58 protein-coding genes, 2 tRNA genes and 1 pseudogene (1 of these 61 running past the window's edge) are annotated in these 56656 nt (G+C 54.3%); 22 read left to right on the forward strand and 39 right to left on the reverse strand.

The genetic code is table 11. The features are described from left to right. The first annotated feature begins 7 nt into the window (after positions 1–7). The 4 genes from FH039_RS04275 (at position 8) to FH039_RS04290 (ending at position 4950) form a co-directional block, all read left to right on the forward strand. Positions 8–1282 (forward strand): TIGR04013 family B12-binding domain/radical SAM domain-containing protein, encoded by a 1275-nt coding sequence (locus FH039_RS04275; RefSeq protein WP_139680329.1) that lies wholly within the window; start codon positions 8–10, stop codon positions 1280–1282. Between the two features lie 79 nt (positions 1283–1361). Then, on the forward strand, positions 1362–1763 hold the full coding sequence (locus FH039_RS04280; RefSeq protein WP_139680330.1) for a toprim domain-containing protein: 402 nt from the start codon (positions 1362–1364) through the stop codon (positions 1761–1763). Then, a complete protein-coding gene (gene dnaG, locus FH039_RS04285) occupies positions 1760–3151 on the forward strand; it encodes a DNA primase DnaG (protein ID WP_139680331.1) in 1392 nt (463 codons plus the stop codon). Before FH039_RS04280 ends, dnaG begins: the two co-directional genes overlap by 4 nt. Before the next feature lie 77 nt (positions 3152–3228). Continuing rightward, positions 3229–4950, forward strand: coding sequence for a glutamate--tRNA ligase (locus FH039_RS04290; protein ID WP_139681637.1), 1722 nt, complete (start codon positions 3229–3231; stop codon positions 4948–4950). 51 nt (positions 4951–5001) lie between these two features. Here the strand turns inward: FH039_RS04290 and FH039_RS04295 are convergent, their stop codons facing one another. The 3 genes from FH039_RS04295 to FH039_RS04305 form a co-directional block, all read right to left on the reverse strand. Continuing rightward, positions 5002–6294 carry a sodium-dependent transporter gene (locus FH039_RS04295; protein ID WP_139680332.1) on the reverse strand — a complete coding sequence of 431 codons (1293 nt, stop codon included), beginning with the start codon at positions 6292–6294 and terminating at the stop codon, positions 5002–5004. A gap of 139 nt (positions 6295–6433) precedes the next feature. Continuing rightward, positions 6434–8935, reverse strand: a complete 2502-nt coding sequence (malP, locus tag FH039_RS04300; protein WP_139680333.1) for a maltodextrin phosphorylase — start codon at positions 8933–8935, stop codon at positions 6434–6436. A 112-nt stretch (positions 8936–9047) separates the two neighbouring features. Then, positions 9048–10925: a phosphoenolpyruvate carboxykinase (GTP) gene (locus FH039_RS04305; RefSeq protein ID WP_139680334.1), complete on the reverse strand. Its 1878-nt coding sequence runs from the start codon at positions 10923–10925 to the stop codon at positions 9048–9050. A gap of 225 nt (positions 10926–11150) precedes the next feature. Here FH039_RS04305 and FH039_RS04310 point away from each other — a divergent pair, with 225 nt between their 5' ends. The 3 genes from FH039_RS04310 to tmk all read left to right on the forward strand — a co-directional run bounded on the left by FH039_RS04310 (position 11151) and on the right by tmk (position 13679). Next, positions 11151–12236: a sugar phosphate nucleotidyltransferase gene (locus FH039_RS04310; RefSeq protein WP_139681638.1), complete on the forward strand. Its 1086-nt coding sequence runs from the start codon at positions 11151–11153 to the stop codon at positions 12234–12236. Positions 12237–12246: 10 nt separating this feature from the next. Beyond that, positions 12247–12954: a phosphohexomutase domain-containing protein gene (locus tag FH039_RS04315; protein WP_139681639.1), complete on the forward strand. Its 708-nt coding sequence runs from the start codon at positions 12247–12249 to the stop codon at positions 12952–12954. A gap of 107 nt (positions 12955–13061) precedes the next feature. Next, entirely contained in the window at positions 13062–13679 is a 618-nt protein-coding gene (gene tmk / locus FH039_RS04320; RefSeq protein ID WP_058939878.1) for a dTMP kinase, read from the forward strand. Between the two features lie 161 nt (positions 13680–13840). Here the strand turns inward: tmk and FH039_RS04325 are convergent, their stop codons facing one another. The 4 genes from FH039_RS04325 to FH039_RS04340 all read right to left on the reverse strand — a co-directional run bounded on the left by FH039_RS04325 (position 13841) and on the right by FH039_RS04340 (position 18133). Further along, positions 13841–14581 (reverse strand): DUF2334 domain-containing protein, encoded by a 741-nt coding sequence (locus FH039_RS04325; protein ID WP_139680335.1) that lies wholly within the window; start codon positions 14579–14581, stop codon positions 13841–13843. A 38-nt stretch (positions 14582–14619) separates the two neighbouring features. After that, on the reverse strand, positions 14620–15486 hold the full coding sequence (locus FH039_RS04330; RefSeq protein ID WP_206206165.1) for an alpha/beta hydrolase: 867 nt from the start codon (positions 15484–15486) through the stop codon (positions 14620–14622). Further along, entirely contained in the window at positions 15483–16736 is a 1254-nt protein-coding gene (locus FH039_RS04335; RefSeq protein ID WP_139680336.1) for an MFS transporter, read from the reverse strand. Before FH039_RS04335 ends, FH039_RS04330 begins: the two co-directional genes overlap by 4 nt. A 74-nt stretch (positions 16737–16810) precedes the next feature. Continuing rightward, positions 16811–18133 (reverse strand): SLC45 family MFS transporter, encoded by a 1323-nt coding sequence (locus FH039_RS04340; RefSeq protein ID WP_139680337.1) that lies wholly within the window; start codon positions 18131–18133, stop codon positions 16811–16813. A gap of 106 nt (positions 18134–18239) precedes the next feature. On the opposite strand from FH039_RS04340, the gene FH039_RS04345 reads away from it, so the two are divergent. The 6 genes and pseudogenes from FH039_RS04345 to FH039_RS04370 all read left to right on the forward strand — a co-directional run bounded on the left by FH039_RS04345 (position 18240) and on the right by FH039_RS04370 (position 24531). Next, complete coding sequence (locus FH039_RS04345) at positions 18240–18941, forward strand: glycerophosphodiester phosphodiesterase family protein (protein ID WP_139680338.1); 702 nt, start codon at positions 18240–18242, stop codon at positions 18939–18941. A gap of 25 nt (positions 18942–18966) precedes the next feature. Beyond that, a complete protein-coding gene (locus tag FH039_RS04350) occupies positions 18967–19710 on the forward strand; it encodes a glycerophosphodiester phosphodiesterase family protein (RefSeq protein ID WP_139680339.1) in 744 nt (247 codons plus the stop codon). 54 nt (positions 19711–19764) lie between these two features. Further along, positions 19765–21244, forward strand: a pseudogene (gene glpK / locus FH039_RS04355) (glycerol kinase GlpK). Positions 21245–21440: 196 nt separating this feature from the next. Then, the gene (locus FH039_RS04360; RefSeq protein ID WP_139680340.1) at positions 21441–22928 is read left to right on the forward strand and encodes an NAD(P)/FAD-dependent oxidoreductase; all 1488 of its coding nucleotides are present in this window, start codon (positions 21441–21443) and stop codon (positions 22926–22928) included. Further along, entirely contained in the window at positions 22928–24184 is a 1257-nt protein-coding gene (locus tag FH039_RS04365; protein WP_139680341.1) for an NAD(P)/FAD-dependent oxidoreductase, read from the forward strand. The genes FH039_RS04360 and FH039_RS04365 overlap by 1 nt, the downstream gene beginning before the upstream one ends. Next, the gene (locus FH039_RS04370) at positions 24181–24531 is read left to right on the forward strand and encodes a DUF1667 domain-containing protein (protein ID WP_139680342.1); all 351 of its coding nucleotides are present in this window, start codon (positions 24181–24183) and stop codon (positions 24529–24531) included. The genes FH039_RS04365 and FH039_RS04370 overlap by 4 nt, the downstream gene beginning before the upstream one ends. Before the next feature lie 12 nt (positions 24532–24543). Here the strand turns inward: FH039_RS04370 and FH039_RS04375 are convergent, their stop codons facing one another. From FH039_RS04375 to FH039_RS04390, 4 genes are read right to left on the reverse strand one after another with little or no spacing between them, the layout of a single operon-like run. Beyond that, positions 24544–25191 carry a hypothetical protein gene (locus tag FH039_RS04375; protein ID WP_139680343.1) on the reverse strand — a complete coding sequence of 216 codons (648 nt, stop codon included), beginning with the start codon at positions 25189–25191 and terminating at the stop codon, positions 24544–24546. 54 nt (positions 25192–25245) lie between these two features. Next, positions 25246–25449, reverse strand: a complete 204-nt coding sequence (locus FH039_RS04380) for a hypothetical protein (RefSeq protein ID WP_139680344.1) — start codon at positions 25447–25449, stop codon at positions 25246–25248. Continuing rightward, positions 25446–26153: a PrsW family intramembrane metalloprotease gene (locus FH039_RS04385; protein ID WP_139680345.1), complete on the reverse strand. Its 708-nt coding sequence runs from the start codon at positions 26151–26153 to the stop codon at positions 25446–25448. Before FH039_RS04385 ends, FH039_RS04380 begins: the two co-directional genes overlap by 4 nt. A 44-nt stretch (positions 26154–26197) precedes the next feature. Continuing rightward, entirely contained in the window at positions 26198–26965 is a 768-nt protein-coding gene (locus FH039_RS04390) for a hypothetical protein (protein WP_139680346.1), read from the reverse strand. A 160-nt stretch (positions 26966–27125) separates the two neighbouring features. Between FH039_RS04390 and FH039_RS04395 the strand changes: the two genes are divergently transcribed. Continuing rightward, complete coding sequence (locus FH039_RS04395) at positions 27126–27404, forward strand: hypothetical protein (RefSeq protein WP_139680347.1); 279 nt, start codon at positions 27126–27128, stop codon at positions 27402–27404. On the opposite strand, the gene FH039_RS04400 is transcribed toward FH039_RS04395, so the two are convergent. From FH039_RS04400 to FH039_RS04415, 4 genes are all read right to left on the reverse strand, one after another. After that, a complete protein-coding gene (locus FH039_RS04400) occupies positions 27391–27969 on the reverse strand; it encodes a hypothetical protein (RefSeq protein ID WP_139680348.1) in 579 nt (192 codons plus the stop codon). The genes FH039_RS04395 and FH039_RS04400 overlap by 14 nt on opposite strands. Positions 27970–28014: 45 nt before the next feature. Beyond that, positions 28015–28686 (reverse strand): HAD family hydrolase, encoded by a 672-nt coding sequence (locus tag FH039_RS04405; protein WP_139680349.1) that lies wholly within the window; start codon positions 28684–28686, stop codon positions 28015–28017. Positions 28687–29393: 707 nt separating this feature from the next. Continuing rightward, positions 29394–29471 (reverse strand) — tRNA-Val (locus FH039_RS04410). Between the two features lie 11 nt (positions 29472–29482). Then, a tRNA-Ala gene (locus tag FH039_RS04415) sits at positions 29483–29560 on the reverse strand. 123 nt (positions 29561–29683) lie between these two features. On the opposite strand from FH039_RS04415, the gene FH039_RS04420 reads away from it, so the two are divergent. Then, positions 29684–30835, forward strand: coding sequence for a M20 metallopeptidase family protein (locus FH039_RS04420; protein WP_139681641.1), 1152 nt, complete (start codon positions 29684–29686; stop codon positions 30833–30835). Here the strand turns inward: FH039_RS04420 and FH039_RS04425 are convergent. From FH039_RS04425 to hxlAB, 24 genes are all read right to left on the reverse strand, one after another. After that, positions 30828–31661: a GNAT family N-acetyltransferase gene (locus FH039_RS04425; RefSeq protein WP_139680350.1), complete on the reverse strand. Its 834-nt coding sequence runs from the start codon at positions 31659–31661 to the stop codon at positions 30828–30830. The two genes, FH039_RS04420 and FH039_RS04425, sit on opposite strands and share 8 nt — an antisense overlap. Beyond that, on the reverse strand, positions 31636–32373 hold the full coding sequence (locus FH039_RS04430; protein ID WP_139680351.1) for a phosphoglycolate phosphatase: 738 nt from the start codon (positions 32371–32373) through the stop codon (positions 31636–31638). Before FH039_RS04430 ends, FH039_RS04425 begins: the two co-directional genes overlap by 26 nt. 50 nt (positions 32374–32423) lie before the next feature. Then, a complete protein-coding gene (truD, locus tag FH039_RS04435; RefSeq protein ID WP_139681642.1) occupies positions 32424–33674 on the reverse strand; it encodes a tRNA pseudouridine(13) synthase TruD in 1251 nt (416 codons plus the stop codon). A gap of 1 nt (position 33675) precedes the next feature. Further along, positions 33676–34191 carry a hypothetical protein gene (locus FH039_RS04440; RefSeq protein WP_139680352.1) on the reverse strand — a complete coding sequence of 172 codons (516 nt, stop codon included), beginning with the start codon at positions 34189–34191 and terminating at the stop codon, positions 33676–33678. 5 nt (positions 34192–34196) lie between these two features. Then, the gene (locus tag FH039_RS04445; protein WP_139680353.1) at positions 34197–35555 is read right to left on the reverse strand and encodes an AAA family ATPase; all 1359 of its coding nucleotides are present in this window, start codon (positions 35553–35555) and stop codon (positions 34197–34199) included. Positions 35556–35602: 47 nt separating this feature from the next. Continuing rightward, positions 35603–35959: a peptidyl-tRNA hydrolase Pth2 gene (pth2, locus tag FH039_RS04450; protein WP_058939228.1), complete on the reverse strand. Its 357-nt coding sequence runs from the start codon at positions 35957–35959 to the stop codon at positions 35603–35605. 63 nt (positions 35960–36022) lie between these two features. Further along, positions 36023–38065, reverse strand: coding sequence for a COG1361 family protein (locus FH039_RS04455; protein WP_139680354.1), 2043 nt, complete (start codon positions 38063–38065; stop codon positions 36023–36025). 55 nt (positions 38066–38120) lie between these two features. Then, complete coding sequence (gene aspS / locus FH039_RS04460) at positions 38121–39437, reverse strand: aspartate--tRNA(Asn) ligase (protein ID WP_139681643.1); 1317 nt, start codon at positions 39435–39437, stop codon at positions 38121–38123. A 99-nt stretch (positions 39438–39536) separates the two neighbouring features. Beyond that, complete coding sequence (locus FH039_RS04465) at positions 39537–40790, reverse strand: hypothetical protein (protein ID WP_139680355.1); 1254 nt, start codon at positions 40788–40790, stop codon at positions 39537–39539. After that, on the reverse strand, positions 40783–41421 hold the full coding sequence (locus FH039_RS04470; protein ID WP_139680356.1) for a hypothetical protein: 639 nt from the start codon (positions 41419–41421) through the stop codon (positions 40783–40785). Before FH039_RS04470 ends, FH039_RS04465 begins: the two co-directional genes overlap by 8 nt. Before the next feature lie 35 nt (positions 41422–41456). Beyond that, positions 41457–42077 carry a hypothetical protein gene (locus FH039_RS04475; protein WP_139680357.1) on the reverse strand — a complete coding sequence of 207 codons (621 nt, stop codon included), beginning with the start codon at positions 42075–42077 and terminating at the stop codon, positions 41457–41459. Between the two features lie 3 nt (positions 42078–42080). After that, positions 42081–42434: a hypothetical protein gene (locus tag FH039_RS04480; RefSeq protein WP_139680358.1), complete on the reverse strand. Its 354-nt coding sequence runs from the start codon at positions 42432–42434 to the stop codon at positions 42081–42083. 22 nt (positions 42435–42456) lie between these two features. Further along, entirely contained in the window at positions 42457–42954 is a 498-nt protein-coding gene (locus FH039_RS04485; RefSeq protein ID WP_240703278.1) for a hypothetical protein, read from the reverse strand. 103 nt (positions 42955–43057) lie between these two features. Then, positions 43058–43453: a hypothetical protein gene (locus FH039_RS04490; RefSeq protein WP_240703279.1), complete on the reverse strand. Its 396-nt coding sequence runs from the start codon at positions 43451–43453 to the stop codon at positions 43058–43060. Between the two features lie 94 nt (positions 43454–43547). Beyond that, positions 43548–44177 (reverse strand): hypothetical protein, encoded by a 630-nt coding sequence (locus FH039_RS04495; RefSeq protein ID WP_139680359.1) that lies wholly within the window; start codon positions 44175–44177, stop codon positions 43548–43550. Continuing rightward, positions 44146–44850: a hypothetical protein gene (locus FH039_RS04500; RefSeq protein WP_139680360.1), complete on the reverse strand. Its 705-nt coding sequence runs from the start codon at positions 44848–44850 to the stop codon at positions 44146–44148. The genes FH039_RS04495 and FH039_RS04500 overlap by 32 nt, the downstream gene beginning before the upstream one ends. A 10-nt stretch (positions 44851–44860) precedes the next feature. Beyond that, positions 44861–46204 (reverse strand): hypothetical protein, encoded by a 1344-nt coding sequence (locus FH039_RS12340; protein ID WP_240703280.1) that lies wholly within the window; start codon positions 46202–46204, stop codon positions 44861–44863. 370 nt (positions 46205–46574) lie between these two features. Next, positions 46575–47087: a KH domain-containing protein gene (locus FH039_RS04515; RefSeq protein WP_139680362.1), complete on the reverse strand. Its 513-nt coding sequence runs from the start codon at positions 47085–47087 to the stop codon at positions 46575–46577. A gap of 100 nt (positions 47088–47187) precedes the next feature. Beyond that, positions 47188–47808, reverse strand: a complete 621-nt coding sequence (locus FH039_RS04520; RefSeq protein WP_139680363.1) for an HD domain-containing protein — start codon at positions 47806–47808, stop codon at positions 47188–47190. A gap of 4 nt (positions 47809–47812) precedes the next feature. Next, a complete protein-coding gene (locus FH039_RS04525) occupies positions 47813–48622 on the reverse strand; it encodes a DUF4392 domain-containing protein (RefSeq protein WP_139680364.1) in 810 nt (269 codons plus the stop codon). Between the two features lie 3 nt (positions 48623–48625). Beyond that, complete coding sequence (locus FH039_RS04530) at positions 48626–48805, reverse strand: hypothetical protein (RefSeq protein WP_139680365.1); 180 nt, start codon at positions 48803–48805, stop codon at positions 48626–48628. Then, positions 48802–49446, reverse strand: coding sequence for a TIGR02253 family HAD-type hydrolase (locus tag FH039_RS04535; RefSeq protein ID WP_139680366.1), 645 nt, complete (start codon positions 49444–49446; stop codon positions 48802–48804). Before FH039_RS04535 ends, FH039_RS04530 begins: the two co-directional genes overlap by 4 nt. A gap of 8 nt (positions 49447–49454) precedes the next feature. Further along, entirely contained in the window at positions 49455–50210 is a 756-nt protein-coding gene (locus tag FH039_RS04540; RefSeq protein ID WP_139680367.1) for a hypothetical protein, read from the reverse strand. A 51-nt stretch (positions 50211–50261) separates the two neighbouring features. Next, entirely contained in the window at positions 50262–51482 is a 1221-nt protein-coding gene (gene hxlAB / locus FH039_RS04545) for a bifunctional 3-hexulose-6-phosphate synthase/6-phospho-3-hexuloisomerase (RefSeq protein WP_139680368.1), read from the reverse strand. A 139-nt stretch (positions 51483–51621) separates the two neighbouring features. Between hxlAB and FH039_RS04550 the strand changes: the two genes are divergently transcribed. The 7 genes from FH039_RS04550 to FH039_RS04580 form a co-directional block, all read left to right on the forward strand. Further along, positions 51622–52347 carry an arginase family protein gene (locus FH039_RS04550; RefSeq protein ID WP_139680369.1) on the forward strand — a complete coding sequence of 242 codons (726 nt, stop codon included), beginning with the start codon at positions 51622–51624 and terminating at the stop codon, positions 52345–52347. Between the two features lie 4 nt (positions 52348–52351). Continuing rightward, complete coding sequence (locus tag FH039_RS04555; protein ID WP_139680370.1) at positions 52352–52681, forward strand: Sjogren's syndrome/scleroderma autoantigen 1 family protein; 330 nt, start codon at positions 52352–52354, stop codon at positions 52679–52681. Further along, positions 52678–52890: a helix-turn-helix domain-containing protein gene (locus FH039_RS04560; protein WP_139680371.1), complete on the forward strand. Its 213-nt coding sequence runs from the start codon at positions 52678–52680 to the stop codon at positions 52888–52890. The genes FH039_RS04555 and FH039_RS04560 overlap by 4 nt, the downstream gene beginning before the upstream one ends. A gap of 141 nt (positions 52891–53031) precedes the next feature. Next, a complete protein-coding gene (locus FH039_RS04565; protein ID WP_240703281.1) occupies positions 53032–54027 on the forward strand; it encodes a DUF4855 domain-containing protein in 996 nt (331 codons plus the stop codon). A gap of 151 nt (positions 54028–54178) precedes the next feature. After that, positions 54179–54988, forward strand: coding sequence for a hypothetical protein (locus FH039_RS04570; protein ID WP_206206166.1), 810 nt, complete (start codon positions 54179–54181; stop codon positions 54986–54988). 152 nt (positions 54989–55140) lie between these two features. Beyond that, a complete protein-coding gene (locus tag FH039_RS04575) occupies positions 55141–56124 on the forward strand; it encodes a DUF4855 domain-containing protein (RefSeq protein ID WP_139680373.1) in 984 nt (327 codons plus the stop codon). After that, positions 56109–56656 carry the 5' portion of a hypothetical protein gene (locus tag FH039_RS04580; protein ID WP_139680374.1) on the forward strand. The gene runs 412 nt beyond the window's last position, so 548 of the gene's 960 nt are visible here — the first part of the coding sequence; the start codon lies at positions 56109–56111; the stop codon falls past the right edge of the window. The genes FH039_RS04575 and FH039_RS04580 overlap by 16 nt, the downstream gene beginning before the upstream one ends.

Consider the following 56656-nt stretch of genomic DNA (forward strand, 5'->3'; position numbering starts at 1 on the left):
TTCAAACATGCCAGAGATAGCGGTAAGAATGACAAAGCGCAATCACAACGCATTCGTCCACCTCCTCGGAGCCTTGGAGAGCCAGGGGTTTGACCTCGGGGAGCTCCTGATAACCAAGGATTTCCAAGAGATACTCAATGCCAGGCCAAAGGTGGTCCTGTATTCATTCTTCACCGAGGAAATCTGGGGAGGACTCCCGAGAGAAGTCCGACTTTTGAAGGAACGTGGAACGCTTCTCGTTGCTGGCGGCTACCACGCGATAGCCATGCCGAAGCACACCCTGAGCCAGCTCGGTTTTGACATCGCGGTTATAGGCGAAGGGGAGGAGGTTCTCCACCGGCTCCTCACCGTGCTGAAAAAGAGCAGGTACCGGATCACAAAGGAGCTCCTTAATATCAGGGGGCTGGCGTTCTACCTCAACGGCGAGTTCGTTTTCACGGGCTTTGCGAAGGTTGAGGACTTCTGGCGCTTCCCGCCGTATCCCGAGAGCGTTCGCTTGATATCCCCCATCGAGATAACGAGGGGCTGCCCCTTCGGCTGCTACTACTGCCAGACGCCGTACATCAAGGGGCTTCGGATGAGGCACAGACCGATAGACCAGATAGTAAAGTACTCCCGCAGGATGAGGGACATGCGCTACATAACGCCAAACGCCTTCGCCTACGGCTCACCGGGGGCAATACTGAAGCTCAACAAGCTTGAGGCCCTTCTCAAAGCTTTGCAGCCTCTCCGGAAAGAGGGTAGGAGACTCTACTACGGAACATTTCCAAGCGAGGTTCGCCCGGAGTTCGTCATCCCGGAGACGCTGGAGCTCCTCATCGACTACGCCGACAACAGGAGGCTGGCGATAGGTGCCCAGAGCGGTGACGATGCCATGCTCAGGGCCATGCACAGGATTCACAGGGTCGAGCACGTCCAGCGGGCGGTGGAATACATGCTTGAGTACGGCTTTGAACCGGTCGTTGACTTCATCGTGGGGCTGCCGAACGAGAGCGAGGAGAGCCAGCGCAAGAGCATCGAGCTGATGAAGTGGATTATGAGTAAAGGCGGAAAGGTCAGGGCCCACTACTTCATGCCGCTTCCCGGAACGCCCTGGGCGAAATGTAAGCCCTCTCCGCTGAGCGAGGAGATGAAGAAGTTCCTCGGCAGGATGGCCGCGAAGGGCAAGATAGAGGGCTCGTGGGGCAACCAGATTGAACTGTCGAGGAAGCTTCAGAGGCTCTTGGAAGAGTTCTACGAGGAGCCCATGAGTCACACGGTGCCCGTCAGGAACGTCTGCTGATTACTATGGACATAAACGTGTCAAAGAGCCACCCAATAAGCTTATAACCCCATTCTTTCGTTATCCAACCGACGGCGAAATGTACGCCGAAAACTATAAAAGATTCCTGGAGCTTATAGACAAACTGCGAGAGTTTGAGGGTGCCCTCATAGTGGAGGGCATGCGAGACGAGGTGGCTCTGAGGAATCTGGGGGTCAGGGCGGAGATAATAAGGCTCTCCCGCCTGCCTTTAACGGAAGTTGCGCTCATCGCCTCATCGTATGAAGAGGTCATGATACTCACCGACTTCGACAGGAAGGGCGAAGAACTCGCAAGGAAGCTCCTCCGTTACCTGGAGGGCTATCCCTGCAGGGTCGATGCAGAGACGCGCAGGGAGCTCAGAAGAATCGCAAAGAAGGACATTAAAGGTATCGAGGATCTCTACGGCCTTTACCTCAAGGTCGTCTCCGTTTCTGACCCCCTGGCGGAGGGGATTCGATGAAGAGGAAGAAGACAGTGCTTCACCACATTTTGGCTGAAAAGCAGAAGTTTGAAAAACGGAAAGAGGGTGATGGTATGTCAGCCAAGGACGAATTCGGAACGACCAAGTATGTAATATACGCGGAGTTTGAAGCAAGCGGAATTGTTGAAAGGCCGGACGTTGTTGGTGCTATTTTTGGACAGACTGAGGGTCTTCTCGGTGACGATCTTGATCTCAGGGAGCTTCAGAAGACCGGAAGGATTGGAAGGATAAGGGTTGAAGTTCACACCAAGGCCGGAAAAACCTACGGGACGATAACCGTCCCTTCAAGCCTCGACAGGGTTGAGACCGCGATTCTGGCGGCCGCCCTCGAGACCATCGACCGCGTTGGCCCGGCGGAGGCCAACATAAAGGTCCTCCGCATCGAGGACGTTCGTGCCACCAAGAGGAAGTATATCATAGAGAGGGCCAAGGAGATACTCGAGGGGCTCATGGAACAGGAGATTCCGGAGACCCAGGAGCTGACCGAGGAGGTCAAGAAGGCCGTCCGCGCCAAGGAGCTCATCGAGTATGGCCCAGAGAAGCTCCCGGCTGGACCGCACGTTCCGTTCTCTGACTCAATTATCGTCGTCGAAGGAAGGGCCGACGTCCTCAACCTGCTCAAGCACGGCATAAAGAACGCCATAGCAGTGGAGGGCACCTCCGTTCCGGAGACGATAATCAAGCTCAGCAAGGAGAGAATTGTAACCGCCTTCACAGACGGCGACCGCGGCGGCGAGCTTATCCTCAAGGAGCTCCTCCAGGTTGCCGATGTGGACTACGTCGCCCGCGCGCCGGAGGGCAAGGAAGTTGAAGAGCTCACCAAGAAGGAGATAGTCAAGTCCCTCAGGAGCAAGGTCCCGGCGGAGCAGGTCATAACGGAGATATTCTACAAGGGCAGGAACTTCTACGACGTCATCAAGGAAAAGGAGAAGGCAAAGGCCAGGGAAGAGAGAAAAGAGGAGCGGAAACCCGTTGCCCACGCCCCCAGCCAGGTGCAGAGGAAGCCGGAAAAGCCCGAGAGGCCCGAGCCCAAGAGGGAGGAGAGGATAATAAAACCCATCCAGCAGCCGAAGCCAAGCGAGCTCGATGAGTTCGGCGAGTTCATAGAGAAGGTCAAGGCCTCCAAGGAGTCGATGGCGCTCCTCCTCGACAAGGACAAAAACATCCTCGCGGAGATACCCGTCAGGGAGATGACCGGGCGGCTCAAGGAGCGCAAGGACGTCTACGCGGTGGTCTTCAACGGTGTCATCACCCAGAGGCTCATCGACACGGTGAGCGAGAGCGGCGTCAAGTACCTCGTCGGCGCGAGGAAGTACAACGTCGTCAGGCGCCCGATAAACCTCAAGATAGTCACCTTCGCGGAGTGAGCTCCGCACCCCTTTTCTCCCAATTTCTGAGGACTAACTTTATAACTGCTCCCTCCCTTCTCCCACCGGTGAGGAGAATGAACGTGGAGGAGCTCATACTGAAGTACGCGCTCATCAACGCTTACACCCACAAGGGAAAGGCGAACGTTAAGGCGGTTATAGGAAAGGTTCTCGGCGAGAACCCCGAGCTGAGACCGAAGGCCAAGGAAGTGATTCCCCTGGTAAATGAAATCGTGGAAAAGGTCAACGGCATGGGCATCGAGGAGCAGGGGGCCAAGCTCAGGGAGATTTATCCCGAGTTCTTTGAGGCAAAGAAGGAGAAGAAGGAAGAGAAGAAAGGCCTCCCGCCCCTGCCGAAGGCCGAGAAGGGGAAGGTAGTTACGCGCTTCGCCCCCAACCCGGACGGCGCGTTCCACCTCGGAAACGCGAGGGCCGCTATCTTGAGCCACGAGTACGCGAGGCTCTACGGCGGCAGGTTCATACTCCGCTTCGACGACACCGACCCGAAGGTCAAGAGGCCCGAGCCCAAGTTCTACGAGTGGATCAGGGAGGACCTCGAGTGGCTTGGCTTCAAGGTCGATGAAGTCCACATTGCCAGCGACAGGCTGGAGATATACTACAGGTACGCGGAGGAGCTCATAAAGGGCGGAAAGGCCTACGTCTGCACCTGCCCGCCGGAGAAGTTCCGCGAGCTTCGCGACAAGGGCATCGCCTGCCCGCACAGAGAGGAGCCGCCGGAGGTTCAGCTCGAGCGCTGGAGGAAGATGCTGAACGGCGAGTATAAGGAAGGCGAAGCCGTCGTCAGGATAAAGACCGACCTCAAGCACCCCAACCCCGCCGTCCGCGACTGGCCGGCTCTAAGGATAATCGATGATGCCGACCACCCGCGCGTCGGCGACAGGTACCGCGTCTGGCCGCTCTACAACTTCGCCTCCGCGATAGACGACCACGAGCTCGGCGTCACCCACATCTTCCGCGGACAGGAGCACGCGGAGAACGAGACGAGGCAGAGGTACCTCTACGACTACTTCGGCTGGGAATACCCGCAGACGGTTCACCACGGAAGGCTCAGCATCGAGGGGGTCATCCTCAGCAAGTCCAAAACCAGGAAAGGAATAGAGGAGGGCAAGTACCTCGGCTGGGACGACCCGAGGCTCGGCACCATAAGGGCCCTCAGGAGGCGCGGCATAAGGCCGGAAGCTATTAGAGAACTCATCATTGAAGTTGGTTTGAAGAGAAGCGACACCACCGTCAGCTGGGACAACCTCGCGGCGATAAACAGGAGGATAATCGAGCCGATAGCAAACCGCTACTTCTTCGTCGCTGACCCGATTCCGATGTGGATAGAGGGCTATGACGAGGAATTCATTGCCGAGATTCCGCTCCACCCGGACCACCCGGAGCGCGGTGTCAGGAGGCTTAAGTTCGTGCCAGGGAAGCCGGTATACGTCTCAAAGGACGACATGAATCTGTTCAAGCCGGGCAACTTCGTCCGCCTGAAGGACCTCTTCAACGTCGAAATCCTTGAGGTGAGCGAGGAGGGCATTAAAGCCAGGTTCCATAGTGTTGAGTACGAGATAGCGAGGGAGAACCGCTGGAGGATGGTGCACTGGGTCACAGAGGGGAAGCCCTGCGAGGTCCTTGTCCCCGCGGGGGACGAACTTGTTGTGAGGAAGGGCCTCCTGGAGAGCGATGCCGAGCTGAAGGTAGACGATGTCGTCCAGTTCGAACGCTTCGGATTTGTCAGAATAGATGAGGTAACACCCGAGAAGGTCGTGGCGATATTCGCCCACAGGTAACGCGCTGCCACCTTTTCTTATCCATTTTCGGAGAGAAAATAAAAAGAGACATCATGCGGCCGTTTTCTGGGCGACCAGCCTGTCTCCAAAGAGTCCGAAGAGCAGCAGGATGGCCGCCAGGACACCCGAGACTACGTAGAGCCCGCCGGCTCTGAACACTCCTAAGAAGGCGTAGAGACCCCCAACCACGAACACGAGAGCGCCCACTGCAACCACAGCCATTGCCGGCATTGAGAGCCTCCTTTCGGACGAAACCACCGGGTAGAGCTCGTATATCGCAGTAAAGAACGTGGCAACGACAACCGCCTTGAGGATCATATCGGCTATCGAGGGTGGGGAGTCAAAGATGCCTATCAGGAGGGAGACCCCTATGAGGTAAGTCGCGGCCCTGTTTCTTCCGATGCCCATCATCGACTCGATGATCTGAAGGCCAACCTCCGCGGTTGGGAGCAGGCTGGTCACACCGGCGAAGAACGCTGAGAGACCGATAAGCGCCAGCAGTGTCGGGTAGTCCGCAAGTATCGTGGAGAGGTCTCCCATCATCTGGATGGCGCCCTCTTCGCCGCCGTAAACGTACTGGAGGAGCCTGTCCGGGGTGGTCGGGGCGATGGCGTAAACCACGGTTACCGTGGAGAGAACGCCTATGAGGAGCTGGATGAATATACCCGTTCCAATGATGACCTTGGCGTTAAAGCGCTCGTTTATGAAGCTGCCGAGCATGAGGTAGAAGGCCATTCCCAGGCCGACACCGTAGATGGCCCTTTCGGCGGCAGCCTTTATCATGGCCAGGCTTATTCCGTGCTTTGCGACCATCATATGCTTGGCCATTCCCAGGAACGCGGCGTTCTCCGGTATCTGGGTCTTGAAGGCAACGGCGGTCACGGCCACCGCGACGACGAAGATTATCGAACCAAGGGCCATGATGGTGAACGTCTTCTCCTTGGCCCTTGTGAGTATCAGGAAGATTATGGCGAACATCAGTATCTTTGCTATCAGCCTTGCAACGGTTTCCGTGCCGAGAACAGGCGAGAGCACCGTCAGCATTGTATTGGCCGTGTAGTAGGAGAGAAACATCGCAACGACGGCGAATATGGACAGAATCATCGCCGGCCGCCTGGATACCTTGTTGTAAAGCTCAACGAAGTAGTAGCCGGACTTCATGACCGTCTCTGCCTCGAGTATTGCCACGTACGTCAGCACAGCCAGGAAGACAACGTACACGGCCATTCCGGTAATGCCGTACTGGAGCCAGAACTGGGGGAACAGACCTATGCTGCCGATTCCAGTGGCGAATCCCGCAACCAGGAACGTAAGGTACAGGGTCCACTTCTTCACCTCATCCATTGATTTCACCCCCATGGGTTGTTCGGCTTTTACAATGAACGCTTCCGGTTAAAAATATGTCCCCTCACTAAGAAAGTCCAAAAGTTCAACTTGTATTCTAAGGCACAGTACCGCGCAGAGATGAAACAAAAAGGAAAGTTCAGGAGTCGAGGTTCTTCCACTTCACCAGACCGAGGAGGAACCTATGGGGCAGCTTCTCGTGGTGCGGATAAACGCGGAGTGCGTAGTGCCAGCAGGGGTCGCCCAGATGCCTGAGGGCGTTGCCCTCATAGGTGTAGAGCCACCTGCCGCCTTCGAGCTTCCTCGGATGCCTGAGCTCTATTATGTGGGCCCTCTCGACGTTGTAACCCTCCGCCCTGACACCATAGTAGAGCTCCACGCGGACGTCTTCCGGCTTCAATCCGTCGAGGACGACCTCCACCTCCAGACGGGTCCCGTTTTCGTGAATCCTGGGCTCGCCGAGCCTCACCTCTCCCCATGAAGCGGTGACGCGGTCCTTCCACGCGGCAATGTCCCTGGCACCGCGGTATCCATCGCGGGTGAGCCAGATGTGGTTGCTCATGGCCTTGGAGTAAAACCTGTCCATGTACTCCTTGACCATGCGGTGGGTGCTGAAGCGCGGGGCGATGCTCTTGATGCTCTCCTTCATCATGTAAATCCAGCGCCCGCGGTTTTCGTAGTACGTCGGGATTATCTCCCTCTCCAGGAGCTCGTAGAGGGCCTGGGCGTCCTTGGGGTCGTCGGCCTCAGTTTCAGGCTCCGTGCTCTCCTCTCCGATCACCCAGCCGTTCTTTCCGTTGTAACCCTCGACCCACCAGCCATCGTAGATGCTCGCGTTGAGGACGCCGTTAAGGCCGGCCTTCATGCCGCTCGTTCCGCTCGCCTCCATCGGCCTGCGCGGGTTGTTGAGCCAGACGTCGACGCCAGCGACCATGAGCCTGGCGCTGCCCATATCGTAGTTCTCCATCACGAATATCTTGCCCCGGAACTCGGGCATCTGGCTGACTTCGTAAACGCGCTTGAGAAACTCCTTTCCGGCCTCGTCACGCGGGTGAGCTTTACCGCCGAAGACTAGGTATACAGGCCGCTGGGGGTCGTTCAGGAGCTTCCTGAGCCGCTCCAGGTCGGTGAAGAGGAGCGTGGCACGCTTGTAGGTTGCAAAGCGCCTGGCGAAGCCAATTATGAGAGCGTTCTCGTCGATGTTCGGGAGGGGGTCGTCAGTACCGAGGCGCCCGTTCCTCTGCATGACCTTCCTCCTCAGAAGGGCAAGGAACTGTCTCTTGGCTTCGAGGTGCGCCTCCCAGAGCTCCTCGTCGGGAATCATCTCAACGGCGTACCAGATGCCCTCGAGGTTCGTGTGCTCGCGCCAGACCTTGCCTATATACCTGTCGAAGAGCTTCCTCATCTCGTTGTGAACCCACGTCATGGTGTGGATTCCGTTCGTTATGCCCTCGATGGGTATCTCGTCTATCGGGACGTCCGGCCAGAGGTCCTTCCACATGCGCTTGCTGACCTCCGCGTGGAGCTGGCTCACGCCGTTGACGTAGCTCGACGTTCTTATCGCGAGCAGGGTCATGTTCAGCTGGTCGCCCTCCCTGCCGAGCTCCAGCAGTTCTTCCCTGCCCTCAAGGAACTTTGCAAGCCTCTTCCTGACTTCCTCTATCGGGAACCTGTCGTGGCCGGCCGGCACCGGGGTGTGTGTGGTGAAAACCGTCGTGCCCCTAACTATGCTGAGCGCCTCGGTGAAGGTGAGGCCCTCCCCCATGTACCAGGCCATCCTCTGGAGGTTCGCGAAGGCCGGGTGTCCCTCGTTGAGGTGAACCACACCGGGCTCTATTCCCAGGGCTTTAAGCAGCCTCATCCCACCGATTCCAAGGAGTATCTCCTGCTTTATGCGCTTGTCCATCTCCGCGTTGTAGAGATAGTCGCATATCTTTCTGTTGTCTTCGCTGTTCTCGGGCACGTCCGTGTCAAGTAGGTATATCCTGACCCTGCCGACGCTCACCTCAAAGGCCCTGGCGTAGACGATGCCATCCCCAATCGGAACCTCCACTAGCAGGGGCTTTCCGTCCTTGCCGAGAACCGGGGTAATCGGCATCTCTTCCGGCCGGTACTCCGGGAATATCTCCCTCTGCCTTCCGTCCTCCCCTATTTCCTGCCTGAAGTAGCCGTGCTTGTATAGGAGGCCGACCGCTATGAACGGAAGCCCGAGGTCGCTCGCGGTCTTCACGTGGTCTCCGGCGAGGATTCCCAGGCCACCGGAGTAAATCGGCAGGCTCCTGCTTATTCCGTACTCCATGCAGAGGTATACTATCGGTTTGTCCCACTTGGGATAGTTGGTCGAGAACCAGGTGCTCTCGGGATTCATATAAGCCTCGAACTGGTCCATCACCAGCTCGTAGAGGTTCATGAAATCATCGTCGCGGAGGAGCTCTTTGAAGCGCTCTTCAGGTGTGTCCAGCAGGAGCTTAACGGGGTTCTTGTGCTCGCGCCAGAGTTCCGGGTCTATGCGCTCCCAGAGCTTGGTGGCGCGCCTGTTCCAGCTCCACCAGTAGTTGTAGGCCAGGTCGGCCAGACCCTTGAGCGGATGGGGAAGCTTTTCCCTGATTGTATCACACGTGCACGTATCGAGCTCTGCCATGGCAACCACCTATATATCATCCTGGGTGATACTTAGTCGTCGATGTCCTTAAAAAGCCTTGCCGCTCGACGTTTGACGAAGCCCTCAAAATGGAGAAAATAGGGAGAAAAGCTCACTCCCCCTCAAGGGCAAAGGGACTGATGTAGTCCCCGTACCTTTCCCTGGCCTCCAGAAGCCTCTTCCTTTCCTCCTCGAGAACCTGGAAGAGCTCCTCCGGGACTTCCCCAACCTTCTCGCGGTAGATTTTTTCTATGCGCTCTATCTTGGCGAGCAGTTCCGGAACACGGATGGTGAACTGTTTCTCGTAGGCCTCCCTGGTGTACTCCTTGTCCAGGACCTCCTTGAAGAGCCTCTTTAAGTCCTCGTACTTCGGTATGTAGCCTATGGGGGTCTCTATCGCCCCGACGTCCCCGTGAACCCTCAGCTCCATCCACTTGAGCCAGACGCCCTTGTCGAGCTTGTGGTTGAGCCAGTTCCCGTTTTCATCGCGGAGGAAGTAGTTCACGGCGAATATCTTCGGGGCCTTACTCAGTTTTTCTCCGAACTCCAGGTAGTTCCTGATGTAGTCGCCGAGAGGGACGCTCATGAAGTCGAGTATGGCCATCGGGTTGAAGGCCCTCACTCCCTCCTTGCCGAGCGTTGCCGCGGTGGTCTCGCTCTCAAGCGAAGCCCCCATCGTTATCACTCCGTGCTCCCAGCTGAAGGCCTCCCTGACCGGCGGCCAGGTGTCCTTGTCGCGGCCGCCGAATATCATTCCACCGACCTCAACGCCGCACGGGTTCTCAAGGGCTTCCAGGTCAACGTTCGGGAAGTGCTCAAGGCTGACCGTGAAGCGCGCGTTCTTGTGGCTCGGTGGTATCTCGTTTCCTTCCGCGTCCTTCTTTCCGCGCCACCACTTTCCGCTGTGGTTCTCACCTTCGTCGGGAATCTCTATGCCCATCTCGTTCCAGTAGGGCTTGCCGTCCTTGACGAGCACGTTGGAGAAGATTATCTCGACCGGTGAATGCAGTATCTCCCAGATTATAGGGTCGTCCTCGGGATTGACGCCCTGGATGATGCCGAAGACACCCTTCTCAACGTTGGCCCCCCTGGCGACGCCGTTGACGGGTACTATAAAGCTGAGGTCATCCCCCACGATGTTCTCCCAGCTTATCATGGCGGTGGATGTCTTTCCGCACATGCTCGGGTAGGCGCCGGTGAAGTAGGTCTTCCTTCCGTTCGGGCCGTTTACCCTCATCAGGAACATGTGCTCGCTGAGCCAGCCCTCCCTGACCGCGCGCTGGATGGTGAGCCTGAAGGCAAGCTTCTTAAGGCCGATGGTGTTTCCTCCGTACTGGGTGTTGACTGAATAAACGGTCTCGTCGAGAAGATCGATGTAAATCCTCCTCTCCCCGAGGTTCTTGCTCGTCTTTCTCTCGTCGAGCTCGCCGGCCGAGTGGACGAACTTGAAGAACTTCGCCCCCATCCCAAGGCGCCTGAACTCCTCGTAGCCCTTCCTGTAGAGGATGAACTCCGAGTGGGCGACGTAGGCTGAATCGGTGAGCTGAACGGCAGGGATCGTGAAGACCGAGTTCCTGGGCCCGAGGGCAAAGAAGCAGACGAAGAGCTCCTTGCCCCTCATAACTCCCTTCATGAGTTCGCGTATCTCCTTCAAACCCTCGTCCCTGTCCTTGGTGTTGAGGAATGGAATCTCCTTGCCACCGGGGACGAGCAGCTTCGTGTTGGCCTTGTCGCGGGCCTGGTCGTAGTAATTATCGTAGTGAACCGTGTGGTTTGGAGTCTCGAGCATCTTTTCCTCGCCGTAGTAGAGGGCCTTCCATTTGACGTAGGCCTCGTCCTCGGGGCTGTCCGTGCAGACGAAGACCTTATCAGGTTCGAGCCACTCAATCCACTCCGCCAAAAACTCGTGGAGTTCCGGGTTGTTCAGGGCCTTGATTTTCTCAAACTGCTCTCCATCGAGGAGCTTTTCAAGCTTCTCAAGGGCGTTCATAATATCGCCTCCGTTGGGAGTTGGATTCAGGCTTAAAAATTCTTCGTCGTTATGACGGGCACATGGGGCAATTCCCGGGCGTGTTTTGGTTATTATCCAGAAAAGGGAGGACAGCTTGTCACAACGACAGGTACCCGATGCCCATATTTATCGACCGGTGTTCATCTCACTGCATCGGGCGCAAAGTATATTAACTCGCGGTGATATAGACTATCGGTGCTTGTAATGAAAGCCGTGATTCTGGCCGGTGGCAGGGGCACGAGGTTGCTTCCACTAACGGTGTACCGGCCAAAGCCGATGATCCCGTTCTTCAACCGGCCGCTTATGGAGTACGCCGTTCAAAACCTGGTGAAGGCTGGCGTGGATGAGATATACGTCCTGGTCGGGTACCTCAAAGAGCGCATAATTGACTACTTCGGGGACGGAAGCAGTTGGGGCGTCAGGATGCGGTATTCCAACGGCGACAACATCAAGCTTGGAACAGCAGGAGCCACTAAGAAGGTGGTAAAGAACATGGACGAAACGTTTTTCGTCGTCTCCAGCGACGTGCTGACGAACCTTGACCTGAAGGCGCTCTACGAATACCACCGCAGGAAAAAGGCCCTCGCCACTATCGCCCTGTCAAGGGTCGAGGATCCCACCCAGTACGGCATAGCGGTGATCAACGACGATGGCAGGATACTTCGCTTCAAGGAGAAGCCTAAGCCGGAAGAAGCGTTCAGCAACCTCGTCAACGCCGGCATCTACGTCTTCGAGCCGGAAGCCTTTGATCTCGTCCCCAAGGGCAAGAACTTCGATTTTTCCAGGGACCTATTTCCCCGGATGCTGGAGAACGATCTCGCCCTGTACGGTTTCCCGTTCAATGAATACTGGAACGACGTGGGCAGACCCTCCAGCTACCTTCAGGCAACGGAAGACGTCTTCCATGGGCGGCTCCTGCTGCCCGGGCTGCGGACGGAGGGCCTCAAGGGGAACCTCGAATACGGCGGGGCACTCGTCACGGGAAGGCGGTGCGTGCTGAGGCGGCCCGGGATAAGGGGGTTCGCGGTGCTTGGAGACGACGTTGAAATTGGCAGAAACGTTAAAATAGAGCGTTCGGTGATATTTTCAGGTGCCGTCATAGAGGATGGTGCCGAGATTCGGGAGGCCATAATAGGCGAAAACGTCCGCATTGGGAAGGGCGTTGTGATACAGCCCGGAAGCGTAATCGGCGACAACACGCTCATCGAAGACTTCAGCAAGATCGGCTCCAACGTCAAGATCTGGGTGGAGTCCCGGATTGGAAAGGAGAGTATAATACTGCCCGATTGAGGTGATGAAAGTGGAGGTGTACTATTCCCCCAGGTTCAACCCTGAGGAGCTCGCCCTTCTCGGAAGGGCAATAGGAACGATATCCCACGGCACGATAATAGTCGGAAGGGACGGAAGGGCCATCTCAAGGTACGGGAAGCGCGCCATGGTGGTCGGAATCGTCAGCACCGGCTCAACCATCATGGACGTCAGACTCATTCCCCTCATAGCCCTCAAGGACTTCGCCATGAGGAAGGGCCTGCCCCTGGCCTACGTGTACTACTACGGCGGCGTCCGCGTTTACGTCAGCGGCATCGATGGCGACGAGATAGGGGCCATACTGGAGAGCAGGAGCTTCATAGAGGCCCATCCCAACGACATCGGGGCGACGGTCTATTATCCCAACGCCCTCGACGACTTCCTCCACGAGGTCTTCAAGCACTACAACTTCCACATCGAGGGAAAGGCCCTCGTCGATGCCATGAACACCCCCGCGGTGCTCTTCTTCCCGCGCATGAGCGACCACTTCGGCTTCGAGATTGAGCTGATCAACGATATGATGACCAGCTATCTTCCCCCGAAGCCCAAGGAGGTCTTCCTCCACAAGCTCGGGAAGGGTGACTACGACTTCGGACTGCGCTTCAGGCCCGAGGGGGTTGTCGAGTTCTACAGGGACGGGGAGGAGCTGGAGTTCGGCAGCATATGGAAGCTGCTCGACCACATGAAAAAGAACCTTTGAATTTTTTGGCCCTTTTTAAACCCTTTTCAAAAATTTTCACGGAAAAGCGTTAAAAAGGCCCGCGCCGTTATAATTCTCCGTCCATTTTGGGGGTGACCTCTGTGGGAATGTTCATTGTTATCGAAGGCATCGATGGTGCGGGAAAATCAACTCAGACAAAACTTCTGGCGGAGTGGTTTGAGGAGAAGGGCCACGAGGTCGTTCTCACAAAGGAGCCGACCGACACTGCTTTCGGGAAGCTCATCAGGAAGCTCGTGCTCACCGGCGGAAAGGAGGGCATCATAGACGGGGCGAGGATAAGCCACGAAGCGGAAGCGCTCCTGTTTGCCGCCGACAGGGCAGAGCACGTCAGCAAGCTGATAAAACCCTCAATAGAGGCGGGTAAAATCGTCATATCCGACCGCTACTTCTACTCGTCCCTCGCGTACCAGTGGGCGAGAGGGCTCGACCTTGAGTGGCTCATTGACCTCAACAGATTCGCCGTGAGGCCCGACCTCGTGATACTCCTCGATCTGCCCGTTAAGGAGAGCATGAAGCGCATAAACGGGCGGAGCATAAAGACAGAGTTTGACAAGATAGTCGAGCTCCAGAAGAAGGTGCGCGAGAACTACCTCAAGCTTGCCGAGCGCTTCCCCGAGATAAGGATAGTCAACGCCCTGGCGAGCGTTGAGGACATCCACAACGACATAGTCGCGCTCGTGGAGCACGAGCTCTTCAAGAAGTGATGGGGTCTGCCAGTGCCAGTCTCATCATTCGGTAGCGAATCAGACCGGTAAACGCTCTTCATCCCCCTTCCCTTCTCGGCGGTTGCTTTTTAAAAGGTTCCCCCAAAATTCTCCCGGCCGATGACGAGCGTTAGCCACGCTGAGCGGTGAGGAGAAGAGGGTTAGCCGAGGCCGTTTAAGGGATTCCGTTTTTCACAGGTCTTCAGAAAACCCAGGAACTCCCTGAGGAACTCCATCCCTGCATCGTTGTTCACCGCCTTGGGGTGGAGGGACAGGAGGAAAGTTCCCCCGGTGTGGGCGTACGAGGCCCTGGCGCTCGCCAGCTGGTAGTCAAGGAAGGGGCTGGGAAGATACCACGTGTACTCCCGGTTGTATACGGGTTCGACGGTTCCGTTGGGGAAGTACACGAAATCCTCCCCGATGACTGTTATGTTGCGGGACAGGAGAACCGCCAGTGCATCCTCCGAGAGGGAGTAGCGCGGGGCTATGAAGTATTCCGGCGTGACGTTGAGGCAGGAGAGGACCCTAAGGCCGAGTTCAAGCTTTTTTTCCGCCGTGCTCGCGTTGCAGTCAAACTCGTCCCCGGTGTGGGCGTACCCGTGAAGCTCCACGTGGTATCCCTCTGCCTTCAGCCTCCCAAGGAAAGCCACGAAAGCGGGGTAATCCTCAAGCGGCATTCCCCCGCCGTGGTTCGGAATCACGAAGAGGTAAGTCGCGTTCTGGAGGGAGTAGGTGTCTATAAGGGCGGTTATCTCCCTCAGCTGCTCGAAGTATCCCGGGCTGACGTCGTGTATGAGAATGGCAAAGTCCTCGAACCTGGGGATGTAGGCGGGCGCGGATATGGATGATGACGCCGCGAAGACGAGGACGATGATGACCATAACCGAGATTTCCGCTTTCATGCTCCCACGGGAAAAAATAGAAACCCGGGGCTAAAAGCCTAACCCATGACATTTCTCAGAAATCTCCCAACCCGGGCTTTCCATTCCTCGGGATGGAACTTGAGCGTCCTCACGTGGGGGGCGTCGGTAACCCAGAGCTCAACGCCATCGTTCACGGCCCTGTTCCTCTCGTAGAACTCCCTGATTTCCTCAACCGTGACCAGGGGGTCTTTTTCACCGGCTATTAGGAGGAGCGGCTTTCTGATATCATCGGCGTACTCTATGGGGTGAACCTCCTTCCCACCGCTGAAGAGCTTCGTGAAGGGCTTGACGAAGATGTGCAGCCATTCGGGCAGTTTGGCAAAATATTTCAGCCCCCTCGCGCCTGTCTTATCGAGGTCCATCGGCGGTGAATCGGCGACGCCGCAGCAGACCTCCGGAATCTCAGCGAGCGAGCGTATGGTCAGCATGGCACCCATCGAGAAGCCTATCAATCCAATTCTATTGCTACCCTCAGGGTGATTCTCCCTCAGCCATCTCACGGCGGCCCTCACGTCGGCGATCTCCCTATCGCCGACCGTCGTGTACTTTCCTTCGCTCTTTCCATGGGCTCTGAAGTCAAAGGCGAGGACGTTGTAGCCCTCCCTGAGAAGGAACTCGATCGTGGGCTTTATGTAGAGGTCGTTCCACCTGCTCGCCGTGTAGCCGTGTAGCGGAACGACAGTTTTGTCGCTCCCGTTCGGAATCCACCAGCCGCTCAGCTTGATCCCGTCCTCCGTTTCGATGGTGACATCCTCGTAGTCGTAGCCGAGATCCCTGGGCGTCCAGTCCCCTATCAGGAGCGGCGGTTTCACCATTTTGTAGCCCACGAAGGCCGAGAAGGCCAGGAAGAGCAAGAGGAGGAAGAGAACGAGCCAGATCATCATTCCCTCCTCACCTCGAGTTCCTTCATGCTCCATATAAGGGGCATCGCGAGGAGCACCAGGATGGCCCCTATCGGGAAGAGAATGCGGTAGTTACCGCCCGCCAGGTCAACGATGGCCCCACCCACCGTGCCCGCGAGCAGTACCGGGATGGACTTGGTGGCCTCGTAGACACCGTAGTAGCGCCCCGTAAAGGCCTCCTTCTCGAACTTGGTGAGGAGGTCGCCGACCACGGGGTAGGATGCCGCTATGAGCGCCCCCCACCCGATTCCGGCCATGAACAGTGCCATGTAAATCTGGGCCTCCGTGTGGATGAACCACCCCCACAGGAGCGGCAGGGCGAAGATGAAGCCCCCTATGATTATGCTGAGCCTTCTGCCAACCCTATCGTAGATATAACCGCCTGGAAGGGAACCAACGAGCACGGCAACGTTGAAGAGCGCCATCAGGTAGAGGCCCATCGAGGTCACTGCATCGATGTTCTCGGGTGTCGCACTGCCCTTGAGTATGAACGCTATGATCCCGTACAGGAATATGGCTATGAACTCGAAGCTCATCCACCAGAGAATCTGGGCCGTGTAGAACTTCAGGAAGTCTCTCGTCGTGAATATGCTCTTCACGTATCCCGAGAGACTCTCGTTTTCCTCTATCTCAGGGGGCTCTGGCTCCTTAACTTTGTGATATACAAAAGCCGCCGCGATGAAGAGGAAGAGCGCAGTGAGCCCGAACGGACCGATGTAGTCCTTCCCGTACTTCGCAACCAGGAACCCCCCAAGGCCAAAGAGGAAGAGGTTGCCGGCCCATTCGAGGAGCGTTATAACTCCGCTCGCCTTTCCTCGCTGGCCGCTCTCAACCGTGTCCGGCATCAGAGCCCTGAACTGGGCGGTGTAGAGGTGGAGTGAGAAGTACAAGAAGCCCAGCGTGAGGGCGAAGGCCCAGAGGGGCGCGCCCATCCTGTAGACGGTCCATATCATGAGCGTCGCCAGCGCCGCGAGGATGCCCCCTATGAATATGAAGGGTCTCCTCCTCCCGTGTCTTGACTTGAGGGTATCGCTGTAATAGCCTAGGAGCGGCGGGACTATCAGACCTATAAAACCCTCGAGTGCCAGAATGCTTCCCTTAACAAAGGCGGAACTGGTGTAATCGGAGAGCAAGGGGAAAGAGAATCCCTTGTTGAGGGCCCATCCCATGCTCCTGCTGAATCCCAGGAGAGCCAGACCGAGAACAACACCCCAGTTGAACTTCCGTTCCATGGTACCACCCCCTTATTCCTGTCAGTCCATAACGGTTCCAGTGGATTTAGACGATTAAAATAGAAAAATCGAGGTCAATCCATATCCGGGACGTAGTCGAGGGCGTCGCCCTTCCTCCGAACGATGTCGCCCCTCCGGACGAACTGCATCGCAAGGGCCGCGAGTATGAAGAAGAGCGTTGCGAAGGGCAGGAGGGTCTTGTAGCCGATAACGTCGAGGAACGCCCCCGCGAAGGGCGGGGCAACGAGGTTTGCAGCCTGGCTGAAGAAGTAGTAGAGCCCCGTGTACCCTCCAAGCTTCTCCTCGGTCGTCATGTCCACGACCATCGGCAGGGAATTGACGTTGATCATGGCCCATCCCATACCACCCACGAAGAACAGGCCCATGAACGTCATGACGACGGGGTCGCTCAGGGAGCTGGATTCGGGTTTCGAGCCCTCGCCGACGAGGTACGCGGCAAGCATTATTCCGATGACTATTATGAGACCCAGGGTTATCGTCCTCCGCCTTCCGAAGCGGCCTCCGATGAACCCGGCAGGGATTGCGAAGAGCATGAAGCTGAGGCTGAAGACGCCGAGCATGAAGGCTCCCGTGCTCTCCTCTATTCCAAGGTAGTACTTGGCGTAGCTGGTGAAGAAGGTCTCCAGCGAGTTGAAGGCTATGAACCAGAGGAATATCGCGAGGAGGACGGCCAGAAGGCTCTTCTCGTGACTCGTGAACACGTCCTTGAGGTTCTCCTTGAGTTCTCCAAAGCTCCTGTGGGATGTCTCTGAGAGCAGCTTCCTTATGCTTATCTTCTTCCCGGGAACGCGGTACTCCTCAGGCTCGGGAACGACGAGAACGACGAGTATGTTGGCGAGGAGCATTATCGCGGCACCGAAGTAGAAGGGATACGCGTAGTTCATGTCGTAGAGCGCCTTGCCCCCGAAGTACGCCAGCAGGGCGCCGAGACCTCCCATGAAGTTGATTATTCCGTTGGCCTGGCTCCTCTTTTCGCTAGGCGTTATATCCGGCATGAACGCAACGACCGGGGAGCGGAACAGCGCCATAAAGAAGTTCATCAGGATAATCGTCCCCATGAAGAGGGCCAGACTTTCGTGGGTCCTCGCCACCGGGATGAGCGCAAACATCAGGGCCGCAGACGGTGCGCCCAGCAGTATGTACGGCTTACGCCGCCCGATCCGCGTTCTCGTCATATCGCTGAGCGCGCCCAGGAACGGGAGCAGGAGAACCGCGAAGAGGTTGTCTATGGTCATGATGAAGCCCGTCACCGTCTTGCTGAGGTGGAACGTATCCTGGAGGAAAATCGGGATGTACGCGTTGTAGAGGGCCCAGATGATGCTTATTCCAAAAAACCCAAAACCGAGTATGAATATCCTGCTGTACTTAAACTCCAATCCTTGCACCCCCATCCGATTATAGGGTTGTAATTAACGGGGAATACACGGATGAAACTTTTAAGACTTGTGAGCCCATTTTTGAGCGGTTGGAGAGGTGACAACTATGGACAGTGAGAGACCTCTCATCCTTGGACACAGAGGGGTCCGGGGAAGGCTCGAAAACACACTGCCATCCTTCGAGAGGGCGCTTAAATACGCGGATGGAGTGGAGTTCGATGTGAGGCTGACCCGCGACGGAAAGCTCGTAACCCACCACGACGGGGGTTTTTACTTCAACGGAGCTTTCTACCCCCTCAAAAATCTAACCTTCGTCGAGCTGAGAAGGCTGCACCCAATTGGGAGGATAATACCACGGGTGGAGGACGTCTTCACACGACTTCACGGTGCGGTATTCAACGCCGACGTTAAAGAAGTCAATGCAGTTGAACCCCTGCTAAGGGAGGCGGAACGGTACGGGACCCTCGAGAGAACCGTCTTCTCCTCGGAGAGACCGGAGATAGTGGAGACCGTTCTGAAGGCATGCCCCGACTGCAGGGTGGGTTTTTCCATAGTGGGCCACTCCTCCCTCATGTGGGTTCCACGGTTGAAGGGCATCTACTCCCTCCACGTGCCGATAGATGCCGTTTCGTACGTTGGGTACGGAGCGTTCAGGAGCCTTCTCCAAGCCTTCAGAAAGCGTGGACTTAAAATCTACCTCTGGAACCACGGGATGGACGAACTCCACTGGGTGCCCAGGCTCCTCCCCCTCGTGGATGCCGTCATCTCGGACGACCCGGCGAGGCTTAGAAAAGTTTTTACGGTTTGAGGTGAGTATCAAGGAGGTGATTTTCGTGGCGGAAAGAAAGGTCTTCTTGCTCGGCCACAGGGGTTACTCCGCCAGGTACCCCGAGAACACGCTTCTCGCTTTCAAAAAGGCAATTGAAGCAGGTGCCGACGGAATTGAGCTGGACGTGTGGCTGACAAAGGACGGGGAGGTCATGGTGATCCACGACGATACGGTTGACAGGACGAGCAACGGGAGCGGTAAAATCAAGGATATGACGCTGGACGAGCTGAAGTCCCTGGACTTCGGGAACGGAGAGAGGATTCCAACGCTCGAAGAGACCTTTGAAACCCTCCCGGAGGATGTTTTAATTAACGTGGAGATAAAGGATGTAGAAGCGGTGAAAAAGACGGCCGCAATAATCGGAGCAAACAACCCGTCGAGGGTTATGGTGTCTTCGTTCCTAATCGATGCCCTCATGGAGTACAGGAAACACGACAGGGAGACAAGGATGGGGCTCCTCGTGGACAGGGAAGAGACGCTCGCACGGCTCCCTACCCTCATCGGGGAGCTATCTTTGTGGTCAATAAATCCGCCTGTGGAGGCGCTTGAACTCATCGGTGTGGAAAAAACCGTGGGTGCTCTCCAGATGGCCAGGAAGGCGGGTCTTAAGGTCGTTCTGTGGTCCCTCAAAGATGAGACCTACTACGCCAACGATAACCTCGTTCGCCTCGGCGGGCTCTTCGATGGGGTCATAGTCAACGACGTTGAGAGGATGGTTGAGTACCTGTCCCGGTTAGGGTTAAGGTGAAGACCGAATCCCTAATATACCTCCTTGCTCTTTCTTCCTCTTCGGTGGGCATCAATGGAAAGGTTCATCCTCTCCCTCGACGAGGGAACTACCTCGGCTAGAGCCATAGTCTTCGACAGAGAGCAACGTTCTAAGCGTCGGCCAGTACGAGTTCCCCCAGCACTACCCCAAACCCGGCTGGGTCGAGCACAACCCGGAAGAGATCTGGGACGCCCAGTTCAGGGCCATCAAGACCGCCCTGGAGAGGGCCAAGGTCGAGCCAAGTCAAATAGCGGCGATAGGAGTTACCAACCAGCGTGAAACGACGATAGTCTGGGACAGGAGCGGTAAGCCACTCCACAACGCGATAGTCTGGCAGTGCCGGAGAACGGCTGAGATGGTGGAGGAGATAAAGAGGGAATACGGTGATATAATCAAGGAGAAGACGGGTCTCGTGCCGGATGCCTACTTCTCGGCCAGCAAGCTGAAGTGGCTCCTTGACAACGTTCCCGGTCTTAGGGAGAAGGCTGAGAGAGGCGAGGTTCTCTTCGGAACTGTCGATACGTTCCTAATCTACCGCCTCACCGGCGAGCACGTAACCGATTACTCCAACGCCTCAAGGACGATGCTTTTCAACATCAGGCGACTCAAATGGGACGATGAGCTTCTCGAAATCTTCAACATCCCCGAGGAGGTTCTGCCGGAGGTCAGGGAATCGAGCGAGGTCTACGGCTACACTAAGAGGGAACTCATCGGTGCGGAGATACCCGTCAGCGGCGACGCGGGCGACCAGCAGGCGGCACTGTTCGGTCAGGCGGGATTCGAGGCAGGAATGGTCAAGGCCACCTACGGAACGGGGAGCTTTATCCTGGCCAACACGGGCAAGACTGTCCGCTATTCGGACAACCTGCTCACCACCATCGCCTGGGGACTCAATGGAAAGGTTACCTATGCCCTCGAAGGGAGCGTCTTCATAACCGGTGCGGCGGTCCAGTGGCTCCGCGACGGAATCAGGATAATAAAGAGCGCGCCCGAGACCGAAGAACTCGCGAAGAAGCTTGAAAGCAACGAAGGCGTTTACTTCGTCCCGGCCTTTGTTGGACTCGGTGCCCCTTACTGGGACCAGTTCGCGAGGGGGCTGATAATCGGCATAACGCGCGGAACCGGCAGGGAGCACCTCGCGAGGGCAACCTTAGAGGCGATAGCCTACCTGACGCGCGACGTGGTCGAGGAGATGGAGAGGCTCGTCGGAATAAAGGAGCTCCGCGTCGATGGAGGGGCGACTGCGAACGACTTCCTGATGCAGTTCCAGGCGGAGGTACTCAACAGGCGCGTCGTCAGGCCCATCGTGAAGGAGACCACAGCTTTGGGAGCGGCATATCTGGCCGGCCTCGCCGTCGATTACTGGGAGAGCCTCGAGGAGATAAGGAGCCTGTGGAAGGCGGAGAGGGTCTTCGAACCGACGATGGACGAAGAAACGAGGGAGAGGCTTTACCGCGGCTGGAAGGAGGCTGTGAAGAGGGCAATGGGCTGGGCGAAGGTCGTTGGGGTTTAACAGATTGTTTGGTTCTCTCTATTTTATCGCGAGAGAACAAACCCAACACCATATCTGTTCATTTGATGAGTGTCCACCCATGTCCTCCCCTCTCATGCCCAGAGCTGTTCTCTCCTTCCTTTTCAGCCAAACTTAAGGTTAAGGAAAGCTTTAAAACGGTGAAAGTCCTTTCTCAAGTTAAATCGAGGTGAAGAGTATGAAAACGAAAGTTGCCATAATAGGCGCGGGGATTAGTGGAGCCAGCATAGCGCGCGTCCTGAGCAGGTACGAGAACCTCGAGGTTCATCTGATAGAGAAGGCCCCGGACGTTGGCTGGGGCGTCAGCAAGGCGAACACGGCTTTGATTCACGGCGGTTACGACGACGACCCGGAAAAGTATCCGACGAGGGCGAAGCTGTGCATACGGGGGAACCGGCTCTGGCACCAGTGGGTCAAGGAGCTCGAGATTCCCCACATCTGGAACGGGGCCCTGATAGTCGCAACCAGGGAGGAGGACTTTGACGAGCTTGATAGGCTTCTGGAGCGTGGAAGGAGGAACGGCGTCCCCGAGATGAGGCTCGTTGATGGGGAAGAGCTCTTCCACCTCGAACCGAACCTGACTCGAGAGGCCATCGGCGCCCTTTGGGTTCCGATAGTGGGGCAGATTGGGCCGATTCCAGCCGTCATAGCGATAACCGAGAACGCAGTGGCGAACGGCGTAAAAACTCACCTCGAGACAGAGGTCACCGGCATAAAGGTCGAAAACAGCGAGGTTAAGGGGGTTGAAACTAAGGACGGCTTCATCGAGGCGGATATAGTGATCAACGCCGCGGGCCTCTACGCCGACAGGATAGCGAGAATGGCGGGCATAGACTACTTCGAGATACACCCGCGGAAGGGAGAATACTGGCTCTTCGACGAGGGACTCCCCGGACCGAGGAGAGTCCTCTTCCCGACCCCAACCCCGATAAGCAAGGGAATCGTAGTAACAACCGAGATATCCGGCCATCTGATGATAGGGCCGAACGCTCAGGATCTGCCGCCGGAGGAGAAGGATAACCTCGCCACCACCCGGGAGGGCCTCGAGCAGGTCTGGGAAGGGGCAAAGAAGCTCTGGCCCCAGCTCCCGCCGAGGAGCAAGGTCATCAGAACCTTTGCCGGCTTAAGGCCGGAGCCCAGCGGGGGAGACTTCATAATCAAAGCGGAGGAAGAGGTCGGGGGCTTCATCAACGTCGCCGGAATCCGTTCGCCCGGACTGACGAGCGCCCCAGCGATAGCGTACGAGGTTGCCGAGATAATCAGACGTGACCTCGGGGTAGAGCTGAAGGAGAAGTCCAAGTGGAACCCCTACAGGAAGGAGATAAGCCACTTCTTCATGATGAGTCCTGAGGGGGTGAACAAGGCCGTAAAGAGGAACCCCTCCTACGGAAAGGTCGTCTGCAGGTGCAACAACGTCAGCGAGGGGGACATCCTGGAGGCAATAGAGAGGATGAAGTTCATAGGCGTTAAAACGCCGAGCGTGGATTCCGTGAAGTTCAGGACGAAGGCCACAACCGGGACGTGCCAGGGAAGCTTCTGCAGGCCGAAGATAGTCCAGCTTTTGGCCAGGGAGTACGGCGTTGAGCCGTGGAAGGTCACGCTGAAGGGTAAGGGGAGCGAGATTGGAATAGGCGACGTCAAGGCCCTCCTCAGAGGTGATGCCTGATGTTTCCGGAAATTCCGATGCTGAACTACGATGTTGTGGTCATCGGCGGCGGACCCGCCGGCATGGCGGCCGCGGTAAGGGCCAAGGAGCTGGGGCTGAACGTTCTCCTCCTGGATGAAAACGACTACCTGGGAGGGATACTCCCCCAGTGCATTCACCCGGGCTTTGGGCTTCACTACTTCAGGGAGGAGCTGACCGGCCCGGAGTTCGCGGCGAGGTTCGCGAAGAGGCTGGTTGAGCTTGGGGTGGAGTACAGAACCGCCGCGAGGGTTATGGAAATCAGAAACTACTCCGACCTGGAGAAGGTCGTAATCTTCACATCCCCAAGCGGGGCCTACCAGGCGTGGGCCAAGGCCGTTATCTACGCCGCCGGCGCTCGCGAGAGGCACGCCTTCGAGATAGGAATAGTCGGCGACAGGGTTGCCGGAGTCTATACCGCAGGAGAGGCACAGACGCTCATGGACATCTACGGGATAATGCCGGGCAGGGAGGTTGTGATAGTCGGTTCCGGCGACGTCGGCCTGATAATGGCGCGCCGCTTTGCCCTTGAAGGAGCGAAGGTGAAGGCCGTCATCGAGTTAATGCCCTACCCCGGGGGATTGGCCAGAAACGTTATGATTCTGAGGGACTTCGATATTCCCCTTTACCTGAGCCACAAGGTCGTGGAAGTCAGGGGCAGGGGAAGGGTCGAGAGGGTGAAGGTAGTAAAAGTGGACGAGAACCTCAACGAAATCCCCGGAAGCGAGTTCTGGATCGAGGCGGACACACTGATTATCTCCGCCGGACTCGTGCCCAGCGTCAAGAAACTGACGGCCATAGGCGTTGAGATCGATCCATCCACCGGCGGGCCAGTTGTGAACGACAGGCTCGAGACGAGCGTTCCCGGGGTTTTCGTGGCTGGAAACGCGCTCCTCATCAACGACCTCGTCGATTACGTTGCGGAGCAGGGTGAGTTAGCGGCGGAAGGAGCCAAGGAGTTCATCGAGAACGGCGGGATAGAGAGCAGGAAGTGGATCTGGGTTGAGAAAGGAGAAAACGTCCGCCTCCTCGCCCCACACCGCCTCAGCGGGGAGCGCGACGTTTACCTCTACCTGCGCGTCGCCAGGCCAATGGAAGACATCGAGCTTAGAATCCCCGAGGTCGGGAAGCGCGTAAAGCTCTCCCTGGCAACGCCGGCCGAGATGCTCAGGGTGAAGCTGAAGGCGGAGGAGGTTAGGAACGCAGAGAAGCTCACCGTCGAGGTGGTGAGGGAATGACGAAGACGTACCGCTTCACGTGCATCGTCTGCCCCCTTGGGTGCTCCATTGAGGTAAGGATTGAGGACGGGAAGGTCATAGGCGTCACCGGACACACCTGCCCCAGGGGGCAGGAATGGGCAGTGGAAGAGGCCACCAACCCCAGGAGGGTCGTCATGAGCGTCGTTCCTGTGGAAGGCGGCGCACTGCCAACGGTGAGCGTTAAAACCGCGGAGCCGGTACCGAAGGAGCTGATTCCGGAGCTGATGAAATTCCTGGCGGGGCTGAAGCTCAAGGCACCTGTGGAGATAGGAGAAGTTGTTGCTGAGTGGAACGGAATAAAAATAGTGGCCACGAGGGGGGCTTAGCCATCCCCGTTTCTAAGGCTTTTCTTTCCACGGCCCGAGCATCTCGAAGCTCCCGCGGATTTCTGTGACCTCATCCCGGCTCCAATCAGTGTAGTGCATCTCGCGCCTCCATGTGAAGCGTCCACCCTTAAGCTCGCCGTTCTCGTCCACCCGGAGAAAGGCGATTATCTCGTGCCTCTCCTCAACCCGGCTCCCGTTCTCGATGGTTCCAACTGCATAGCTATCGGTTATGCGGAGAACGGCGCGTATCTCGTATTCATCGCGCCCGACCTTTTCGATTCCCTCGACAGTGCCCTCCGTCAAAACCCAGCTCGCAAAGTTGAGCGCGTTCCACTCAGCACCTTTGCTGTGGAGTGCAAGGCCCCAGTTGATGTCGTAGGAATCCCCACCTGGAAAAGCCCTGATGAGCGAGGTTCTGTTGCCAGAAGTAATCCTCCAGAAGGCGCTCTGGTTCTCATAGTTCACGCAGGCGAAGACTTCCTTCTCGGTGAGACTGTCCGCAAGCTCCGTCCTCCAGCAGAAGGAGCTTTGGCCCCCAATGGCATCGAGAACGTCCTCCACAGATGGCCCTCCCAACGTTGCATCAACCACGGCCCAGACTGCCAGCACTACGAGAACAGCCACCGCGGCCGCAACCGCCGTTTTTCTCATCACACCCACCGAAAAAAGTTTGAAAGTTGAAGGCTATAAAGGTTACCATCAAGGGATGGAATCTCACAGCGCCTCAAACTTCTGCAGGAATATCCTGAGGTCCGTCCTGAAGGGCTCCTCTGCCCGCTCAATCTCCTCGTTCAGCAGCTGGAGAAAGTTCTCCCTGTCGGTGGCCTCCTCCCAGAGGCGCTTTACAAGATTCTCCAGCCGATCATAATACTCCACGTAAGGTCTGGCTTCAAACAGAGCATCCTCTAGCTCATTCACAGTCCGTCCCTCCTCTTGAACCAGTAGTACCACAGCCTGCTCCTGTCCTCCGCCTGTCCCAGGAGGAGGAAGTAGCGGAGCAGGGCAAGGTTCAGGATTATGAAGAATATCAGCAGGATGTTGTACGCGGGGACGCTGGCACTCATGAACGCGTAGTAGTCCCAGATGAAGTGCAGAAACATCGCCAGCAGGAAGTACGAGGCCGTGGAGGTCATTTTGCCCTCCGCCTTCATGCCGTAGGCCACTCCTATCACGGCACTCCACGTGGCATGGGCGAGGGGGGTGAGGAACGCGCGCATCACGGTTACTCCGAGACCCCAGCCGAGGCCGTAGAGGAAGTTCTCCGTCGCGGCGAAACCGAGGCCCGCAGCCACGCCGTAGACGAGGCCGTCCATTATCCCGTCCATCTGCCCCGCCTTGAACGGCCAGCGTATGGCCAGTGCCTTGGCGGGTTCTTCCACTATTCCGGCCACGAGGGCGACGTAGAATGCGGACGCGGGCAGGAGGGGCTGAATGGCTCCACCAAGGGTCAGAAAGCTCTCCAGAATGAACGCTATCCCAACCGAGAGCGTCCCTCCCAGGATGAACGTGCCCAGGACGTACCTCCTCGGCTCGGGCTCGTACCTGTCGGCGTGATAGAAGTACCAGAGTATCGCCAGTGCCGGCCCGTACGCGAAGAACACCAGACCGCTGAACGCATCCACCGCAGATCCACCAAAAGAAAATGGGGGAAGTGGGATTTAAAGGTTTAGCATCCACTCAGGAAGTCCGTCAGGTCGATACCCTGTGCATTGAGGTACTCGACGAGCTCCTCGGGCGGCTCCACCACGGCGGCGTTGGGGTTCCTGACGTCTATCGTGATCACGTCAACCCACTTGGCGCCACCCTTCTCGTAATAGACGGTTTTCTTTATCTTCACCGGAATCAGATCCCTTGTGAGCCTGACTTCGATCCTAGTTTTGTATGCATTCGTCACGTTGGGCCCAATCGCAGTGCCGCCGGTCTCGTTGGCGTAGATAACGTAGTAATCCCCATCCTCGATGACCCTGACGTTTTCCATATCAAGAACCTTCCACAGTCCGTCCAGAATCGTGGAGTTGAAATCCGGCCCTTTGCCCGGTCCGTAGCATGAGGCCTCCCAGGTCACGGTACCGTTCCGGTCGAAATAGCTTGCGTAGCCACTGGATGTGGTGTAGTAGTAGCTCCTGTAATACGAGCCGCCGCCCACGGAGCTGTTCGAGAAGGTGGAGACGGATTTGAGCTTCCTTTCAAAGTTGATCGCACCCTCGTTCGAGAGCTGGGCCACGAGTTTTGTTCCGTTGTAGCTGTCCACGTGCATGGTGTACTCGTAGCTCTTGAGGGATTTTATGGCGTTCTCCATATCATCGGGGGTAAAAGGAAGGTTCGCGGCGGTCGTCGTGGTCGTGGTTGGGGCAGGGGTCGTCCCGCCACCGGAGATGCAGCCCGCGGCAAAGACCACCAGAACAATGAACAGGCCAATGTAAAGCTTCCTCATTCCATCACCCGAGATAACTTCCCCACGGGGTATTAAAAGGTTAGCATCGCCTCCCGGGGTGTTCCGGTGCCAGTGAGGTTTCTTCTTCGCAGCTCAAATTTTGTTAGGGGAACCGAAAAGGTTTTAAATCCGTCCACCAATGGAACATCGGTGAGTATAAATGCCCTACATTGGTTTCGCAAGGAGTCCGTACGGACCGGCCAAAACCTATGAACTAATCATGGATGAACTGAGAAAGCGCGGTTTTAGAGTGGGATTCTCAAAACATCACTGGATGGGGGATGCTCCATTCGGGCTTGTAATAGTGGAAACCGAAAGGGGGGCGATAGCCATCAGGTGGAACATCGGCGATGAGTTCACCCTTAGACTCGAGGAGGTCAACGACGACGATTGGGATGATTTTGTGGAGGATACCCTCGAATACCTCAGCGGCGATTGATGTAGTGAATCCCGGTGGCATTCATTAGCTCCCGTACTTTTTCTATGTCCAACAGGGCGTAATCATCGTTCATTGGAGGTGCGGTGAATCCTATATAGGAGCCGTTGACAAAGCGCCAGTTGCCGAGCTGCTGGAAGTAAACGTCGTTTCCTTCGGTGGAGCTCTTACTTACCCATATTTCAATAGAGAGAACGTCAGGACGTTCCGTGAAATTAACGGCGAGAACCCCGTACCTGCGGACGTTGGTGCAGTTCTGGACTTCAAAACTCAGCCCAAGTGAATTCAACGTCCCCCCGTCCAGCTCATATACAGTGAGCTTTCCAAGGGGGTCAAAGGAATATATGTACGCCACCATGCAGTCGGTCAGAATGGGGTCCTTCATGATGAACTGCCAGCCTTCCCTGGCATCGGGGTTCTCAACACCCAGATAAATCGCGCTAACGTTTGGAGGGGGCGGGCTGATGTCCCCGATGATGTTATCCCACCACGGTCCGACGCCTATGATGACCATAACGGCAAAAATCACCAGCAGTCCGATTAACACTTTATTTCGCATAACCCTCATCGTCCCTAATATTCCACATTCAAACTAAAAAAGTTTCCGGATACATCACCGCTTTGTTTTAACGTTCTCAATGACATCGAATATGCTCCACAGGTCCCTTATGACGTGGAGGTGAGGTATCAATGCCAGCTTTTCGGGGTTCTTCTCCACGAACCTCGCCGTGAACGGGAAGTAGTACCAGACGTACTCGGTGTTCTCGTCGCCGTGGCCCACGAAGCGCCAGGGCTTGTCGTCCACCCAGATGAAAACGTCATCCCCGTATTTCTCGCGAACAAGTCGAAACGCCTCATCTATGGTCATATCGTGGCCAAAGACGATGACGTCATCGAAGAGGTCGTAGATGCCCATCCGCTTCAGGCGCCGCACCTTCATGCCATCGATGAAATCCTCCGCCGAGAAGGAGATGACCACGTGGCCATCCTCCCTGAGCTTCTTCAGCAGTTCGACGGAGTCGTCGATGGGCCTCGTGAGCTCGGCCCGCTCCTCGAACCACGCCTCAAAGAACTTTGTACGGAGGAAGAAAGGCGGCCTGCTTTTCTTTTTGTGCTTTCCAAAGGTAGGCCTCTCAAACTGGAGCTCGATTTTAGTCAAGAGCTTTGCCCAGAGGGCCTTTCCGGGAAGCCATCGGTAGCGCCTCTCGAGCGCGCGCCGAAACGCCTCCTCAATGCACGAGTACGTATCCGCCAGAGTTCCGTCGAAGTCGAAAGCTATTATCATAACGACCCCCCCTACTGGGCGATGAAGATGGGGATTTAAGCGTTGTCCCTGTGGTTCAATCATACAATGAGTAAGTGCAATGAAAACCCATTTCAAAATTGCCAATTCTCAGAAAATCACACTCTCCCGCCAGCGCCGAAGCTTTTGGAAAAAGCTTTCACCAAAAGTTTGTGATTCGTGGTAGGGCTCCTTTGCAGAGGGGATTTCAAGTCCAACATTGACCTTGGAAGGCGGAGTCAGTGAAAATAAAGCTTTTCATGTGGTTCTATTTGAATCTCGCTCCGAAGGAGCGCCAAAAACGCTTGAACCCTCCTGAAACACTCCTTGGAATGAATCAATTCTGCCCAAAAAGCAGTCCTCAGAGAAATCCACTCCAGAACACGCTTTTCAAAAGGAATCACGGACCTTGATCAAACTTCGCGAAGGCGAGCAAACTTTGCTTTGCAAAGTTTGACCAAAAGAGTTCCCTTGTCGTTTAAAAATGGATAAAATCAGACATGCACTCTTAAAAATTACACCTAAAGCGTGGGTTTAACGCCAAAAATCAGGCCTTTAAAAGGTTTCACTTTTATTCTGGCGTTCTTCGAACGCCTTGTGGAAAGTGAAACCCTGTAAGCTTGCAGTTGAACGGCAAACCACTTGAAAAACAAGCATTTTCAAAATCGCATACAATCTTTCCGCCAGCGCTTGCGAAGCAAGGGCTGTTGTGGTGGGCCCGCGGGGATTCGAACCCCGGACCTCCACCTTGTCAGGGTGGCGTCATAACCAGTCTAGACCACGGGCCCAACCCAAGGAATGGTGGACCGGCCGGGATTTGAACCCGGGGCCTCCGCCTTGCCAAGGCGGCGCTCATACCAGGCTGAGCTACCGGCCCACTCCCATCGACGCCGTAATCACCTATCTGGGTGGGTTTATAAATTTTGCGGTTGGGGATATCTTTCAGATGGGCATCGAAAAGCTAATATCCTCCTCCGCGGAATGTTCCACGGTGAAGACTATGGGCTTTGACCCGGTGTCAGAGGCAAAGAGGATTGAGAAAGAGATAATAACCTGGAGAAGGGACTTCCACATGCACCCAGAGCTTAAGTACCAGGAGGAGAGAACCTCTGGAATAGTTGAGGAGCACCTCCGCGAATGGGGCTACAGGATAAAGCGCGTCGGAACCGGGATTATAGCGGACATCGGAGAGGGTGAGAAGACAATAGCCCTCCGCGCCGACATGGACGCACTGCCAATTCAGGAGGAGAACGACGTCCCCTACAAGTCCCGCGTTCCAGGCAAGATGCACGCCTGCGGCCACGACGCCCACACGGCCATGCTCCTGGGAACCGCAAAGATAATCTCGGAGCACATCGACGAGTTCAACGGCAGAGTAAGGCTCATCTTCCAGCCGGCTGAGGAGGGTGGCAATGGAGCGGTGAAGATGATAGAAGGAGGGGCCCTTGAAGGAGTCAACGCTATCTTCGGCTTCCACGTCTGGATGGACCTTCCGAGTGGAGTGATTGGAATCCGCGAGGGGCCGTTTTTAGCCGGAGCCGGCATCTTCGGGGGCGAGATAATCGGCAAAGGTGGCCATGGCGCGAGCCCCCATGAAACGATAGACCCCGTCCCTATCCTTGCCGAGACAGTACTGGCCTTTCAAACGATTGTGAGCAGGAACGTCGATCCGATAGAGACGGGAGTGGTGAGCGTTACGGCCGTTAAAGCTGGAGAGGCCTTCAACGTGATTCCCGAAAGGGCCGAGTTCAAGGGGACCTTCAGGTTCTTCAAACCGGAAATTGGCGAGCTGATTAAGAGGCGCATGGAAGAAATTCTTGACGGGATAACAAGAGCCCATGGAGCCAGATACAACCTCTCAATCGAGGAGCTGACACTGCCGACTATAAACGACAAGGAAATGGCAGGGTTCGCCCTCAAGGTGGCCGAAAAGCTCAGACTGAGGTGGAGGGAGGTAAGGCCAACGATGGGTGCCGAGGACTTCGCCTTCTACCTGCAGAAGGTTCCAGGGGCTTTCCTCGCCCTGGGAATAAGGAACGAGGAGAAGGGAATAATCTATCCACACCACCACCCGAAGTTCGACGTTGATGAGGACGTGCTTTACCTCGGAACGGCGATGGAAGCTGCGCTGGCCTTCGATTTCCTCAGGTGAGGGATTTTCCGATTATCTCTACCTCCCCAACTTTTTGAACCCCGAAGCTCTCGACCCCGTCGGGAATAACCGTCAAAACCCTCTCGCAGCCAAGAACCTTGGCCCTCCCCAGGACAGGCCTCACATCCCCAAGCCCGCCCCACAGGAGCAGCGCCAGGCCTTCTCTGCCCGGTAGGTTTCGGAGGGCGTAGTACGAGCCCCTGCTCCGCCCGCTCTCGACCGTGTGGTGAACCCCGGCGATATTGTCTTTGAACACTGAAAAGAACATGCTGTACGAGCTTTGAAAGCGACCTGCAACCAGTTCGAGGTTTTTAACGTCTTCCCAACCGAATCCAGTGATTTCCGTTCTCCCGGCCCCTCCGGTGGGGACCCACACAATCGTTCCCGAAAACAGTGCAACACTGAAGCCGAGCCTCCTGTAGAAGCCCCTGGCAGCGTCATCCGGCTGAACCGTGAGAAGCCGGGCCCCTCTTTCCCCAGCAATCTCCTCGACGAACTCGATGAGCGCCCTTCCGATACCCCTGCCCCTGTAATCCGGATGAACCTCGATGACGTCAATGTGGGCGATTGACGTAAGCTTCCCGTTAATCGGCTCTTCAGAGAAGAGAACCTCTACCTCACCTACGATTTCTCCATTCAACTCCGCTACGACGACCAGCTGATTATCCAGCAGGAGGTTGTTGATGTGAATCGCGAGCGTCTCGGCACTCATCCATGGCCCGCCCATAGAGTAGCGCCGGTAGAGATTGCCCGCCGGCTCTTCTCCAGCGGTGTGGAGCCTCACTATTCCGGCAACGTCGTCAAGGGTCGCCAAACGGATCATCATCGCCCTCACCCAGGTGGCCGAACTTCCGAAGGATGTGCATGACCGCCTCGGCCCCGCCGTCGCCGTAGGGCTTTTGAGTGACGTAGTCGGCCTTTTCCTTCACGCTCTCAGGGGCTTGGGCTATGGCAACTCTATAACCGACGACGCGGAATGCATCGAGGTCGTTTTCCCCATCCCCGACGTGGGCAACTTCCCTAGGACTTATCCCGAGTATCTCACAGGCCTTTTCAATCCCCGCGCCCTTGTTGATCCAGGGCTTCTTGACGTGTATCGCGAAGCCGGAATCCACCGCGATGAGGTTCAGTCCGAGCTCCCCTATAATCTCCCTGACTGCCCCGACGGGAATCGTTCTCATAATCACAAGCCCGGCCTTCCGCTCAGGCATCGAGAAGCTCATGACGGCCTCAGGGTAGCGCCTCTTTATCTCGCTCCAGAGAATCCACTCCTCGTCCATCTTCGTCAGGTAAACCCTCTTCCTCAGCCGTCCGTCTTTTATGGACAGCGCGCCCCCGTCCTCCGCGACAACCGGCCCGCTGGTGCCTATCATTATTGCCATGGCCTCCGCGAACGGTACCGAGTTGCCGGTGACGAGCATAACAGGGAGGCCCAGACTCTCGGCGAGCCGTATTGCCCTCAAAGCGTTCTCACTGAGTCTCCTGTCGGGATAGGTTATGGTACCGTCTATGTCAAGCGATATTGCCCTCACCCTCACTCACACCACCGAAAGAAGTTGAGAAGACCCGATAAAAGGGTTGCTGGACATCAGTGGTCCTTCATTATCTCCCTCAGGACGCTGGTTGCGTAAACCCCCTTCGGGAGGAAAAACCTGAAGCACATTCCGGTTCCAGGGATGTGGCCGTAGGTGAGGCCCAGGGGCCGTATCAGAAGCTCCCTCCTGCCACCCGGTTCGGCCATCGGTTTCGGGAGCCCCCTGAAGGTCTCAAGCGTTATGCCCTCCTCCTCAAGAATCTCCCCCTCGAGCTTTCCTGGAAGTCCCCCGGCCCCCCTCATCGCAAAGCCGAAGAGCGGGCCGGAAACCATAGCCTCGCCGTGCCGTATCTTCTCGTTCACAAAATTGAGGTTCCCCTCGGTGACGCGGTACGTTCTGTCGCGGTAGGGGATACCGCCCTTAACCTGAACGACGACATCGCCGACGAGGGCCTCGTTCAGAGGAATTCCCATCTCAATCCTTCTGGAGAGGTAGAGGTTGAAGAGGTAGCTCTGGTAGGCGTGGATGAAGATTCGCATTATCGGAAGGGGCAGCGAGAGAAAGGCCCTTCTCCAGCTCCCTGTTTCCTTGTAGCGGTAGAGGAGTGTCCGCTCGTACCTCAGGAAGTTCGGGAACTCCTCAAGGGCTTTCTCAACGTCACCCGTCTCCCAAAAGTGCTTCCTGGCCTCGTCGCCCTCCATCCCTCCCCCGTGCGCTCCGAGGAACAGCCTCGCCGCGCTTTCAAAGTCCCCCTGGAGAAGGAGCTTTCCGATAAGGTGGTTCGTGACGCGTTTCTCCCCGAAACGCTGGTAGCCGAAGTAGTTCGGGAAACCTCCCATACCACGGAGCTCGCGGATTATCTCCCTGCTCCTCTCGAAGGCATTTTCATCGACATCCCTAACCATTATTCGGAACCGATTCCCAAGGAGGTGACCAAGTTTGATAAACCTGCCGTAGGAGATGAAGCGGAGCTCTATGTCCCGTATCCGGACGTTCTCAACGGCCTCCCTCGCTCCGGCCGGCACGCTTATGTACTGGTAGGTCACCGCGTGCCTGTCCTTCGTTCCGGCAAAGCCGATGTCCCTGTAGCTAATCCCGGCGCGCTTCGCTATCTCCTTCACCGCGCTCATCGTGTCCCAGTTGCGCTTCCTGAGAAGAAAGATGGCGTGCTTCCTCCCCTCAAAGATCGACGGGAGGGGGTCCTCGATGACCACGAAGTCCTCCGGTTGAACCTTTATCCTGCCCCCAATACCGGGTTTTTTGCTCAGATAACTGAACCGGGAAAAAAACTCGCGGTGGTCCATTTTAATCACCTAAAATCCTCAAAAATTCTCGAAATGATTTACAATTCCGTTTGAGTTTCTCAAAGTCGAGCTTATCGGCATACTCCGGGAGCTTGGATTTAGTGTAACGCTCTCTCCTTTTCAGCTCATCGGAGGGTTTTGTGCTCCAGCTGTAGCCTAAGCTTTTGCAGACCCACTCCTCGATTTCGTACTCAAAAAGGAGGATTTTGACGGGAATTTTGAGGTTACGTGGGATGTGTTTTTCCACGTCCTTTTTCTTGGATTCGTAGTTTGAGGGACCATCCCCATCGTAGACGAGGAGTATAAAATCCGGCCTGACAAGCTCAGAAGCGCGGAGAATCTTCCCTAACTTTGAGTTGCAGAGGTATGGGGCGTGGATTGGGTTTTTTCTCCCCGAAAGTTTTTTCAGGCGGGTATCTGTCAGGCCCTCCGTCCTAAGTCTGCTCAGGAGGCGCTTGAAGAATTCCCCTCCATAGGCATCCTCCGTTATGATGACTATTTCCCTCGACTTCGACATTGTCCTCACTGTTTGTCGCTTTCGAGCAACGAGCCGTAAAGCCAGCCCTCACTTAACGTGAGGCCTTTTTCGTTGAGGAACTTTTTGATTTTCTCGGGGTCTTTTATTCTTCTGAAGAGGGTCTCACCATGCTCTTTATCTACGAGCACAAGGTCAGAAGGCTCGACAATATCGACGACAACCGGTGAGTGGGTTGTAATAATAACCTGGCTTTCGCTCTCTCTGAGTGTGTCAATAATCAGCTCAAGGGTCTCGGGATGTAGGGAGTTCTCTATTTCGTCGATTATCAAAAGAGGAGGCTTCAGGTAAGCCACAGTCAGTATCGCAAGAACTTTGTAGAATCCATCTGATATGCCTGGCGGAGCAAGTTCAAGGCCATTCTCAAAGACCTTCATCATGACCCTGCCGTCTTCGGTGAGCTGGAAGAAAACCCTCGTGTTGGGAAACGCTATGAATAGGGGCTTGGCTATCTCATCAGAAAGCCTTCCTTCACGGAGCCATATGTTGTAGAGAATGGGAATGAGGTTTGAGGCGTCTTCATTGAGGGTTGTTTCCTTCCGGGGATACTGGGGTTTTCTAATAATGGGAGGATTAACATCTCTCACCGGTAGCTGATCCAGGAATTCCCCAAAGAAAACTGGAAATGATGATACGATATTTGGGTATATAAGGGCATCTTCTTGGGTTACCGCCGGAGAGACGATAAGGCCGTAGTTAGGGAAGTTCCCCACTATCGAAACCCTCAAGGGAGTCCTTTTGAAAAGGACGTTTATAAGCATTGTTTGAGGTGTATTTGGCATTAATGCGGAGAATAGCGTCCAATTAGGGGGGATTCCTTCTAATGAATACTCTCCTGTTACAAAGCCTTTTAATTTTCTCAAATCTGTCCTGATAGTATCAATGTCATTCGTGTGGACATTTTCGGCGATATTCTCTGCAGTATCTAAAACGTCACGGATTCTTTCTGCAAGTTCATTGGAGTGCGCTACCTTAACAATATTCCCAGTTTTTTCAATTCTTACATATTCTAAAACCTCAAGAACCTCCTTCAAAATCCTAAAGCTCCCCCCTGTCCCCGTAAAAGTCGTCTCAAAGTAAACATCGTAGCCCTTAACGTCGAACAGCATTCCCACGGTTATCGGTAGCTCCTCTTTCCCGGCCCAGACAACGTTATTATACCCCCACCATTCAAGAAAGGGGTTGGTGTCCCTTTCAACGTAGATTTTTCTGAGGAGCTTAAAGACCTCAACGAGGTTCGTCTTACCCGAGGCATTTGGGCCTATAAGGACGTTAAACTTACCCAGCTCAACCTCACAGTCTTTTAAACTTTTGAAATTCTTAACGGTGAGCTTTTTCAGTCTCACACTCTCACCGAAGATTAAAAACGGTCAAATGATTAAAAGACTTCCGCTCACACCAGCTTTAGATGGCCAGTAACCTTGTCCACAATCTCTTCCGGGGCCGGGCCAATCGCCAGGACAGTTATCGTACCCGGGGGTATCTCAGTCAAACCAGCGTCCCTGATGAGCGCCGTGGGGATGCCCAGTTTCTCTGCGTGGGCCTTCAGTTCGAAGAGCTCCCGCTCGTTTTCAGCCTTCACGACGACCTTCTTCTGCCCCTCGTGGAACCACGCTTTGAACCATTCGGGTTTCTCCTTCTGAGCCTTCAGTGCAGCGGTAACCGCTCCGTGGGCAACCTGGACGGCGAACTTGCCCTTGCTGAGCTTCAGATCCTTCCGGGAGACTATGACCTGCTTGTACCTGAACATGTCCCATCCCGAAGAAACTGCGAGAACCGATTTATAAAGTTAAGGAGAGAAAAGGCAAGAAGTTCAGAGCTCAACTATCTCAGAGCTCTCTCCCTCTTCCCCGCCCTCTTTCTTCGGCAGTCCTCCAGGGCGCCTCTGTTTCTTCCGCTCAAGCTTCTCCTTGAGCTTCTCTGCCTCGTCCCAGTACTTGTAGGCTACCCCCGCGAGTATGACGGTCAGCAGGATGAACACTATCGCCGCGGGCTTCCACGGGTTGCTTTCCGGCGAGAGGTATTCTGCGGAGATGCCCGCAAGCTCCTCCGCCAGCGGCTTGGGATCGTCCATCTTGGCGAGGGTCTGGTTGACGTAGGAGGGAAGCTCCTCGGCGGTCGGCCATACCTTAACCTCTTCCGTTATTATCCTCGGGGGGATGCTGTTGATCGTGACGAGGTTGCCGAGGGCAAGCCTGTGCTCCCCGCCGAGCGGATCGAGGTACACAAGGGTGGCCCTGATGTTGGTGAGGTTCTCCTTGAGCACCGTGAGGTCGAGCTGGAGGGTCTTGGTCTCGCCGGCCCTTATGGTGCCGATATCAACCAGAGCCTGGCCATCAACGCTCGACGGGAGGTCAAGGAGCAGGGTGGCGTTCTTGACGAACTCGTAGTCGGGGTTGCCGTCGGAGGCGCGGAGGGTGAACTTGAGGCTGACCTTGTCCCCGACCTTGGCGGCAACGTAGTTGCTCCAGGTGCCGTTGTATGCCAGGGCATTGACGTCTATGGAGGGGATGTTGTAAACCTTAATGCCCGTGAGCGGCGCGGAATAGATTACCCTCTTCTTGCCCGTCTCGAGGCTCTTGTCGTCGTAGAAGGTAACGACGGCCTTTCCGATGTCGAATTCACCGACCTTCGTGGGCTTGAGGACGTAGATGAGGGCGGGCATGTTTGTAAAGGCGGGGAATGTCTTGAAGGTCCACGACTTGGCCAGGCTCACGAGTTCGAAATCGTCGGGTAATGGAGCGGCTATGGCAACGTCGTAGGCGTCGCCCTTCCCCCTGTTCTCCACGGAGATAACGACAACCAGGTTGTTGTCCAGCATTATCTCCTTAGGCACAGCATCGATATTCGCCACTATGTCGGCGGCGCGGAGTATCGGCGTCACCTGTGCACCATCCGGCGCGTACACAAGTACCGTGGAGCGGTTATACTGTGGCTCCGTCTTCTGAATGGAGAGCTTCAGGGGAGTGTCGGGTATTGCCTTCACCTCTCCGATGTTTACGAAGTAGGTACCGACCTTCGTTGACTTCCTGTAGACCTCAAGGCTGGCTTTCGTGGAGACAACCGAGATAAGCTTCACGTAGTAGGTGGTGTCATCCACTTTCACGGGCAGCTTCTCCCCCGTGTACATCAGGCCGTTGTACACGAGGAGGGTTTCATTCTGGGAAGGCGTTCCACTTCCACCCTCGTCGGACTTCACGATATTGAAATCCACCGCGGCAACCTTGGGAAGGTAAACCTCGAAGGTGGCACTGTCCGAGGAGGTGTCAGTGACTTTGAGGTACAGGTAGTCTTTGTATCTGTACTTGTCGTTGAGTTTGTATGCAACGCCCTTACCGCTTCCTTTGGATATCTTAACGGTTGTCGGGGTGGATGAATAAGGGAAGTACACGTTGAAGGTGGCGTAGTCACTCGTTGCACTGATGAGCTTTACCTTGATGCCCGGAAAGTTCGAGGGCAGTCTGTAGTATTTCCCCTCGTCCAGGGTCACGGTATCGATTGCTTTGAGCGGAGACATTATGTCGAGGTACACGACGGGCTTGTTTTTGATTCTCCAGATGACAACGCTGAGCGCAAACACCGGGTTTGTAGCGGATGGATAGTACACGGTTTTACCCTCTTCAATATACACATCGGAGGATCCCTTGCCCGCTGAAATTGAGATTCTAGCGGTGGTGAAGTCAGGACTGACATCCGTGAACGTGAATGAATACGGTCCGAGAACGGCTTTGTCCCCCAGTCCAAGTTCTACGGAAGAGATTTTGGCATACAGAACATCCTCTGCAACCGCAGACGTTACATTCAGACCCGCAAAGAGGAATAACCCTACCAAGATTAAAGCCGCTATCCTTTTCATCTCCGTGCCTCCTGTTGTTGGACTAACTAAAAAATGGATGGAAAGTATAAAGACCTTACGGCATAAGCCTTCTTCTGTCCCTGGGGAACAGTATGACCTCACGGATGTTACCGAGGTCGAGCATCTGCTTTATCAGCCTCTCGGCTCCGAGCCCGAACCCACCGTGGGGCGGCATTCCGTAGCGGAAGGCCTTGAGGTAGAACTCGAAGCTCTCCGGGTTGAGGCCTTTCTCCTTTATCTGTTCGACGAGGACGTCGTAGCGGTGCTCCCTCTGACCGCCGGAGGTTATCTCAACGCCGCGGTACTCGAGGTCGAAGGCCCTGCAGACTTCCGGCCTGTCGTCGTACTTCATTATGTAGAACGGCTTCGCCTCGCTGGGGTACCTGTACAGGAAGTACAGCGGTGTCTCCTCGTTCTCCATCATGTACTTTCCAAGGAGCCTCTCGCCCTCTGTGTCTATGTCCTCGCCCCACTCTATAGTTTTGCCGAGGTCAGCAAGTATCTCAAGGGCCCTGTCATAGGTAACGCGCGGGAACGGCAGTTTTGGCTCCTCGAGCTCGGAGTTGAGAATCTCAAGCTCCCGCGCGTTGTGCTCGCGGACGTAGTTGATCGTGTGGGCGACGAGTCTCTCGAGGAGCTCCATTACCTCCTCCTCGTTCTCTATGAAGGCCATCTCACTGTCGATGCTCCACGCCTCGTTGAGATGTCTGGTCGTGTTGTGTTCCTCCGCGCGGAATATGGGGGCGATTTCGTAAACCCTGTCGAGGCCGCTCGCCATCATTATCTGCTTGTAGAGCTGGGGACTCTGGGCGAGGAAAGCGTCCTTCTCGAAGTACTTCATTGGGAAGAGCTCGGTTCCGCCCTCCGTGGCGGTGGCGATGATCTTGGGGGTGTGAACCTCGATGAAGCCGTTCTCATGGTAGAAGTCCCTGACGGCCTTGAAAACGCTGGACCTGATTTTGAAGATCGCCATTACCTCGGGGTTTCTGAGGTCCATGAAGCGGTTGTCCAGCCTGGTGTCCAGCTCGGCCTTTACCTTTCCGGTCGGGTCGAGCGGAAGCGGACTCCCCGCCCTGCTGAGGATTTCAAGTTTCTCCGGGAGGATTTCGAAGCCGAGCTTGGCCTTCGGCGTGAAGTTCACCGTTCCCTCGACCGCAACAACGTCCTCCGCGTTGAGCTTCGGGATAAGCTTGAACAGCTCCGGGTCAACCTTCTTCTTGGGGGCGGTTACCTGAACTATGCCCTCCCTGTCCCTTATCCAGAGGAACTTTATGCCCCCGAGGTCCTTGACCTCCCAGACCCAGCCGGCCACCCTGATGCGCTGGCCGTTGAGTTCCTCCGTAATCTGGCTCGAGTAGTGCGTCCGGTACATGGTCATCCCCAGAAGGAGTAGGGGCGAGCTTTTAAAGGTATTCGATCTGGAGGCGATACGAGAAACAGAAGTATTTTAACGACAACTATCCCCAACACACTACCCCGAACGACTCCTAACGAGCTCCCTGAGGCTGCCGAAAACATCGGGCTCGAACTCCCACGATTTTAGTTTCATCTCCGTGAGTCTACCGTTGGGAACTGCCTTAAAGCAGGCCCTGCCGTTCGAGTAGGCCTCGAAGACCGTGCATTGGCTTTCTCCCATCCCCGGATCCCAGCCAACGGCTCCGGGAGGCTTTCCTTCCGGACTGATTGATGCGATGAGGCCCTTCTCCCATGAGAGTTTGCCCCCCGCAAGCACGTTTCCATTGGCCAGAACTGCCTCCAGCTCGCTCCACCGTTTCAGTCGCAACCTTCCCTCCCACTGAGGTTTTCCTCCAGAGCTGAGCCCGACCAGCGTAAAGTCCCCCATGCCGAGAACCAAATCACCATCGGGGCTTACCGAGATGTCTTTAACCTCTTTGCCCGGAAATCTGAGACCCCACCGCGGTTCTCCCTCCCGGTTCAGGCGGAGAGCCCACGCATCGTAGCGGGATTTCATGGGGTCGTAGGTTTTTCCGACCACTACTGGGTCACCCCCGCGGGTCAGTGCAATCCCAACGGCCTTTTCCAAGCTTTCCGTCCCGTAGGTTTTCTCCATTATAACGTCACCGTCCTCATCCAACCAGAGTAGCCACGCGTTTGAGGCGTCTTTACTGAAGCTGTACGTATAACCGGCCACAACAATTCGACCACTCCCATCAATTACAACGGACTCAGCCCCATCCCACAGTTTGCCGCCGTAGGTTCCCCACCATACAAAGTTCCCATCCCCCTCGAGCCTTAGAACCAGGGCGTCACTGACTCCCGCGCCGAAGCTCCTCGTTTCGCCGACAACGACCGTCCCGCCGTCTTGGGTCACGGCGAGGGCACTGAACGTGTCGGATATTCCTTCATAAAACTTCCTCGCCCATATAAGGTTTCCGTCACCGTCAAACTTGAATACGACTCCTGCATGGCCGGAGAGTCCCCTTTGCTCCATCCACCCGCAGGAGATTATCTCCCAGTCATCAGCGGCCTTAACGTCCGTTATCTCCAGCCTGCTTCCTGTGTGAACCACCCGGAACCACTTAACATCTCCACTCCGATCAAGCCTCGCCACGAAACCTCCGCTAAGGGTTGCCCTGTATGAACCGTAATTATCCCGAATGAGGACATCCCTTTCCGCGACTCCCGCCGCCACTATGTCCCCTCTGGGTGTGACCGTGAGCGAGGTAACCTTTCCGGGCCAGTAAACCCTCACCCACTCAATCATCTCGCCCCACCACCCTTGCCCTCAAAGTGAGGTACAGCTCCCACAGGTATTCCGGATCATAAGGCTCGGGGCAGACCTCCTCGAGCACCGGCGCAACCTCCCTGAGAAACCGCTCCGAGAGCAGGAGAACATCCTCCGCGAACTCCCTGAAGGGAATCTCAACGGTTCCCTTGTGCATCCCCTGGATTCCCTCGCAGTCGCTCCACTTGAGGAACTCGTTGAAGTAGTGGACCCTCAGTATATCACCGTTAAGCTCAAAAAAGACCGAAGTAACACCCTGGTCAACGAAGAGTCCCGTCTGGTAGAGCTTCGTGTCCTCGCTCACGTCGAAGCCGAGTTCCCTGGCATCCCTGCGCGGATATAGCATCTCACCCCTCTCATCAAACTCCGGGTCAAGGAAGGAGATGCAGAGGTCGAGGAGGTCCTGAAACGTGCCGTGGAGGTTCGTCGGCATCATAACTGGGAGGCAACCCGAAGACTTAAAGATTCCGCCTATGATGAGCCTTCCACCGATGGTCATCAGGGTCGGGAAGGGAGAAGGAAAGCACGTATCTTCGTTAGGGTCTATGATGATTTTTATGTGCCTTCCCATGAGGCTCATCTGCTTTAAAGTTCCAACCCACCATGGCATGGCGCTCCCTCCAGAGACTGGCCCGGAGCATCAACTTAACCATTCTCAACCTTCTCGTACAGTTCTTTAACTTCCTGGTAGAGCTCCCAGAGGAAGTTGTAATCCTCCTTTTTCCCTTTGTGCTTGAAACGAATCTCTTCGATGACCGGAGCGTACTTCTCCAGGTACTCCCTGCTGATTTTCAAAACGTCCTCAATGAACTCTTTAAGGGGCACTTCAACAACACCCTTATGCTTACCCTCATATTCAGGACAGTCAGTGAATTCGAGGAGTTCATTGTGGTAGTAAATTCTTGCAAGGTCTTTTGTAGAGCAGAAGTAGTATAATCCAGCCCCCTCCGAATTAAGAGTTGTTCCGTACACTACAGGCTCGTTCCCCAGCTGGAACTTATCCCACTCGGCGAGTTTTCTCTCAGACTGAGAGTACTTCTGAATCTTCGGATCTTCTGGCCTCAGCATGTAACTGCTGGCCATCAACAATTCTTGGAAAAACCCATGAACAGCCACGTTTGCCCCGTCAAGTCCACCTTTCCAGCAGGCTCCTAAGAGTAAGTGCTCATCAACAGTAAAAATCAAAAAGAAGGGAGAGGGAGTGCCAACATACCTCTCAAGGTCTATCTTCACTGTTAAGTGCTTTCCCTTCAGCGTGACCCACATTGTTTAACCCTCCCTGACCCATCCACGCTCATACCTGTTAATATACCTGTACGACCACACAGCACTACCCTCCTTCGGATAAGCAGTCTTCAGCACGAACTTCCCCTTCTCGAACTTGAACTCCAGCTGGACGACATCGATGCCATCAACGTTCATTCCAAGCTTCTTAAGGTCCACTGGAATTCCAAATTTCCTGTTTGGTGCCCCATTCTTGAAGAATTGTTTTCTGTATTCTGGATCCTTAAGCGCCTTCTCCAGTACTTCATCAAGGAACTCCCTGAGTTCGCGCTCGTCCCTGAAGACCTTGGGGAGCTGGACAATCCTTCCAGTTTTAGGCTCGACAATCCTCTGCCCCATTGGCCAAAAGGTTGTTTTTCAATTAATGCTCAAAATCCAGCTCTGTTTTAATTTCCTGTATGAGGTTTTCTAAGTATTGCCTAAGCCGAGAAATTTCCTCTGTAAATCCGTTATATTGCATGGCTTTAGTCTCCATTTCTATTGGGAAGCATTTTTCAAGGTACTCCTCGCTTATTTTGAGAATATCGGCGACAAAGGGCCCAAACGGTAGTTCGATGGTGCCCTGAAGGGGGTTCTTCGAAGAAATATACCTAGGAGCTTCATTTATGAAATGAAAACGCAACAATTCTCCCTTTCTTTCAAGATAATACGTGTTAAAATCTAGGTCAAGTATTGGTCCGCAGACATAGCTATCAGGCAACAACTTAAAACCATCGTTCTCAGCGTTTTTCCTTTTGTTAAAACAACTTTCAGGGTACTTTAGGAGATCTCTCGTACAGAGAAGTAGATCCTGAAAGAGAGCATATAAGTCGCCAAGCCATCCCTCATCGTGGTATCCCCCTACTTCATGCCCAGCCACCAAAAAAGAATAGGAAAACGGCCGGGAAATGGGCCTGGCTCAAAGGATTCCAAATCTATTTCAACCTCAATGAATTTTCCACGAAGTCTGCACCTCATTGAAGTCACCCCATGCGTATCCATTTACCAGATTGTTTTTCTCTGTCCCACACGTACCCTAAAACCTTCTTGCCTTTTGAGGGATACGCTGTAATAAGTTGATAGGCACCCTTAGCTTGGTTGTATGAGAACTGGAACTCTACCGCATCTATCCCGTCTACATGCATCCCCAGCTTATCCAAATTTACCCTTAGCTTCACAAAGCTCTGTCCCCTAAATTCTGTGTAGTACTCTTCCTTCTGAAGTGCCCTCTTCAACACTTCATCGAGGAACTCTCTGAGCTCATGCTCGTTCCTGAATACCCTCGGCAGCTGCTTCGCCTGACCGTTCACGACAATCTTCTGACCCATCGGCCAGAAGGTTGTAATCTTGGTTTTTGCACGGCTCTTAATTACGTCCATCTCGTACCCCCACACGTGCCTCAGGAAGGCGTGGAGCAGTCCGCTTCTCTCGGGTTCAGTTACCTTTTTGTCATTTCTTTTTAGTTCAACCGGTTCAATGTTTTCTGCTTAAGATTTCTTTGAGATACTGCACGTCCTTCTCCAATCCAAGCAATTCCCCTTTGGTTATGATAAAAGGCCATTCACATCCGTTCTTTTCCAACTGCTTATTTATGCGCTCCAAATTTTCCATTAGGAACTTTAGAAACTCTCTGGACAGGCTAAGAACATCAAGAACAAAATCTTTAGTTGGTATCTCCAGTGGACCATGGTTACGGTTTCCACATTTGAAGTGAAGCATTAAATGATTTTTTACTGGCCTGAAGGAAAAGACGCAGTCTTGGAGCATTAAGCTGGTCGAGTATATCTTTCTCTTCCCAGCAACGGCGTCTTCTATTGGAATTTCATCCGCTTTATAACAGCCCGCCTCAACAGCCATGTCCCTCCAGAAGAGGAAAGAATCTCCTTCGGCCTCTTCACATTTCCCTTCCCCAAGGAGGCAGATACTCAGCCTGACAAGGTCTCTAACCAGCCCAAACAAATCCCCAAAAACCCCTCCCTGTTGAGGGGTAACCAAGACATCTCCGATTTTTAGTGAAACCTTGAATGGGTACCTGCAACTTGCCCGGGTTTCAGGCAGATGTGCAACAATTTCAAAGAACCTCCCCCTTAGTTTCAGCTCCATAATCTCCCCCCAAATTTGTCTTTTCCGAGTAGATGGATTTTAGAGTCGTGAGGAGACTTTTGTATCCGGCTAGTTCTTTTTCTGTGATAACCCACTCCTCGCATCCAGACGATATCAGGAACTTTTTTATGTCTTCCATGTTTGAAAGTAAGTAGTTCCGGAAGTTCTCTGCCATATTTATTACGTCCTCAGCAAATTCCATAAATGGAAGTCGGAGAACCTTCTCAACTGGAACAATGACTTCAATGTCCCCATCTGTCCAGTGTTCATTTATCTTATAATACACAACGAGGGTTCTGTTTTCAAGAGCAAACAAATAATAATTGCGACCGATTCTTGCACAGTAAGTTATATCGGGGATTTTCCTATGTCCGGAGAGGAACTGCCCACATTCCATACCTGATGGAGGGTTGAGACATTTTGCACAGTATGGACGAAGGGACATCCGAGGATTTAACAGACAGAGGGTAGCCTGCATAAGCTCGGTAACTATCTCAATACCGCATTCATCGGGTTCTAAGTGGTTCCCAATAACCTCGCCAAACAATGGTTCGCCATCAACCGTAACAACTGAAAAAAAGCCAAAGAAGCACTCGGGCAAGAGCCCGAGGGGAGGTGGTCCGACTTCCACCTTCAGGTGCTTTCCAGCAAATCTGAACTCCGGGAAGGACATTGAGATCACCTCATGGACGACGTATCCACTTACCATTCTTGTATATCCATACTGCACTTCCACTCTCTGGCCAGAATGTAATAAGCTTATATGTGCTTCCACTTCTCTTAAAGACTAAGGTTATTTCAGTTATTCCTGGGAGGTTGGACGGCTTGGTTAAAATAATTGTACCTGGGCGAGATTCCATGCTGGGCCTTAGCAGGTCCTTATATTGCCTTGTTAGTCGTACAATCTCGTTGTACAGTTCCTCCGGAGACTGTATTGTCTTAGGGAGGTTCATGATTTTCTTCTGACCGTTAACATAGTACACTATCTCTTGTCCCATTGGGAAGAACGATGTCTCTCTTTTATAGTCCATCTCATAGCCATGTACATGCCTTAGCCAGCCGTGAATCAGGCCATATCTCTCATTGCCCCTCTCTATGATGATAGTGTACCCGTAAGAGTTCTTTATGGGAGATGTTGATTTTGCAAATCTCTCAACCCCTTCCTTTACTGCCTTTATTGTCGCCCCGTGCTTGACGGCCTCTTCAACTGCCTCCGTTGGAACTCCAGCCCTGACAAGGTCGTCGAGGGCCTTTGCGGCGTCATCGCCGTGCTTGACGATGTCATCGAAGATGTGGGTGAACCTTTCAACCACTTCGTCGGCATGGTTTATTATTTTGGCCTTCCTGAGAATCCTGTAAATATCATCCGTCACTCCGAACTTCTTGCCGAGTTTTGAGACGAGTTTTAATTCCTCGTCACCTGGAACTGCAACGCCAACGATGAAGAGTGTTCCCTGAACCTTACATTCCATTGAATCCGTGCCGTAATCCCTGCACGTCTTGTAAGTATCATAAGCATCCCATATCGTTAGCCCGATGACTATTAACGCACCTATCGCCGGAATGAACTGCGGTCTTATCTCTCCCTTCTGTGCTGGATAGGTTACCGTGTAGCCGGTTGGGAAGAATCTCGGCGTGGATTCCGGTGTTAGCCTTACCCATGAACTCATGAAGATGCCGTTTCCAGAGGAAATACGCAGTTTAACGTAAACCGGTTCTCTGACGTTGAGGAAGACCGCCATCTTCTTGCCCCAGGGCTTCAGCCGGCCAAGGCTGACGCGCTCGGTGATTCTCTCCCCATCCTTGCTGATGAGGACCGTTCCGTAGCCAGTCAAACAGTTCGGTGGAACATTCCAGGTAACGATCGCAATGTTGCCGCTCTGCTCAACGCCGTCGAGGCGGATTGGATACGCTCCCGAACTCGTCCCCAAGACGGGAAGCCCGGACCACGGCAGGGAGAGAGCCGCGGCTCCGGGCAGCGTCAACACGAGCAGGAGAATTAAAGCTCCAACCATCCGGCGGTTCAACCTTACCACCTCCGGAAGGTTTCAATCATGGACAAATAATCCAGACTTAAAAGAATTTCGTAAACTCAAAGTTGAAAACAAAAGTAGAAATTATAGGACGTATAACATTCACACTAAATCCGTTTCCGCTTCCAGTTGCTTTTGTTGCAACTGGCGCGGTTGGCTTCCACTCCCGTTCACACTGGGGCCACCGGCCGCCTCAACCGGGAGGTCATCAACCTTAAGGCCGAACGGAAACGGCCCACGGGGGAAGATTACACTAAAAACCCAAAAAACTTACGGTCACAAAAATACACAAGCGAAACAAAAAACACCACTCAGAGAACATCATACATACCAGGAGAAACAAACGGAGGAACAGAAAAGAACATCAAATGAAGTTTATCTTTACCTCGGCCCCGGTTATCTGGGAAAGTATGCTCTCCAGGACGTCGGCCTTTTCGGGGAGCTTCTTCCTGTCCCTTCCCATGACGAGGACCTTGTAGTAGGTTCCTCCGCCGGGCTTGTAAACGATGTTGACCCCGAAGACGCCCGCGGGGTAAAGGAGATCGGTGGCAAGCTTCTTGACATCGTCGGTTCCCGTGACCTCAACGGCCTCTATGACGCGTATCCTCTTTCCGAGCTCCCTCATGAGGGCCTTGATGTTCTTGCCGCCCTTGCCTATGGTTATCGGAACGTCTCCCTCTCCAACAACGATGACTATAAGGTCACCGGCCTCGACTGCCTTCTTGAACTCCATGTCAGCGTCCCCGATGAGCCTGTAAAGGAGTCTCGCAACCTTAACATCAAGCTCCGAGATAACCCCGTCCTGGAGCTTTTTCTCGTCAGCCGGGCACAGAATGTCGTCGGTCTTCAAACACACCTCACAGATTGGCGCCTTCATCTCCTCACCTCCTCACCCAAGAATGACCTTAAACGGGCTAACCCTTAATTCTGAAAGTCCTTTAAAAACCTTATTATGGAAGAAAAAGCCGAAAGGAGGTTCAGATTTCGCCCTCTATCTCGCGCCTTATGCGCTCGATGAATTCCTCGGTGAAGTGATGCCTCTCCTCGGCCATCCTCCTCGCGGTTTCGGTGTACATCAAATCCTTCAGCTTCAGTATCTTTTCCTCAAAGTGCTCTAAGGAATCCTCGATGCTCCTTCCGTGCTCGCCCGAGTACATGAAGACCCTTGCGATTCCTATGGCACCAATGGCGTCGAGCTTGTCGGCGTCGCTCAGGATTTTTGCTTCAAGCGTTTCCGGCTCGGGTCCCCTCGAAAAGCGGTGGGCTTCTATGGCGTGGGCAACCGCCTCAACCTTCCCCTCAGGGTAGCTGAGGCTTCTAAGGTAGTGCCTCGCTATCCTGGCCCCCTCCGTGGCGTGGTCTTCAACCCTTCCCTCGCTCTCAAGTGGCCTTGCCACGTCGTGGAGGAGGGCCGCAAGGGCCAGGACCTCCAGATCAGCCCCCTCCTCCCTCCCGATGTGGAGGCAGAGGTTGAGCACGCGCTCCACGTGGCTGAAGCCATGGGTTCCCTCCCTTTCAAAGAAATGCCTGGCGTAATCGCGGGTCCGTTCTATGAGCTTGAGGCTTTCCTCGTTGGTTATGAACTCATCGAGCCTCATTCCATCACCTTAGGGCCTCATTTACGAGGGCGTTTAAAAGCTCAACGATTCTCTCGTGAATGTCGAGGCTTATCCCGTCAACCGTTGGCGTCCTAGTTTTGGAGACCCCGTCTATCAGACCGAGCTTCGAGATGGCCCTCACTATTGTCCTCTCGTCCCAGCCGGGGAGCAGTTCTCTGCCGAACTCAATTGACGCCTGAGCCACGAGCCCGTAGGCACCCCAGTTTGAGACCGCCGAGAGGACCAGCTCATCGGTCTCAACGACGCTTGCTATTTTCTCCCCGTGGGGAACGTATCGGACGACCAGATCCCTTATCCTACCCATCCCCACCTCGTTTCCACCGTCGCCTATCCCTATCGTGGGAACTCCAAGGTCCCTCGCCCTGAGAACCGCCCAATCAAAAGTTTCCCTCGTTATCCCCATGCCGCTCATTGAGTAGTACCTCCCGTCGGCGGCCCTGCCCGGGGTTTCCACCGCGATGACAAGGGAATAGGAGGAAACGCCCGGCTCCCTGACGAACTCCAGTCCAAAGGCATCGAGTGCATTTTCCACCTCGGGGTAGGTCAGTATCTCCGCCCTGCCGCCGAGGGTTTCAACGGCCTTGGCTATCGCGAGGGTTCCAGGCGGCCCGTCGGTTTCGGCCCGCATTTCCGGAGGTATGGGAAAGCCCGTGACGATGAGAACGCGTTCATAATTATCCAAAAACAGTTTTGCAGAATTATGTAAAAAATTGGGGTTCTCCCGGCGGTAGTCGAGGTATACCCTAAGAACCCCCCTGTTCCCAACGTCCGTGTTTATCAGATGTGCTATCATGTCTCATTCCTCGAGTTCGTAGACAACTATCCTAACCTTTCTGCCCTTTACCGCCTCTTTAAGCTTCCACCAGAGCTCCGTCGGCTCCTCACTCCTGTGGGTCAGTTCGTGGCCGTTCTCCAGCTTCACCCCCTTCTCCCGGTACCGGACAAAAACTCCCTCAGCGTTGAATACCTCCCTCATTCCAATCCCCCCAGCACTTTTCTCAGCTCGTGAAGCGTTCTAATCTCGTAGTCCGCCATGTTGTAATCCTCGTCGCCATCCCGGTTTATCCAGACCGCCACCATACCCACGTTCTTGGCCCCGTAAACGTCCTGGCTCAGGGAGTCCCCCACCATGACGGCCTCCCCGGGCTCAACGCCGAGTTTCTCCAGGGTATAGAGGAATATTTTGGGCTCGGGCTTTATTGCCTTGACGTCCTCCCGCGTAACGACGACGTCAAAGTAGTCCATTAGACCGGTAAGCCTCAGCTTGAGCCGCTGGTACTCGGGTCCGCTGGTAACGGCCCCAAGCTTATAACCGCTCTCCCGCAGCCACTCAAGCACGGGAATCGTATCCGGATAGACGTGGAGCTTGTGAGGGTACCTCTCCATGAGTTCCTCGTAGCGGAGGTCGAGGTCAAATAGCTCGAAGAAGAAGTTCCAGTCGTGCCAGTCGTAGGTGTCTCTCCTCCCGAATATCTCGCCCAGGAACCGCTCCCTGGCTTCGTCCTTGCTGATTCCAAACCGTCTTGAGAGTATGCCATAAACCTGCGGGAGGAACAGCTGAATCAACGGCATCTCGGTCAGCAGAGTCCCGTCGATGTCGAAAAGAACCGCCTTCATTCTATCACCTACCACTTCTTAACCAGCAGTGCCAGTATCTCAACCTCTCTGTCCAGGTTATCGTCAACGATGACGCCCCATATTATATCCTTCTCGGACAGTATCTCCTGAAAGTTCTTAAGTATTCTATGGGCGTTCATCAGGGGAAATTCCCTTCCAACAAGTATCCCCAAAAGCCCCCTCTCCCAAACACCCCAGTGCCATCTGAAATCAACTTTTTTCAGGATCCTCAAAATCCCCACGTTTCCTCCGTTTATTATGTTGAAGAGGTCGGCGTAATCTATGTTAACGAGCATCTGGGACTCAAGATAATAATGGAGCCTGGAAAACATGTCCGCTATGCTCCTTGAGGCGGTATAAAACGCCGTGGCAAGGGGCTCATCTGAGTTCCCAAAGAAGTCCCACAGAGAGTCATAGAACACCGTTCGGAAATCCTCCGCCCATTTCGGTTTTCTCTCCATAAAAAGCTCCCGTTTAGGCGTTATTACGTATGCAAGGTTTATGGTGTCGCTCGGTACACTGTCAATTATAATCTCCCTCGCGATGTGGTTGGCCTCTTTATCCTCAAATATGAGCCACAAAAAGGTGTTTCTGGGAACCTTGGAGAAAAAGTCTCTCAGTTTTTCTTCGTATTCCCCCGCACGGGGCATTAGCAGATAGGCAGGGTTTATGGTAACCCGAACTGCCCCATCGGCATGGATGTTATTCACGATTCTACTTCCAGCGTTCCCGATTCCAACGAAGACGTGAATATAGGGGGGCATGGTACATCAATAATAAATGGAGAAGAAACAAGTTCATAGTTTTTTCGGTGTTCACTCAAGGGTCGCGTGCTTCTTCTTCATATCCTTCTCCGTCTTCTGGAAGGTGGCCATGAGGAGGGCTATGACCCCGTCGAGGAATATCATGGTGGAGTCCTCGAAGAGGGTTCCCATCGGGGCTATCCACTTGTACTTGGTGAGCATCTGGCGCGCTATGTAGTCTGTCGGGATGTCGGTCTTGGCCCTTCCGGGTATCTCGACGACCACATCGGCGAGCTTTCCAAGGGTTGAATTGGCGTAGGAGGTTATCGCGACCACTTTACCTCCCTGCTTCTTGGCTATTCCGGCTGCATCAACGATGCTGTTGGTCTCACCGGAACCACTGATGGCTATGAGCAGATCGCCCGGCTCGAAGGCCGGCGTTATGGTCTCACCAACGACGTAGACGTTGAAGTCAAGGTGCATGAGCCTCATAGCAAAGGCCTTACCGACGAGGCCGCTCCTTCCCGCGCCGTAGATGAATATCTTGTTCGCTCCAATCATGGCATCGACGAAGCCGCGAACCTGCTCCAGCTTGAGGCTCTCCGAGACGTTGTGTATGTGGTCGATTATGTCGTCCATCGCTTTCCTTATGGTCATCATGTACTCGCCCCAGAAGAGGTCGATTATCTTCCTCGTAACCTCATCCGGCTTCTCAGCCTTGGTTATCGCGCCTCCGACGATTATTATCGTGGCCCCCAGCTCAATGACCTTCGGTATGGTCTGGAGGTTCAGTCCGCCGGCGACGGCAACGGGGACGCTGACGGCTTTAACGACCTTCTCCAGGTCCTCCAGCGGGCTCTTGCCCTGAACCTGCTCGTCTATGCCCGTGTGGACGAGTATGTAGTGAACGCCCATCTTCTCGAGTTCCTTGGCGCGCTTGACCTTGTCCTTAACGCCTATGAGGTCAACCATGACCCTGATTCCATAGCGCCTTGCAACATCAACCGCGTCCTTTATCGTCTTGTCATCGGCGACACCGAGGATAGAAACGACATCGGCACCGTGCCTGGCCGCCATCTCGACCTCCAGAGCGCCGGTGTCCATGGTTTTTAGGTCGGCAACGATCTTCCTGTCCGGGAAGCGCCTCTTGAGAAGCTCCACAGCGCGCATGCCCTCCTTCTTGATGAGCGGGGTTCCAACCTCGAGCCAGTGGGCACCGCCGCGGGCGGCCTTCTCAGCGATAGAAATGGCCTGCTCAATGTCAGTCAGATCAAGGGCAACCTGAAGTATCATCTCCTCGCCTCCGAAGAGTTTTCGATTTAACCTCAGAATGCTACTTTTTAAACTTTGGCGTCGCGAATTAACATTTAAATGTCCAAATACAGCGCCAAGGTTTAAAAGCCCGAGTGCCAACACGGGTCGGTGGAATCAAATGGTGACGTTCATTCCCTTCGGCGAAAAGCCAAACCGCGACGGTGTTCTCTACGTTCTTCAGCTCCTCAAAAGGAACAAACTCATAGAGGATTACATGATAGTTGAATCGAGCAGGGTCGAGCTTCTGGCCGAGAGGATTCCCCAGGACAGCGCGTACATAATAGGGGAGCACCTCGCCACGTACGGAATAGTTGAAAAGCTCAGGCCCCAGTCCCTCATAAGCGTCGATGCCCACACCGACCTGATGCACGACTACCTCGACCACGGCTCGTGGCTGGCCTATACCCTTGAGGAGCGCCTCGTAAACCGGGCCGTCGTCCTCGCCCCCGTCCTCATGATACCGACCACCGAGAGGACTCAGCTCTGGACGCGGCGCGTCAAGATATTTCCCGCCCTCCTGAGGAGCAGGAAAGTCCGCGGGAAGTGGAAGGCCTATAAGAACCTTCAGACAAACGACCTGCTCGAGATACTCGACGAGTCCAAGAAGTACCTCGGTGACGAGGTTTACCTCACCGTGGACATGGACGTTCTAAGGCCCGAGTACAAAATCGCCCGCTTCCAACACGGCGAGCTTACGCTTGAAGAGCTCCTGGAGCTTTTGGAGGGGATCAAGGAGAACTTCAGGATAGCGGCTTTTGACATCGCCGAGGTCTCGGACAGGATAAGGCGTTCGAGACTCGGGAAGAAGGCATTCGTCGAGGTGTTCCAGCTCCTGACGGGGTGATTGAATGAGCGCCAGAGGGCCCACAGAGGAGGAGATACGGAACATAATAATGCCCCTCATGCTTTCGGGGGCCAAGATGCTCGACAGGCACTGCCCCAGGTGCGGTTCACCGCTCTTCGAGAAGGACGGGAAGGTCTTCTGCCCGGTCTGCGAGCACAGGGCAAAGCAGAGAAAGGCCGAGATGAAGGGCGTTGAGGAGAGGCTGATGGAGAAGCTCAACGAGCTCGCCAACTCCCTCCCGGAGGACATAGACGAACTGGAGAAACACTTAAGGGCAATGGAGAAGATAATAGAACTGCTGGAAAGATACCGGAAACTGGAGGGAGGAGAATGAAGAATGTAAAGGTTCTGGAGGCCCTCGGCGATGGCCCCAAGACCATCGAGGAAATAGCGGGAAAAACCGGCATCCCCGCGATGGAGGTGCGCCGCTACCTGCTCCGCTTCGTCGAACAGGGCAAGGTCGAGAGCTACCAGAAGGACGGGAAGCTCTACTGGAAGCTGAAGGAGAAGGACGAGCTCGAGGAGGAGTTCAAGTACGTTTGAGCCCCCAACTTTTTCTTTGAATTGAGCCGCGAGTAATCGGTTTTTACCCCCCATTTTTGACTCATAGTGTTGCGATTTTGACAAGTAGAAATTCAAATAGTTTTTTATATGGCCCTGTAGTACTCATGATGGTGATGTCCTGTGGCAAAGTTCGCACTGTGGTGGGTTAGATGGAACGGTTCTGACTACGAGTCGAGGATGACCGTCGGGGGCAGAAAGGCCACCCCCGAGGACTTCAGGGAGAGGGGCTTTGACAGGATTGTTGTACTGGATGGCGAAGGGCGTAACTCCCGTTGTAGTGGTTCTATGTACTCCAATGGATATAATGATGGAAGAGAACTAGCAGAATGGGTTCTCTCCCTGGGCATTGACATGCCACTTTACATAACCATACCATTTTACCGCCCTGATGGAAAGCAAAGGGATCAAACCCGGGCATCATTTTCAAGCGTTCCTGATTCATACTACAGGGGTTGGATTGATGGAGTTCTTTCAGTCAATATTGACAACATGAAGGGCTTTTACTGGAGTTACGAGAGCTGTCTTCAAACTGGTTCATATGGTGGAAATGTCTCCCAAGAGTTTATTCAGGGTGTTTATGATTATATCCACGGACATGGACAAGAACTAATGTGGATCCCGGCAACAGGTAACAGAGGGGTTACGTATTTGGATGATCCTTCCTTTTGCACTATTCAGAGTTTAGTAAGATACTTTGACTACATCTTTGTTCAGCCTAACTATTACCAGAATTCAATACTCAACGAAAAGTATGGCACTGTACCTTATACTTATCAGAAACTCATCGAAAAAGTTGAATGGATTGACCACATGCCGGATAATGTTTCAATAGAGATGGAAGTCGACAGAAGCATTCTTTATGACTATATATCCCGAACACACATGGAAGAGAATTTTAGAGAATCCTTAATAGAAAGATGTGGTCCTAGGTTTACGCGCGAGTGCTTGATTCAATATACATATGATGCAAAAGAAATAGCCTTCCATTATTTAAAAGCTCAGAAAGATATACTCGGTAAAAAATATGAAGACCTAGTTTATTACTTCAGCGTAGATCTCAGAGTCATTGACGAAATGGAAGGCTTTTCGAGAAAATTCGGTGAGGAATATGTATAGACGAGTTACATTTCTTTTCTTTGTGTTATTCCTCTTACTTCTGGCTTTTCCCACACCCACAGCAACCTCTGTAGATTGCTCCCCTTATGAAGTTTACTCCATTGACTCGGTCTTCCAGGTAGACGGCTGGCTCCTGATAGGGGTTTCCCACGTGAGCTATACCTGCGAGATGATAGCTGGTGAATGGGAGAACAGAGTTGACACCGCGAATTCCTACCTAATCCTGACCGATGGGAGTAAGGCGTTCTTGATTGGCGGCTCGGGCCCTCCCCTTGACTGGACAATGCCGGCAGGTTTCCTAAACGGAACCCTCTACGCCGCTAGGATCTCCAAATCTAAAGAACCCTACAAAAACGTCACCGTGACCATCAACGGCGAGCCCTACAACTTCACGCTCCTCAAGAACGTGACAGTAAGGGAGATCTACCGCCTTGGGGGGAGCTGCTTTGAGAAGGTTTCAGAGTGCACCGTTACCGCCTACCCAAACGGAACCGTGATCAAAAGGTGCAACGGAGCGCAACTTAACGTCTCGGCCTTTAAGCTCCCCTCAACGCAGACCCACGGGAGCTACGTGGAGGTCAGAGATGGAAGGCTCGCATTTACTTTGGAGGGGAAGGACTACACCGCCACGCCTCCGGGAGATATAAATGCCTCAAGGCTCAGTCTAAGGGCTTTCAAGGCGAAAAGAGGGGTTGTGCTGATCAACAGGAAGGTAGTGCAACTTCCCGCTGGGGAGGGCCTTGATGAAGCCCCTCTGCTCTTCAGGATCGAAAACGGGACGGTTTCCCGGCTTGAAGTGTTCCCAGATTTTAGCGAGCTTGTATGCGGGAAGCCGGTCGTGTCTGAGACAAACGCCACCGCTGAACTACACAAACCCGCTACACACGGGAGAAAAATCTGCGGCCCTGCCCTTCTGGTTCTGCTGGCAACACTCGCGCTGGCAGTACGGAGACGTAAGTAGTACAGTATAAAGAACACATGGGGAGATTTGAACCAAAGCTGAGTAACCGGTTTTTACCCCCAATTTTTGGTTCGTATTGTTGCGATTTTAACAAGTAGAATTCCAAATAGTTTTTTATATGTTAAGACATTGTTTCATAATGGTGATGTCTTGTGGCAAAGTTCGCACTGTGGTGGGTTAGATGGAACGGTTCTGACTACGAGTCGAGGATGACCGTCGGAGACAGGAAGGCTACTGTTGATGACTTCCGGGAGAGGGACTTTGACAGGATTGTTGTACTGGATGGGGAGGGAGGAGGTTCTCACTATACTGGCCCGCATTATGATTCAGGACGCAACGATGGGAAAGAATTCGCTAGGTGGGTAGCGAAACATATACGCGGGATTCCGGTGTACATAACGATACCCTTCAAGCGTCCTGATGGAAGCCAAAGGGATCAGGCACTGATCCCATTTAAATACTCCGGCGTGAACTCGTACTATCAAGGCTGGATTGATGGTGTTCTGAGCATTAACAACGACAACCTCAAAGGATTCTACTGGAGCTACGAGAGCTGTCTTCAAACCAGCAACTATGGCAAGAACGTTTCTAAGGAATTCATCCAATACATGTACGACTACATCTACAACCAGGGTCTGGAGTTGATCTGGATTCCCACGATTGGGAACAGGACTATGGGGCAGATACAAAACAGGGTAATCAAGGATTTAGTTGCTATCCCAACTCTTGCGAAGTATTTTGACCACGTGTTTGTTCAGCCTCACTATTATCAGACTACCAAATTAGACGATGGAAGTGATTACACCCTACACGAATTGACACTCCGTGTGAAGTGGATGCTGAACCATGGGCTTTCCATTGAGATGGAAGCCGACAACAGCATAGTTGGAGAACCGAGCAACTGTGCATATTGTAAAAGCACCCAGGGAACATGGAAGAATGGTAACTTTATAGAAAAAGTAGGATGTGACAAAACACCTAATCAGGAAACAGAACAGAAGTGCATTAACCGCGCCTGTGACTACTATAGAGCCATTCTCGAAGTAAACCCCAGCGTATTCTCAACCAGGGCCTACTACTTTGGTACCGATTTGAAAGTCATAGACAAGGTGAGAGCAAAATGCCCAGAATGGTAGTTCCCATCTTCATCGCTTTGCTTTTTCTCACCCTTCAGGTTTCCGCAACGTACTACGTAAAAGAGCCCGGTCCCCTTTACGAGGTAAAATACTCGGTTCTCTCGAACGGAACCGATGCCTTAATTCATCTGGAAGTCCTCCAGTGGGGAGTCAGCTGCGGCATGACCGACTGCTGGCCTGAGGTCTTTTACGGCCACGAGTACCTCCTGTTCTCCGATGGCGGCAGGCTTTACCTGCTGAACTTTACTCCTGCGGTAGGAGTTCCCACGGAGGGGATAATCTACAGGAGAGCAACGTTCATCAACGGGAGCTGGTACGTGGAGATGGAGTACTACCTCCCAGATTACTCCAGGGCCGATATGGTTTACAGGCTTAATACCCGGAACTTCTGCGTTGAGCAGGTAAACGTCAGCAGTTGGTTCTGGATCTCCCAGGGAAAGATTAGCAACGAGATAAACGGCTGGAAGATTGAACTGCAATCCTGGGGTCCCGGCGAGTGGAGTCACGCGAACGTGAGCGACCTCTGGATCGC

Source organism: Thermococcus indicus, from assembly GCF_006274605.1.
Lineage (GTDB): Archaea > Methanobacteriota_B > Thermococci > Thermococcales > Thermococcaceae > Thermococcus > Thermococcus indicus.

What these genes read in the sequence shown, in the direction of transcription:
- FH039_RS04295 (WP_139680332.1), bottom strand. Translation starts at nt 6,294, where the DNA reads ATGGATGAGGTGAAGAAGTGGACCCTGTACCTTACGTTCCTGGTTGCG.
- FH039_RS04440 (WP_139680352.1), bottom strand. Translation starts at nt 34,191, where the DNA reads ATGTCGAAGTCGAGGGAAATAGTCATCATAACGGAGGATGCCTATGGA.
- FH039_RS04520 (WP_139680363.1), bottom strand. Translation starts at nt 47,808, where the DNA reads ATGAGGCTCGATGAGTTCATAACCAACGAGGAAAGCCTCAAGCTCATA.
- FH039_RS04345 (WP_139680338.1), top strand. Translation starts at nt 18,240, where the DNA reads ATGGACAGTGAGAGACCTCTCATCCTTGGACACAGAGGGGTCCGGGGA.
- FH039_RS04535 (WP_139680366.1), bottom strand. Translation starts at nt 49,446, where the DNA reads ATGAAGGCGGTTCTTTTCGACATCGACGGGACTCTGCTGACCGAGATG.
- FH039_RS04370 (WP_139680342.1), top strand. Translation starts at nt 24,181, where the DNA reads ATGACGAAGACGTACCGCTTCACGTGCATCGTCTGCCCCCTTGGGTGC.
- FH039_RS04420 (WP_139681641.1), top strand. Translation starts at nt 29,684, where the DNA reads ATGGGCTTTGACCCGGTGTCAGAGGCAAAGAGGATTGAGAAAGAGATA.
- FH039_RS04305 (WP_139680334.1), bottom strand. Translation starts at nt 10,925, where the DNA reads ATGAACGCCCTTGAGAAGCTTGAAAAGCTCCTCGATGGAGAGCAGTTT.
- FH039_RS04330 (WP_206206165.1), bottom strand. Translation starts at nt 15,486, where the DNA reads ATGATGATCTGGCTCGTTCTCTTCCTCCTCTTGCTCTTCCTGGCCTTC.
- pth2 (WP_058939228.1), bottom strand. Translation starts at nt 35,959, where the DNA reads ATGTTCAGGTACAAGCAGGTCATAGTCTCCCGGAAGGATCTGAAGCTC.
- FH039_RS04275 (WP_139680329.1), top strand. Translation starts at nt 8, where the DNA reads ATGCCAGAGATAGCGGTAAGAATGACAAAGCGCAATCACAACGCATTC.
- FH039_RS04455 (WP_139680354.1), bottom strand. Translation starts at nt 38,065, where the DNA reads ATGAAAAGGATAGCGGCTTTAATCTTGGTAGGGTTATTCCTCTTTGCG.
- malP (WP_139680333.1), bottom strand. Translation starts at nt 8,935, where the DNA reads ATGGCAGAGCTCGATACGTGCACGTGTGATACAATCAGGGAAAAGCTT.
- FH039_RS04525 (WP_139680364.1), bottom strand. Translation starts at nt 48,622, where the DNA reads ATGATAGCACATCTGATAAACACGGACGTTGGGAACAGGGGGGTTCTT.
- tmk (WP_058939878.1), top strand. Translation starts at nt 13,062, where the DNA reads ATGTTCATTGTTATCGAAGGCATCGATGGTGCGGGAAAATCAACTCAG.
- hxlAB (WP_139680368.1), bottom strand. Translation starts at nt 51,482, where the DNA reads ATGATACTTCAGGTTGCCCTTGATCTGACTGACATTGAGCAGGCCATT.
- FH039_RS04325 (WP_139680335.1), bottom strand. Translation starts at nt 14,581, where the DNA reads ATGAAAGCGGAAATCTCGGTTATGGTCATCATCGTCCTCGTCTTCGCG.
- FH039_RS04555 (WP_139680370.1), top strand. Translation starts at nt 52,352, where the DNA reads ATGAGCGCCAGAGGGCCCACAGAGGAGGAGATACGGAACATAATAATG.
- FH039_RS04365 (WP_139680341.1), top strand. Translation starts at nt 22,928, where the DNA reads ATGTTTCCGGAAATTCCGATGCTGAACTACGATGTTGTGGTCATCGGC.
- FH039_RS04310 (WP_139681638.1), top strand. Translation starts at nt 11,151, where the DNA reads ATGAAAGCCGTGATTCTGGCCGGTGGCAGGGGCACGAGGTTGCTTCCA.
- FH039_RS04405 (WP_139680349.1), bottom strand. Translation starts at nt 28,686, where the DNA reads ATGATAATAGCTTTCGACTTCGACGGAACTCTGGCGGATACGTACTCG.
- FH039_RS04550 (WP_139680369.1), top strand. Translation starts at nt 51,622, where the DNA reads ATGGTGACGTTCATTCCCTTCGGCGAAAAGCCAAACCGCGACGGTGTT.
- FH039_RS04465 (WP_139680355.1), bottom strand. Translation starts at nt 40,790, where the DNA reads ATGATTGAGTGGGTGAGGGTTTACTGGCCCGGAAAGGTTACCTCGCTC.
- FH039_RS04540 (WP_139680367.1), bottom strand. Translation starts at nt 50,210, where the DNA reads ATGCCCCCCTATATTCACGTCTTCGTTGGAATCGGGAACGCTGGAAGT.
- dnaG (WP_139680331.1), top strand. Translation starts at nt 1,760, where the DNA reads ATGAAGAGGAAGAAGACAGTGCTTCACCACATTTTGGCTGAAAAGCAG.
- truD (WP_139681642.1), bottom strand. Translation starts at nt 33,674, where the DNA reads ATGGACCACCGCGAGTTTTTTTCCCGGTTCAGTTATCTGAGCAAAAAA.
- FH039_RS04475 (WP_139680357.1), bottom strand. Translation starts at nt 42,077, where the DNA reads ATGTGGGTCACGCTGAAGGGAAAGCACTTAACAGTGAAGATAGACCTT.
- FH039_RS04400 (WP_139680348.1), bottom strand. Translation starts at nt 27,969, where the DNA reads ATGAGGGTTATGCGAAATAAAGTGTTAATCGGACTGCTGGTGATTTTT.
- FH039_RS04470 (WP_139680356.1), bottom strand. Translation starts at nt 41,421, where the DNA reads ATGCCATGGTGGGTTGGAACTTTAAAGCAGATGAGCCTCATGGGAAGG.
- FH039_RS04280 (WP_139680330.1), top strand. Translation starts at nt 1,362, where the DNA reads ATGTACGCCGAAAACTATAAAAGATTCCTGGAGCTTATAGACAAACTG.
- FH039_RS04335 (WP_139680336.1), bottom strand. Translation starts at nt 16,736, where the DNA reads ATGGAACGGAAGTTCAACTGGGGTGTTGTTCTCGGTCTGGCTCTCCTG.
- FH039_RS04480 (WP_139680358.1), bottom strand. Translation starts at nt 42,434, where the DNA reads ATGGGGCAGAGGATTGTCGAGCCTAAAACTGGAAGGATTGTCCAGCTC.
- FH039_RS04390 (WP_139680346.1), bottom strand. Translation starts at nt 26,965, where the DNA reads ATGAGGAAGCTTTACATTGGCCTGTTCATTGTTCTGGTGGTCTTTGCC.
- FH039_RS04490 (WP_240703279.1), bottom strand. Translation starts at nt 43,453, where the DNA reads ATGGACGTAATTAAGAGCCGTGCAAAAACCAAGATTACAACCTTCTGG.
- FH039_RS04395 (WP_139680347.1), top strand. Translation starts at nt 27,126, where the DNA reads ATGCCCTACATTGGTTTCGCAAGGAGTCCGTACGGACCGGCCAAAACC.
- FH039_RS04425 (WP_139680350.1), bottom strand. Translation starts at nt 31,661, where the DNA reads ATGATGATCCGTTTGGCGACCCTTGACGACGTTGCCGGAATAGTGAGG.
- FH039_RS04560 (WP_139680371.1), top strand. Translation starts at nt 52,678, where the DNA reads ATGAAGAATGTAAAGGTTCTGGAGGCCCTCGGCGATGGCCCCAAGACC.
- FH039_RS04360 (WP_139680340.1), top strand. Translation starts at nt 21,441, where the DNA reads ATGAAAACGAAAGTTGCCATAATAGGCGCGGGGATTAGTGGAGCCAGC.
- aspS (WP_139681643.1), bottom strand. Translation starts at nt 39,437, where the DNA reads ATGTACCGGACGCACTACTCGAGCCAGATTACGGAGGAACTCAACGGC.
- FH039_RS04515 (WP_139680362.1), bottom strand. Translation starts at nt 47,087, where the DNA reads ATGAAGGCGCCAATCTGTGAGGTGTGTTTGAAGACCGACGACATTCTG.
- FH039_RS04290 (WP_139681637.1), top strand. Translation starts at nt 3,229, where the DNA reads ATGAACGTGGAGGAGCTCATACTGAAGTACGCGCTCATCAACGCTTAC.
- FH039_RS04530 (WP_139680365.1), bottom strand. Translation starts at nt 48,805, where the DNA reads ATGAGGGAGGTATTCAACGCTGAGGGAGTTTTTGTCCGGTACCGGGAG.
- FH039_RS04500 (WP_139680360.1), bottom strand. Translation starts at nt 44,850, where the DNA reads ATGTCCTTCCCGGAGTTCAGATTTGCTGGAAAGCACCTGAAGGTGGAA.
- FH039_RS04495 (WP_139680359.1), bottom strand. Translation starts at nt 44,177, where the DNA reads ATGGAGCTGAAACTAAGGGGGAGGTTCTTTGAAATTGTTGCACATCTG.